Origin of the sequence: Rheinheimera sp. (assembly GCF_037442345.1) — a bacterium.
Lineage (GTDB): Bacteria > Pseudomonadota > Gammaproteobacteria > Enterobacterales > Alteromonadaceae > Pararheinheimera.
The window spans coordinates 56748-113592 of record NZ_JBBIQL010000015.1 but is presented as its reverse complement, the minus strand read 5'-3'; the positions used below and the strand labels follow the sequence as shown (position 1 = coordinate 113592).

Annotated in this window: 54 protein-coding genes and 1 riboswitch (2 of these 55 only partly in view); of the genes, 20 read left to right on the top strand and 34 right to left on the bottom strand. The window is 54.0% G+C overall.

The genetic code is table 11. The features are described from left to right. The 5 genes from WKJ04_RS11005 to WKJ04_RS10985 all read left to right on the top strand — a co-directional run. Window positions 1-418, top strand: partial view of a galactose oxidase gene (locus WKJ04_RS11005; RefSeq protein WP_337880468.1) — the 3' portion only. The gene continues 689 nt to the left of window position 1, outside the view; the window shows 418 of its 1107 coding nt (coding positions 690-1107); its start codon lies off the left edge, out of view; it ends in the stop codon at window positions 416-418. A gap of 58 nt (window positions 419-476) precedes the next feature. Next, the gene (locus tag WKJ04_RS11000) at window positions 477-2198 is read left to right on the top strand and encodes a proline--tRNA ligase (protein WP_337880467.1); all 1722 of its coding nucleotides are present in this window, start codon (window positions 477-479) and stop codon (window positions 2196-2198) included. Window positions 2199-2238: 40 nt separating this feature from the next. Continuing rightward, window positions 2239-2544: a DUF6170 family protein gene (locus WKJ04_RS10995; RefSeq protein WP_337880466.1), complete on the top strand. Its 306-nt coding sequence runs from the start codon at window positions 2239-2241 to the stop codon at window positions 2542-2544. Window positions 2545-2546: 2 nt separating this feature from the next. After that, entirely contained in the window at window positions 2547-3338 is a 792-nt protein-coding gene (locus WKJ04_RS10990) for a TetR/AcrR family transcriptional regulator (protein ID WP_337880465.1), read from the top strand. Between the two features lie 120 nt (window positions 3339-3458). Then, a complete protein-coding gene (locus WKJ04_RS10985) occupies window positions 3459-4208 on the top strand; it encodes a VacJ family lipoprotein (RefSeq protein ID WP_337880464.1) in 750 nt (249 codons plus the stop codon). Window positions 4209-4248: 40 nt separating this feature from the next. Here the strand turns inward: WKJ04_RS10985 and WKJ04_RS10980 are convergent, their stop codons facing one another. The 11 genes from WKJ04_RS10980 to ccmA form a co-directional block, all read right to left on the bottom strand. Next, window positions 4249-5232 carry a galactose oxidase gene (locus WKJ04_RS10980; RefSeq protein ID WP_337880463.1) on the bottom strand — a complete coding sequence of 328 codons (984 nt, stop codon included), beginning with the start codon at window positions 5230-5232 and terminating at the stop codon, window positions 4249-4251. Window positions 5233-5307: 75 nt separating this feature from the next. Continuing rightward, a complete protein-coding gene (locus tag WKJ04_RS10975; RefSeq protein WP_337840350.1) occupies window positions 5308-6729 on the bottom strand; it encodes a peptide MFS transporter in 1422 nt (473 codons plus the stop codon). A 196-nt stretch (window positions 6730-6925) separates the two neighbouring features. Then, window positions 6926-8113 carry a c-type cytochrome biogenesis protein CcmI gene (gene ccmI, locus WKJ04_RS10970; RefSeq protein WP_337880462.1) on the bottom strand — a complete coding sequence of 396 codons (1188 nt, stop codon included), beginning with the start codon at window positions 8111-8113 and terminating at the stop codon, window positions 6926-6928. After that, entirely contained in the window at window positions 8110-8610 is a 501-nt protein-coding gene (locus tag WKJ04_RS10965; protein WP_337880461.1) for a cytochrome c-type biogenesis protein, read from the bottom strand. The genes ccmI and WKJ04_RS10965 overlap by 4 nt, the downstream gene beginning before the upstream one ends. 3 nt (window positions 8611-8613) lie before the next feature. After that, on the bottom strand, window positions 8614-9183 hold the full coding sequence (locus tag WKJ04_RS10960; RefSeq protein WP_337880460.1) for a DsbE family thiol:disulfide interchange protein: 570 nt from the start codon (window positions 9181-9183) through the stop codon (window positions 8614-8616). Further along, entirely contained in the window at window positions 9176-11134 is a 1959-nt protein-coding gene (locus tag WKJ04_RS10955) for a heme lyase CcmF/NrfE family subunit (RefSeq protein WP_337880459.1), read from the bottom strand. Before WKJ04_RS10955 ends, WKJ04_RS10960 begins: the two co-directional genes overlap by 8 nt. Continuing rightward, a complete protein-coding gene (ccmE, locus tag WKJ04_RS10950; RefSeq protein WP_337880458.1) occupies window positions 11131-11616 on the bottom strand; it encodes a cytochrome c maturation protein CcmE in 486 nt (161 codons plus the stop codon). Before ccmE ends, WKJ04_RS10955 begins: the two co-directional genes overlap by 4 nt. Beyond that, window positions 11613-11816: a heme exporter protein CcmD gene (gene ccmD, locus WKJ04_RS10945; RefSeq protein ID WP_337880457.1), complete on the bottom strand. Its 204-nt coding sequence runs from the start codon at window positions 11814-11816 to the stop codon at window positions 11613-11615. The genes ccmE and ccmD overlap by 4 nt, the downstream gene beginning before the upstream one ends. After that, window positions 11816-12565: a heme ABC transporter permease gene (locus tag WKJ04_RS10940; RefSeq protein WP_337880456.1), complete on the bottom strand. Its 750-nt coding sequence runs from the start codon at window positions 12563-12565 to the stop codon at window positions 11816-11818. Before WKJ04_RS10940 ends, ccmD begins: the two co-directional genes overlap by 1 nt. Then, on the bottom strand, window positions 12555-13217 hold the full coding sequence (gene ccmB, locus WKJ04_RS10935; protein WP_337880455.1) for a heme exporter protein CcmB: 663 nt from the start codon (window positions 13215-13217) through the stop codon (window positions 12555-12557). The genes WKJ04_RS10940 and ccmB overlap by 11 nt, the downstream gene beginning before the upstream one ends. Then, a complete protein-coding gene (ccmA, locus tag WKJ04_RS10930; RefSeq protein WP_337880454.1) occupies window positions 13211-13837 on the bottom strand; it encodes a cytochrome c biogenesis heme-transporting ATPase CcmA in 627 nt (208 codons plus the stop codon). Before ccmA ends, ccmB begins: the two co-directional genes overlap by 7 nt. A gap of 97 nt (window positions 13838-13934) precedes the next feature. On the opposite strand from ccmA, the gene WKJ04_RS10925 reads away from it, so the two are divergent. Further along, complete coding sequence (locus tag WKJ04_RS10925) at window positions 13935-15884, top strand: flagellar hook-length control protein FliK (RefSeq protein ID WP_337880453.1); 1950 nt, start codon at window positions 13935-13937, stop codon at window positions 15882-15884. A 1-nt stretch (window position 15885) separates the two neighbouring features. Further along, complete coding sequence (locus WKJ04_RS10920) at window positions 15886-16197, top strand: EscU/YscU/HrcU family type III secretion system export apparatus switch protein (RefSeq protein ID WP_337880452.1); 312 nt, start codon at window positions 15886-15888, stop codon at window positions 16195-16197. On the opposite strand, the gene WKJ04_RS10915 is transcribed toward WKJ04_RS10920, so the two are convergent. Next, window positions 16194-16472 carry a hypothetical protein gene (locus WKJ04_RS10915; RefSeq protein ID WP_337880451.1) on the bottom strand — a complete coding sequence of 93 codons (279 nt, stop codon included), beginning with the start codon at window positions 16470-16472 and terminating at the stop codon, window positions 16194-16196. The genes WKJ04_RS10920 and WKJ04_RS10915 overlap by 4 nt on opposite strands. Before the next feature lie 108 nt (window positions 16473-16580). Continuing rightward, complete coding sequence (locus tag WKJ04_RS10910) at window positions 16581-16775, bottom strand: hypothetical protein (protein WP_337880450.1); 195 nt, start codon at window positions 16773-16775, stop codon at window positions 16581-16583. Window positions 16776-17045: 270 nt separating this feature from the next. Here WKJ04_RS10910 and WKJ04_RS10905 point away from each other — a divergent pair, with 270 nt between their 5' ends. Next, window positions 17046-18113 carry an AI-2E family transporter gene (locus tag WKJ04_RS10905; protein ID WP_337880449.1) on the top strand — a complete coding sequence of 356 codons (1068 nt, stop codon included), beginning with the start codon at window positions 17046-17048 and terminating at the stop codon, window positions 18111-18113. Between the two features lie 68 nt (window positions 18114-18181). Here WKJ04_RS10905 and rluB read toward each other — a convergent pair whose 3' ends face one another. From rluB to WKJ04_RS10865, 8 genes are all read right to left on the bottom strand, one after another. After that, a complete protein-coding gene (gene rluB / locus WKJ04_RS10900) occupies window positions 18182-19132 on the bottom strand; it encodes a 23S rRNA pseudouridine(2605) synthase RluB (protein ID WP_337880448.1) in 951 nt (316 codons plus the stop codon). Further along, window positions 19125-19715 carry an SMC-Scp complex subunit ScpB gene (gene scpB / locus WKJ04_RS10895; protein ID WP_337880447.1) on the bottom strand — a complete coding sequence of 197 codons (591 nt, stop codon included), beginning with the start codon at window positions 19713-19715 and terminating at the stop codon, window positions 19125-19127. The genes rluB and scpB overlap by 8 nt, the downstream gene beginning before the upstream one ends. A gap of 32 nt (window positions 19716-19747) precedes the next feature. Beyond that, window positions 19748-20566 (bottom strand): ScpA family protein, encoded by an 819-nt coding sequence (locus WKJ04_RS10890; protein WP_337880446.1) that lies wholly within the window; start codon window positions 20564-20566, stop codon window positions 19748-19750. Window positions 20567-20581: 15 nt separating this feature from the next. After that, window positions 20582-21202 (bottom strand): L-threonylcarbamoyladenylate synthase, encoded by a 621-nt coding sequence (locus tag WKJ04_RS10885; RefSeq protein WP_337840368.1) that lies wholly within the window; start codon window positions 21200-21202, stop codon window positions 20582-20584. A 55-nt stretch (window positions 21203-21257) separates the two neighbouring features. Continuing rightward, window positions 21258-22109, bottom strand: coding sequence for a PHP domain-containing protein (locus WKJ04_RS10880; protein WP_337880445.1), 852 nt, complete (start codon window positions 22107-22109; stop codon window positions 21258-21260). A 140-nt stretch (window positions 22110-22249) separates the two neighbouring features. Further along, complete coding sequence (locus WKJ04_RS10875; protein ID WP_337880444.1) at window positions 22250-23653, bottom strand: glycoside hydrolase family 30 beta sandwich domain-containing protein; 1404 nt, start codon at window positions 23651-23653, stop codon at window positions 22250-22252. Window positions 23654-23663: 10 nt separating this feature from the next. Further along, entirely contained in the window at window positions 23664-25166 is a 1503-nt protein-coding gene (locus WKJ04_RS10870; protein WP_337880443.1) for a tryptophan halogenase family protein, read from the bottom strand. A gap of 13 nt (window positions 25167-25179) precedes the next feature. After that, complete coding sequence (locus WKJ04_RS10865; RefSeq protein WP_337880442.1) at window positions 25180-27921, bottom strand: TonB-dependent receptor; 2742 nt, start codon at window positions 27919-27921, stop codon at window positions 25180-25182. A 450-nt stretch (window positions 27922-28371) separates the two neighbouring features. Here WKJ04_RS10865 and WKJ04_RS10860 point away from each other — a divergent pair, with 450 nt between their 5' ends. Next, window positions 28372-29538: a helix-turn-helix domain-containing protein gene (locus tag WKJ04_RS10860; protein ID WP_337880441.1), complete on the top strand. Its 1167-nt coding sequence runs from the start codon at window positions 28372-28374 to the stop codon at window positions 29536-29538. Window positions 29539-29650: 112 nt separating this feature from the next. Here WKJ04_RS10860 and WKJ04_RS10855 read toward each other — a convergent pair whose 3' ends face one another. Further along, window positions 29651-30859 (bottom strand): PepSY-associated TM helix domain-containing protein, encoded by a 1209-nt coding sequence (locus WKJ04_RS10855; RefSeq protein WP_337880440.1) that lies wholly within the window; start codon window positions 30857-30859, stop codon window positions 29651-29653. A gap of 67 nt (window positions 30860-30926) precedes the next feature. Further along, window positions 30927-33050, bottom strand: coding sequence for a TonB-dependent receptor (locus WKJ04_RS10850; protein WP_337880439.1), 2124 nt, complete (start codon window positions 33048-33050; stop codon window positions 30927-30929). A gap of 697 nt (window positions 33051-33747) precedes the next feature. Here WKJ04_RS10850 and WKJ04_RS10845 point away from each other — a divergent pair. The 6 genes from WKJ04_RS10845 to trpA are packed head-to-tail and all read left to right on the top strand — an operon-like array spanning window position 33748 to window position 40342. Beyond that, window positions 33748-35328, top strand: a complete 1581-nt coding sequence (locus tag WKJ04_RS10845) for an anthranilate synthase component 1 (protein ID WP_337880438.1) — start codon at window positions 33748-33750, stop codon at window positions 35326-35328. Then, window positions 35325-35945: an aminodeoxychorismate/anthranilate synthase component II gene (locus WKJ04_RS10840; protein ID WP_337880437.1), complete on the top strand. Its 621-nt coding sequence runs from the start codon at window positions 35325-35327 to the stop codon at window positions 35943-35945. Before WKJ04_RS10845 ends, WKJ04_RS10840 begins: the two co-directional genes overlap by 4 nt. Continuing rightward, window positions 35938-36954, top strand: coding sequence for an anthranilate phosphoribosyltransferase (trpD, locus tag WKJ04_RS10835; protein WP_337880436.1), 1017 nt, complete (start codon window positions 35938-35940; stop codon window positions 36952-36954). The genes WKJ04_RS10840 and trpD overlap by 8 nt, the downstream gene beginning before the upstream one ends. After that, window positions 36947-38329 carry a bifunctional indole-3-glycerol-phosphate synthase TrpC/phosphoribosylanthranilate isomerase TrpF gene (gene trpCF / locus WKJ04_RS10830; protein ID WP_337880435.1) on the top strand — a complete coding sequence of 461 codons (1383 nt, stop codon included), beginning with the start codon at window positions 36947-36949 and terminating at the stop codon, window positions 38327-38329. The genes trpD and trpCF overlap by 8 nt, the downstream gene beginning before the upstream one ends. After that, entirely contained in the window at window positions 38322-39509 is a 1188-nt protein-coding gene (gene trpB / locus WKJ04_RS10825) for a tryptophan synthase subunit beta (RefSeq protein WP_337880434.1), read from the top strand. The genes trpCF and trpB overlap by 8 nt, the downstream gene beginning before the upstream one ends. Before the next feature lie 26 nt (window positions 39510-39535). Next, window positions 39536-40342 (top strand): tryptophan synthase subunit alpha, encoded by an 807-nt coding sequence (trpA, locus tag WKJ04_RS10820; RefSeq protein ID WP_337880433.1) that lies wholly within the window; start codon window positions 39536-39538, stop codon window positions 40340-40342. Between the two features lie 92 nt (window positions 40343-40434). On the opposite strand, the gene WKJ04_RS10815 is transcribed toward trpA, so the two are convergent. Both WKJ04_RS10815 and WKJ04_RS10810 read right to left on the bottom strand, forming a co-directional pair. Continuing rightward, a complete protein-coding gene (locus WKJ04_RS10815; RefSeq protein WP_337880432.1) occupies window positions 40435-42225 on the bottom strand; it encodes a TonB-dependent receptor in 1791 nt (596 codons plus the stop codon). Window positions 42226-42262: 37 nt separating this feature from the next. Continuing rightward, a riboswitch (cobalamin riboswitch) is annotated at window positions 42263-42482 on the bottom strand. A 72-nt stretch (window positions 42483-42554) separates the two neighbouring features. After that, window positions 42555-43037, bottom strand: coding sequence for a YajQ family cyclic di-GMP-binding protein (locus WKJ04_RS10810; RefSeq protein ID WP_337840383.1), 483 nt, complete (start codon window positions 43035-43037; stop codon window positions 42555-42557). A gap of 81 nt (window positions 43038-43118) precedes the next feature. Between WKJ04_RS10810 and WKJ04_RS10805 the strand changes: the two genes are divergently transcribed. Continuing rightward, on the top strand, window positions 43119-43481 hold the full coding sequence (locus WKJ04_RS10805; RefSeq protein ID WP_337880431.1) for a VanZ family protein: 363 nt from the start codon (window positions 43119-43121) through the stop codon (window positions 43479-43481). Then, the gene (locus WKJ04_RS10800; RefSeq protein ID WP_337880430.1) at window positions 43478-44380 is read left to right on the top strand and encodes a 2-dehydropantoate 2-reductase; all 903 of its coding nucleotides are present in this window, start codon (window positions 43478-43480) and stop codon (window positions 44378-44380) included. Before WKJ04_RS10805 ends, WKJ04_RS10800 begins: the two co-directional genes overlap by 4 nt. Here the strand turns inward: WKJ04_RS10800 and thiI are convergent. The 3 genes from thiI to pomA all read right to left on the bottom strand — a co-directional run bounded on the left by thiI (window position 44356) and on the right by pomA (window position 47607). Beyond that, window positions 44356-45819, bottom strand: a complete 1464-nt coding sequence (gene thiI, locus WKJ04_RS10795; protein WP_337880429.1) for a tRNA uracil 4-sulfurtransferase ThiI — start codon at window positions 45817-45819, stop codon at window positions 44356-44358. The genes WKJ04_RS10800 and thiI overlap by 25 nt on opposite strands. A 70-nt stretch (window positions 45820-45889) precedes the next feature. Further along, complete coding sequence (locus tag WKJ04_RS10790; protein ID WP_337880428.1) at window positions 45890-46828, bottom strand: flagellar motor protein MotB; 939 nt, start codon at window positions 46826-46828, stop codon at window positions 45890-45892. An 11-nt stretch (window positions 46829-46839) separates the two neighbouring features. After that, window positions 46840-47607, bottom strand: coding sequence for a flagellar motor protein PomA (pomA, locus tag WKJ04_RS10785; RefSeq protein ID WP_337840388.1), 768 nt, complete (start codon window positions 47605-47607; stop codon window positions 46840-46842). A gap of 189 nt (window positions 47608-47796) precedes the next feature. On the opposite strand from pomA, the gene WKJ04_RS10780 reads away from it, so the two are divergent. The 3 genes from WKJ04_RS10780 to dxs are packed head-to-tail and all read left to right on the top strand — an operon-like array spanning window position 47797 to window position 50807. Then, window positions 47797-48039, top strand: a complete 243-nt coding sequence (locus WKJ04_RS10780) for an exodeoxyribonuclease VII small subunit (RefSeq protein ID WP_337840389.1) — start codon at window positions 47797-47799, stop codon at window positions 48037-48039. 3 nt (window positions 48040-48042) lie between these two features. Next, window positions 48043-48927 (top strand): (2E,6E)-farnesyl diphosphate synthase, encoded by an 885-nt coding sequence (gene ispA / locus WKJ04_RS10775; protein ID WP_337880427.1) that lies wholly within the window; start codon window positions 48043-48045, stop codon window positions 48925-48927. A 14-nt stretch (window positions 48928-48941) separates the two neighbouring features. After that, window positions 48942-50807, top strand: a complete 1866-nt coding sequence (dxs, locus tag WKJ04_RS10770) for a 1-deoxy-D-xylulose-5-phosphate synthase (RefSeq protein ID WP_337880426.1) — start codon at window positions 48942-48944, stop codon at window positions 50805-50807. Between the two features lie 22 nt (window positions 50808-50829). Here dxs and WKJ04_RS10765 read toward each other — a convergent pair whose 3' ends face one another. From WKJ04_RS10765 to ribBA, 6 genes are all read right to left on the bottom strand, one after another. After that, entirely contained in the window at window positions 50830-53862 is a 3033-nt protein-coding gene (locus tag WKJ04_RS10765; RefSeq protein WP_337880425.1) for a diguanylate cyclase, read from the bottom strand. Window positions 53863-53893: 31 nt separating this feature from the next. After that, window positions 53894-54373, bottom strand: a complete 480-nt coding sequence (locus WKJ04_RS10760; RefSeq protein WP_337840393.1) for a phosphatidylglycerophosphatase A — start codon at window positions 54371-54373, stop codon at window positions 53894-53896. After that, a complete protein-coding gene (gene thiL / locus WKJ04_RS10755) occupies window positions 54373-55332 on the bottom strand; it encodes a thiamine-phosphate kinase (RefSeq protein ID WP_337880424.1) in 960 nt (319 codons plus the stop codon). Before thiL ends, WKJ04_RS10760 begins: the two co-directional genes overlap by 1 nt. 30 nt (window positions 55333-55362) lie before the next feature. Then, entirely contained in the window at window positions 55363-55776 is a 414-nt protein-coding gene (nusB, locus tag WKJ04_RS10750) for a transcription antitermination factor NusB (RefSeq protein ID WP_337840395.1), read from the bottom strand. Window positions 55777-55779: 3 nt separating this feature from the next. Further along, window positions 55780-56250 (bottom strand): 6,7-dimethyl-8-ribityllumazine synthase, encoded by a 471-nt coding sequence (gene ribE / locus WKJ04_RS10745; RefSeq protein ID WP_337840396.1) that lies wholly within the window; start codon window positions 56248-56250, stop codon window positions 55780-55782. Window positions 56251-56329: 79 nt separating this feature from the next. Next, a protein-coding gene (gene ribBA, locus WKJ04_RS10740) for a bifunctional 3,4-dihydroxy-2-butanone-4-phosphate synthase/GTP cyclohydrolase II (protein ID WP_337880423.1) crosses the window boundary here: on the bottom strand, window positions 56330-56845 show its final stretch. 594 nt of this gene lie beyond the right edge of the window; the window shows 516 of its 1110 coding nt (coding positions 595-1110); its start codon lies beyond the right edge, outside the window — the gene reads right to left on this strand; it ends in the stop codon at window positions 56330-56332.

The following is a 56845-nucleotide window of genomic DNA, read 5'->3' as shown; positions in this document are numbered from 1 at the left end:
ACAACCCCGTCAGTATCAGAGCCAGGCTCAGTGCTGGCGAGGCGACATTGACGCCAAAGACCCGGCAAAAATCAGCTGGCAGCAGTTACCCCACCCGACAGGCACAGCCCGTTACCGGATGGCCGCTGCTGAAGTGACCATCAATGGCAGTACCTACCTGGCCTTTGTTGGCGGCAGTGAAACGGCTTATAACTTTAATGGTATTGGTTACAATGGCCTGCCGGCCGAACCCAGCTCAGCCGTCTGGTTGTTTAATCCGGCCAGCAACAGCTGGTTACTGGCACAAACAGCTGTAGGTGTGATGGACCTGCGCACACTGCTGACACTGGACGGTGAGTTATACAGCCTTGGCGGCATGCTCAGCGGCCAGCAAGTGACAAACCAGTGGACCCGGCATCAGATTAAACTTCTGCCCTGAGCCAACGCTTGGTAGAATGCAACCCAATTTTTATGAAAAGAACAACACGGAATTCAGTATGCGGACAAGTCAGTATTTAATCTCCACCTTAAAAGAAACTCCGGCGGATGCTGAAATTATCAGCCATCAGCTGATGATGCGCGCTGGCATGGTGCGTCGCCTTGCTTCCGGCCTGTACACCTGGCTGCCGTCTGGCTTGCGGGTGTTACGCAAGGTGGAGCAAATTGTCCGTGAAGAAATGAATAAAGCCGGTGCCATTGAAGTGCTGATGCCTGTGGTGCAACATGCAGAGCTGTGGCAGGAATCGGGCCGCTGGGACAAAATGGATGCCGAACTGCTGCGGTTTAAAGACCGCCACCAGCGTGATTTTGTGTTGGGCCCGACCCACGAAGAAGTGATCACCGACCTGGTGCGCAAAGAAATCACCAGCTACAAACAGCTGCCAATCAACCTCTATCAAATTCAGACGAAATTCCGTGACGAGCGCCGCCCACGTTTTGGCGTGATGCGGGCCCGTGAGTTTTTAATGAAAGACGCCTATTCCTTTCATTTAAGCCAGGAAAGCCTGCAGCAAACCTACGATGCGATGTATCAGGCTTACTGCAATATCTTCACCCGTCTGGGCCTGGATTTCCGCCCAGTACTGGCCGACACAGGCGCCATTGGTGGCAGCATGTCGCATGAGTTCCATGTACTGGCAGCCTCAGGCGAAGATGCCATAGTGTTTTCCGACGGCAGCGATTACGCCGCCAATATCGAAAAAGCTGAAGCACTGAAACCTGCAGGTGAGCGCCCGGCCGCGACAGCAGCCAAAGCCGAAGTGGCCACCCCCAATGCCAGAACCATTGAGGAAGTGTCAGCCCTGTTGAACATTGCGGCGGCACGCATTGCCAAGACCCTGATTGTGCGCGCCCATACGGACGATGACAAAGCGCCGGCCAGCTTCGTGGCGCTTATCCTGCGTGGCGATCATGAACTGAATGAAATTAAAGCGGAAAAACACCCACTGGTGGCCAGCCCGCTGCAGTTTGCCACTGAAGCAGAAGTGCAACACATTTGTGGTGCAGCACCAGGGTCTGTCGGCCCTGTGGGTCTGAGTATTCCGGTCATTGTCGACCACAGTGCCGCCCATCTGGCCGATTTTGTCTGTGGTGCCAATAAAGATGGTGTCCATTTGACCGGTGTGAATTTTGACCGCGATATTCAGAACTACCAGAGCTACGATTTACGCAACGTGGTTGAAGGCGATCCAAGCCCTTGTGGCAAAGGCAAACTGGTCATTCGCCGCGGTATTGAAGTAGGCCATATTTTCCAGCTGGGCGACCGGTATTCGTCGGCAATGAAAGCCGGTGTGCTGAACGAAGAAGGCAAACACCAGATCATGACCATGGGTTGTTATGGGGTGGGTGTCAGCCGTATTGTCGCCGCCGCCATTGAACAGAACCATGATGAATTTGGCATTAAATGGCCAGTCGCCATTGCCCCATTTACCGTAGCCCTGGTGCCCATGAATATGCACAAATCGGTGCGCATTCAGGAAGCAGCCGAAGGGCTGTACAACGAACTGAGCGCTGCTGGTATTGAAGTGCTGTTTGATGATCGCAAAGAGCGTCCTGGCGTGATGTTTGCGGATATGGAGCTGCTTGGTGTGCCTTTCCATATCATCATTGGCGAACGCAACCTGGATGAGCAAAAGGTGGAACTGAAAAACCGCCTGACCGGTGAAAAGCAACTGCTGAACCTGAACGAGGTTCAGGCAGTGCTGACATCACTGATCTAACCGGATATTGCGGGCTCTTCGAGCCCGCTTCGGAGCTGTGATGCATTTCTCCAGTCATACCATTGCCGAATTACAGGGGCTGAATTTTGCGCAGCGCATGCAGGTGATCCGTAAAGCCTCCGATCAGCTGCCGACGCCGAAAAAGCTGCTGCTGAATCTGCTGAAACTGGCCATTCTGATCCCCTTGTTTATGTTGATCGCCCGTTATCAGCATATGGCCGATCTCGTGTGGATAGCGGCGCTGTTGCTGGCCTACCCCCTGCTGACCCGTCCGCTGACCTTTTGGCTGTGCCAGCCTTACCTGCGCCAAAGCAGAGCCCAGCTGAAGCTGGAAGGCCAAGGCTGACCATGCTGAAGTTCCTCTGTGATCTGGCCAGCAAAGAGCCGGTTTGCCCGCTGCAAAACCGGATCAGCCGTAAGCAACAGGCAATCGCTGACCGCGAACAAGAGCTGCTGGGTATCGCCTTTGAGCTGGTGAAACAAGAAGGCTTTGCCAACCTGACGATGGAGCGGCTGACCAAACTCAGCCCGTATTCCAAAGGCACCTTGTACAACCATTTTTGCAGCAGAGAAGACGTGATTGTCGCGCTCTGTAACGCCGCCATGCGCGAAGAGCTGGTGCTGTACCGCAAAGCCCGCGATTTTCAGGGCAACAGCCGGGAAAAAGCACTGGCGATGCACTTTGCCTATTTGCTGGCTTCTGAGCGCAACCCCGTATTATTTAACTGTGTGCTGACCGCCAAAAGCCCTTTTGTACAGGAAAAGGCCTCGCAGGCACGCACCCTGATGCAGCAGGATCTGGAAAAAGAAATTACCCTGCTGATCGACAGCCTGCTGGCCCAGGCGGTTGCACAACAGGAGCTGGACAGTCCAACAGAATCATCATTAGAGCTGATGGCCTTTGCCAACTGGGCCATGGCGTTTGGTGGTATAGCACTGCTGCTCAATGCCCGCGCCACCCACAGCATCAGCCGGCTGGATGGTATGAACCCATTTTTATTTAATCTCAATACCTTACTGGATGGCATGCAGTGGCGGCCACTCAGCACAGACTTCGACTACCAGCACAGCTGGCAACGGGTCGCTCAGGAAGTATTTTCTGTTGAAATGGCTGAACTTCCACTGCCATTTCAGCTCTGAGCCTGTTACAAATTCGAACTGTTGCTGTGGTAAAAGCGGATGTTTCCGGCCGTCATTTGTCCGTATAATGCCGCCATCCTGTCATCGTTCACTTAAGGATTTTCGTTGATGAAGCTAAGCATGATGCGTTTGATTTTTCCGTTGCTGGCCGTTGCGCTGGTCAGTGGTTGTGCCAGCACCACCAGCACAGAACCACAGGCCAACAGCGCCTACTCCGACCCAAGGGATCCGATAGAGCCCTTTAACCGCGGCGTCTGGGATTTAAACTACGACGTGCTGGATGCCTATATTTTGCGTCCGGCCACTGTAGGTTACATGACTGTGGTGCCCAAACCAGCCCGCCAGGGCATTGCCAATGTGGTGAATAACCTGGATGAGCCCGTGAATGTGGTGAATGCTTTATTGCAGTTCAAACCCAGAAGTGCAGCTATTGGCACAGGGCGTTTTGTCATAAACAGCACTTTGGGCTTGTTTGGTTTGTTTGATGTCGCTACCGCATTGGATTTAAAAGAACATGACGAAGACTTTGGCCAGTCACTGGCCGTCTGGGGTGTTCCTCATGGCCCTTATGTGATGTTACCCGCCATGGGACCAGGCACGGCGAGAGACGTCACAGGGCGTCTGGTGGACAATCTGTATTTCCCGGCCAACTGGCTCAACACACCACTGGCACTGACCAAAGCGGGCTTGAATATTCTGGGTGCCCGCGAGCAACTGATGTCCAGCGAACAGTTGCTGAAAGAATCGGTCGACCCGTACAGCTTTGTCAAAGAAGCTTACTTCCAGCGCCGTGCTTACGAAGTTCATGACGGCAACCCGCCAGCCGCCGAAGAAGATGAAGCTTATCTGGATGACTACCTGGATAACTGACCATGATAAACAGAGGGCTGATATGCCCTCTGTGTTTTTTCTACTCTGTGCTTAGTTTTTCCACCACTGCGCTGGTGGCATTTAAGCCCGCCTGGGTGGCGCCACCAATCAGATACAACTCATTATTCAGCACCACAGCCCCTAAACCATGCCGGGCTGTGGCCTGTACTCCGGCTTGTTGCCATTGTTGTTTTTGCAGGTCAAAACGCCAGACACCTGCATACACACCACCGCCGTTGGCATCAAAGTACTCACCGCCTATCGACCAGATGCCGTTTTGCCAGGCCACAGCGGCATGGCCCGCCTGAGCCTGGGGCAAGTCGGGTAATGACTGCCAGCTGGCTGGGCTGGCCAGATAACGCCGGAATCCGCTCAGATTGGCCGCCCCCATCTGACGCCCTCCCAACAGATAGCCGGCTCCATCATGAGTTACCGAAGCTGCGCTGTTGAACCGCAAGGGCAAGGCCGGCTGCACACTGATACTGAAATCGGCCGGGTTAAACACCCAATGCACGGACTGGTCTTGCTGGTCGCCCCAACTGGCATTGGCCTCACCTTTGGGGCTACGGCCAGACAGCAGATGCACTTTGCCATCAAGCACAAAACTGACAGTTTCAGTCAGAGGTTGGGGCAGCTGTGCTACTTTTTGCCAGCGTCCGGCGGTCAGTTCCAGTATGTCACTGCTGGCTTTCCAGTTGCCTTTATCCGCCAGCACAAAACCACCAAATAAAAACAACCGCTCTGCAACTGTCGCCAGATAGGCATGGTGCCGTCCTTCCGGCAAAGCAGGACCCATACTCCATTGGTTGCTTTTGGCGTCATACAGCTGCACAGCCGCTGTCATCTGCCCTTGCTCCAGTGGCAACTGGCTGGCAATACCGCCGGCCACCACAATTTTCCCCTGATACACCACAGGGTAAATTTCCTGCACTGCAACAGGCAAATCCGCCACTCGTTGCCATTGCAATTCTGCCTGCGCCAGCATACTGTTGCCTAGCAACAGCACAACCCCACATCCTTTCATGATTTCACTCCCTGCAGAAACAACCAAGGGTATAAGTTGCCTTATACCCTTGGTCAATTTCAAGCCGACACTGCGTTATTCAGTTTTCGCGCGCTCAGCACCATGCATCCAGCGGACCAGAGTGCCAGACAACAGCCACAGCAGTGCAGCAAACACCACCAGGGCCACAGCAATACCACCAAATACCACCAATAAACCGGCATCAGCCTGACGCACGCCCAATGAAGCGGCAAACTCCACCACGGCCGGGTTGTCACCGGCTGAGTCGGAATAAGCGCCAACGAAACCGGCGAGGTACTGTGCCACGGCAGGCATCAGGAACCAAATCCCCATCACCAGGGAAGCCAGTTTCACCGGTGCCAGCTTGGTCATCAGTGACAAGCCGACCGGCGAAATACAGAGCTCACCAAAGGTGTGGAACAGGAAAGCCAGGGTCAGCCACAGCATACTGGCTTTGGAACCAGGACTGGTTTGCATCTCAAACACACCCATGATCAGGAAGCCAAAACCAATAGCGGTCAGCAGCATACCGAACAGGATCTTAATAGGCGCATCCGCCTGAATATTCCTTGAGCTTAACGTCACCCATAACCAGGCAAAGAAAGGCGCAAATATGATAATAAACAACGAGTTCAGTGACTGAAACCAACCGGCAGGCACTTCAAAAGTACCGATAAAACGGTCAGTGTGCGACAACGCAAACAGGCTCATCAGACCACCAGCCTGCTCAAAGGCCAGCCAGAACATAGTCACAAAAATAAACAGGAATAACACCACGCGCAGACGATCAAATTCGACTTTGGTCAGTGGTGCCGCAGTCCCAGCTTCAGTGTGAGACAAAATACGGCCAGGTACTTTCCCTAAATCACCCAGGTATTTTTGCGCAAACAACAGCTGAATTAATACCGACAGCGTCATACCGATACCAGCGGCTAAATACCCATAACGCCAGCCAAAGGCATCACTCTCGCCCAGCGACGAAGTCACCAGCGGCGCCAGAAAACCACCAATGTTAATACCCATATAGAAAATGCTAAAACCACCGTCACGGCGGGCATCACCTGGCTGATACAAATCACCCACGATCGCTGAGATATTCGGCTTGAACAGACCGTTACCACAGATAATAAACCCCAGACCGACATAAAACAGATCCAGGCTGTGCGGTGTAGCAGCAAACAAGGTGAACTGGCCAGTGGCCATCAGAATGCCGCCAATAATGATTGAGCGGCGTTGACCTAACCAGTTGTCGGCAATCAGCCCCCCAAATAAGGTGGTGGCGTACACCAGGCCGGTGTAATAACCATAGGTCAGCAAGGCATCGCCATTGGTCATACCAAAACCTGGGTTGGTCGATTCAGTGGCGGCAACCAAAGTCAGGATCAGCAGCGCGCGCATACCGTAATACGAAAAACGTTCCCACATTTCCGTGGAGAACAATAAAAATAGTCCTTTCGGGTGCCCGAACAGGGTGCCCGAAGCTGGAGGTTGATTCATAACGTGTTCCTAGAGTTCTGTTGTTTTAATTATGTTGCGGGTCACAACCAGAGCGCTTCAAGCCTGCCTGAACAGCAGGCAAACTGCCGTGTTATAGCCGATTGGGCTGCAAATGAAAAGTAAAAACCAGCCACAGGGGGCTGGCTTTGGGATAACAGGGGTTGTTTGCTTAAAATTCAGCCAACCCAACAGCGGCTCAGGGCTGCAGCATCAAATTCAGCTGCACCGGCGCTGTGCCCAGCGTCACAGGCTCACTGCTCACTTGCGGGCCTTTTTCGTCATTCAGTACCTGACCGGACAAGGACAGACGCGCCGTGATCTGCACCGTTTTGGCATTGCTTAACGCCCACCCCTGCTGCATCGCATCTTTGTCGGTCAGACGAATTTTCTGCTCACCTTTAAAGGCCGGTAACCTTTTGACCGCCAGTGGCAAAGGCGGCCCATCGATGGCTTTGGCAAACACAAACAAAGTTGCATTCTGGTACGCCTGATACACCAATTCCGGGATCTGCAGCTGCAGTTCAATCACTGGACCGGTCAAGCCAGCCTGATGTTGTCCCAGCTTTTGTTCGATCAATGCGTAACGCGGGTCCTCTTTTTCCAGCTTAGGTAACAACAGTGCCCAGGCCTGCTGCGCCTGCTGCAGATCGCCCCGCTCCTCAGCCACCATGCCTAACATGGACAGCGCATCTGTATTGCCGGGTTCCTGTTGCAGCACCCGGGCTAAAGCCCGGCCAGCTTTCCCCAGACTGTCTTCATCACCTTGCACCAGCAGGGCCTGACTGTAGCTGACCAGCAAATTGACTCTGTTGGGGGTCAGTTGCAACGCCTTTTCAAACGCATCCACAGCATCAGCGGCCATACCTTTGGACAATGCAATGCGGCCAATCACAAACCAGGCCACGGCATCATCGCCTTCGGCAGCAATTTTGCTACGCAGCGCCAGCGCAAACAGCTGCACTTCCTCGTCCGTCAAAGGTTCGCCTTTATTCAGCAATGCACGCTCCCCAAAACTGGCCAGATTGTCTTTGGCCAGCTGCCACTGCGCCAGTTTCTGGTAGTGGCCTGTCAGCGCATACAAGGCCAGGCTGGCTATTATCACCAGGCTGATGGTGCCCCATAACCAGCCCTGACTGGCTTTTTGCTGAACCGCCTGCAACTGTTCATGTTCAAGGTATTCAGCCTTAAGATCTGCCGCCGCCAGCTCAAAATCCAGCTCAGCCAGCTCGCCCTGACGGCGGGCCTGCGCCAGTAACTGCAGTTTTTGTTCAAAGAGCCCCAGCTGGTTTTCTGCCGCTTCCCTGCTGCGTCGGGCCAACAGCAGCAACGCAATAATTACGACCAGCATGCCAACAAAAGCCAGCAGCAACGAACTCCAGATCATGGTTTTCTCCTGTACTGCTCAATCAGTTGGTCCAGTTCCCCTGCCACCTCTGTGTGTTTGCTGACGACGCTGTCAGCGCCACTGTGCTGCCCACGGCGGCGCCAGAATACCGAAAGTACCAGCAGCACCAGCATCAGGGCCGGAACTATCCAAAGCAGCAGTGTGCTGCTGTTCACTGGCGGCTGGTAATGCACAAAGTCACCATAGCGGCTTTTCATATAAGCCAGCACCTGCTCTTTATCCTGACCGGCTTTTAGCAGCTCCAGTGTTTTATTGCGCATATCCACCGCCACTACCGCATGGGAATCGGCAATATTCTGGTTCTGGCATTTTGGGCAGCGTAGCTCATGTGTCAGCTCTTTAAACAACGCCTGCTGTTCGGCAGAGTCAAACTGAGTGATGGCAACAGGGGTGCCCGGTTTTTCCTCTGCAAAGACAGCAGCAGGCAACAGCAGCAGCGCTGATGCCAACGTCAGAGCAAGGGTTGATCGCTTCATACCTTACTCCTGCAGGGCCTGCCACTGGGCAGCCAGTTTTTGCTGCCACAGCTGTGGGTTAATGTCGCCAATATGGTGGTAACGCACCACGCCGTTTTTATCGATCAAAAAGGTTTCCGGCGCGCCTGTCACCCCCAAATCAAAAATCAGCGAGCGGTCTTTATCCAGAATATTCCACTGGTAAGGGTCGCCATTCTGGCTCAACTTTAACGCCACCTCCTGCTGCAGGCGGGCTAAGTCAAAAACTTCACCAAAAGCGGCGTCGGCCGGCTGCTCGTAATAAAGCCCGACAATAGTGACGCCTTGCCGGCGCAGTTCAGTCAGATACGCCAGTTCGGCATTGCAGGTTGGGCACCAGACCCCCCAGACATTCAGCAGCAGCGGCTTGCCACGTAAATCGTCGGCGGTCCAGCGTTTGGCCGGGTTGTTTAAGTCTGGCAGGCTAAACGCGGGCAATGGCTGATTCAGTACTGAAGATTCGCGCTCCATCGGGTTGGAGAACAGCCCGCTGAATAAAAATACCGCCAACCCCAGAAACAAGGCCAGAGGCAGAAAAAATGCCAGTTTACGCATCTGCATGCTCCTTCCGTTGTGCAGGTCGGCGGTAACGTCTGTCCAGCAAGGCAATCAGCCCCCCCAACGCCATCAGTACCCCCCCCAGCCAAATCCAGCGCACAAAAGGCTTCACGTACAGGCTGAGCGCCCAGGCGTTCTCGCCCAAAGACTCACCAAGCGCCACATAAAGGTCACGGCTTAAGCGGGCATCCACCGCCGCTTCTGTCATTACAGTGCGCTGCACCGGGTAAAAACGCTTTTCGGCATGCAGATGGGTGACGTAATGGCCCTGATAAGACACATCAATTTCTGCCGCTTCACCGCTGTAATTCGGCCCGTTCAGCGCATACACGTCCACCAGCCGGAACTGATAGCCCGCCAGTTCCGCCGTTTGGCCTGGCTGCATCCGTACCTGAATATCTTCGCTGTAGGTTTTGGTCATCGCCACCCCAACCACCAGCACCGCAAAACCAATATGGGCCAGCGTCATGCCGTAATGGCTGGCGCTCAGTTTGCCAAGACCAACGCCGACTGAACCAAACTGCTGCAGGCGTGTGAGCAGTTCAAACAAGGCTGACGCCCCGACCCAGGCCCCCAGCAACAGCCCCATGAGCGCCAGATTGGCCTGTACCGACTGCAATGCCGCCATAGTGCCCAACGCCAGCGTCAGTGCCGCCATGGCCGCCAGGCTTAAAGGTTTGAGTAAAGTGGCAGCCTGCTGCTGTTTCCAGCGCACCCAAGGCCCTAACCCCAGCAATAACGCAAAAGGGATCACCAGATAATAAAACAGCTGGTTAAAAAACGGCTCGCCAATGGAAATTGACCCCAGGCCCAACTCTTTGTGCACCAGCGGAAACAAGGTGCCCAGCAGCACCACCACCATGGCGGTCAGCAAAAACACATTGTTGCCCCACAGCATCACTTCGCGGGAAAACAGCTCGTAGCGGGCCTGGCTGCGCACCGACTGCATGCGCAGACCGTAGAGTAACAGGGAGCCACCAACAATCAGCAGCAGGAATACCAGCAGGTACAACCCCCGGCTTGGGTCTGAGGCAAACGAATGCACTGACACCAGCACACCGGAGCGCACCAAAAAGGCGCCAAGCAGACTGAGCGAAAACGCTGCGATGGCTAACAGCACAGTCCAGGATTTAAAGGTGCCGCGCTTTTCGGTCACAGCTAACGAATGGATCAGCGCGGTGCCAACCAACCAGGGCATAAAAGAGGCATTTTCCACCGGGTCCCAGAACCACCAGCCACCCCAGCCCAGTTCGTTATAAGCCCACCAGCTGCCGAGCATAATGCCAAGGGTCAGAAACATCCATGCCGCCAGAGTCCAGGGCCGTGCCCAACGGGCCCAGGTGCTGTCAAACTTGCCACCAATCAGGGCTGAAATCGCAAAAGCAAAAGACACGGCAAAACCCACATACCCCATATACAGCATCGGCGGGTGAATGATCATGCCAAAGTCCTGCAGCAGCGGGTTCAGGTCACGGCCATCGGCAGGGTAATAGGGCAAGGTGCTGGCAAAGGGGTTGGACATCAATAACACAAAGGCATAAAACCCCAGCGCTATCCAGCCCATCACGCCCAGAATTCGGCCCTGCAGCACCAGAGGTAAACTGCGTGAAAACAATGCCACCGCCGCTATCCAGCCAGACAGGATCAGCACCCACAACAGCATCGAACCTTCGTGGCCGCCCCAAACCGCAGTCAACTTGTAGTACCAGGGCAGCAGGCTGTTGGAATTGGCCGCCACATACGCAATGGTAAAGTCATCCTGGTAAAAGGAATACGACAAAGCCCAGAAGGAAAAAGCCGTCAATAAAAACAGCGCATAGGCCAGCGGATGCCCCAGCTGCAAGGCTCCGCTTTGTTGTTTCAGACTGCCATACAGTGGCACCACCGCCAAAGCCAGTGACAACACCAGCGCCACTGTCAGCGCCAGCTGACCATACTCTGCAATCATGGCTTCTGACCCTTGTCCTGAGTCTGAGAAGGCGGCACATGTTTTATGCCTTTCATGGCTTCGGCCACTTCCGGTGGCATGTACTCCTCGTCATGTTTGGCGAGCACTTCCGAGGCTTTGATGGTACGGGCATCCAGTAAAACACCGGTCGCCACTATGCCCTGCCCTTCACGGAACAGGTCCGGCAGAATGCCCTCGTACTCCACTGTGACCAATGGGCCTGTGTCGACTAAATCAAACCGCACTTTCAGTGAATTCGGGTCACGTTTGACAGATCCTTTCACCACCATACCGCCAATACGCAGGCGTTGGCCTACTTCCGGTTTGGTTTTGTCTTTGCCAATCCCCTCCACCAGCTGGCTTGGGGTATAAAACAAATCAATGTTTTGTTGCAGCGCATAGAGCATGGCGCCTACAGCGCCCCCCACCAGCACAATCACGGCAGTGACCGCCAATAAGCGTTGTTTACGACGTGGATTCATTCGTTGTGAGTCTCCTGATGTTGCCGCACCCGTTGCTCCCGCGCTGCTTTGGCGCGGATTTGTCGTTTTAATTGGTTGTGTTCACGCAGGCTGAACCAGCCAAGCCCCAGCAATAAGGCGTAGGTCACTCCAAATGACAGCCAGACAAAAAAGCCATAGCCGCCCATAGCCCAAAATTCTGCCCAGGAAGAAAAAGCCATCAATTGTTCTCCACCAGCTGTCGGACCCAGGGTCTGTGTTGTTCGAATTTCAGAATCTGGCTGCGCAAACGCAGGCAGGTTAAAGCCCCCAGTAATAAAGCAAAGCCCAATAAGCTGATCAGCAGAGGCCAGAGCATAGAAGCATCAATTGAAGGCTTGGCGAATTTGGTAATAGTGGCGCCCTGATGCAGGGTGTTCCACCACTCCACTGAATAATGAATGATGGGTAAATTCACCACCCCGACAATGGCCAGCAAGGACGCCACTTTAATGCCACGCTGCGGATCCGAAAACGCACCGGCCAGCGCCAGCACCCCTAAATACAAAAACAGCAGCACCAGCTCTGAAGTTAAGCGTGCGTCCCAGACCCACCAGGTGCCCCACATAGGTTTGCCCCAGGCTGCGCCCGTAATCAGTGCAATAGCGGTAAAGACCGCACCTACAGGCGCTATTGCCAACACAGACCACTGTGCCACCCGGATTTGCCAGACCAGGCCGACAAAAGCGGCCACCGCCATGCTGCTGTAAGCCCCCATAGACCAGATAGCCGCAGGCACATGAATATGAATAATGCGGTACGAATCACCCTGCTGGTAATCAGCCGGCGTAAATGCCAGGCCCCAGATACTGCCCAGCAGCAGGGTCAACACAGCCCCAGCCATCAGCCAGGGCAACAAACGGCCGCAGAAGTGATACAAGGTTTCAGGTTTTGCATAAGGATCCAGCCAGCGGAACATATCACCCCACATTCATTTTCAATGCCTGTCGCACGGCCAGAGGCACCAGCGCCAGACTCAACAATAAAAACGCCAGCAACACAGCCAACTGACCACTGTAATCCAGGCCCGTTGCAGCAGCATCCATCGCACTGCTGGCAAAGATCAGCAGTGGTATATACAAAGGTAAAATAATCAGCGCCTGCAGCAAACCGCCTTTATCGGCGGCTGTGGTCAGTGCGGCCCCCAGCACACTCAATAAACTCAGTACCGGCGTGCCCAGCAACAGGGTCAACACCAAGGCCTGATAACTGGCGGTATCCAACCCCAATAACAGCGCAATCAACGGTGACACCAGCAGCAGCGGCACGCCGGTCGACAGCCAGTGACAGGCGATTTTGGCCAGCACATAACGGCCAAGGCCGGTCTGAATAGCCACCAGCTGCTCAATCACCCCAAAGCGGTGATCCTCTTTAAATAAACGTTCGGCCGACAACAACACCGACAACAAAGCCGCTATCCAGACCACTCCAGGAGCTATCTGACGCAGCATATTCGGCTCTGGCCCAATGCCCAGCGGAAATAAACTCAGTACCAGCAGAAAAAATACCAGCGGATTCAGCCAATCCGCTTTTTGCCGCACCAACAGCGCCAGCTCCCGGCGCACTAACACCTTGCTTACCATCTGTACTGCAACTCCAGTTGGGCAAGTGCCTGATAATCGGATGATAACGCTTGATGACTGGTCAGCACCACGGCGCCGCCACGGGCACAATGCTGCTGGATCTGTTGCTCCAGCCGGGCGATCAGCTGTTTATCCAACGAAGTAAAAGGTTCATCCAAAATCCACAGCGGTCGCTCTGTCAGCCATAAGCGTGCCAACGAAACCCGGCGCTGCTGGCCGGCACTGAGCATATAACAGGGAATGTCTTCCAGACCAGCCAGCCCCAGTTGACCCAACAACTGATAAGGTTCGTAGTGGCGGCAGCCTAACAGGGCGGCCCAGAATTCCAGGTTTTGCAGCGCATTTAATTGACTGTGGATGCCAGCCTGATGGCCGATAAAAAGCAGATGCGCGGAAAATTCGGCCGCCGATGCGGTAATCACCTGACCACGAAAGCGGACCTGACCGGCTTCCGCATCAGCCAACCCGGCGATAATACGTAACAAAGAGCTTTTGCCAGCGCCGTTTTTGCCTTGAATATGCAACACCTGGCCTTCTGGCAGGTCAAAGCTCAGCTGGTCAAATAACACTCTGTCCTGACGGACACAGCTTAGTTGTTCGGCGCTTAACAGAATCGACAAAACGCAGGCTCCGGAAAAAAGTGGCGGCATCTTAGCATATTGGTAATAGAATACGAATGCGCTGCGCGCCTGAACAGCGCCGACACAGGACAAAACTATGAATCAAATCAACCTTGATAGCCTTTTCCAGCCCCAGGCCAGATCAGCGCAGACGCTGGTGACACTGGTGCAGGAACAAAGTTATCAGGCGCTGCTCAGTGTCGGCAAATCCCAGGGCAGTCTGACTGTACAGAGCCCAAGCGGCCCCTTAACACTCAGCTCAAGCGCATTAAACCTGCCTCAACTGCAGGGTCAGGTCACAGTGCAGTTCAACCCGACCCCATCCGGTCAGCTGCAACTGCAGCTCAGCCAGCAGTTTGCCAGCCCACAAGCCATTCAGCTGAATCAGGCGCAGTGGCAACAACTGGTCAGCAGCCTCAGTCAGCAATTGCCGCAAACAGCGGTCAGCCTGCAGGTTCAGTTCAGGTCACAAGACATGGCGCTGCTGCTCAAATTGCCTGCACAACACACGCCTGTGCGTCTGCCGCTGCCTGCGGTGTTGCAACCTTTGCAGGCCGTGTTTGCGCAGCAACCTGCATCTCAGTGGCTCAATGCCAGACTGGAGTTCAACCAGGGGGAGCTGAAATTGCAGGTGCAGCCAGAGGCAAAATGGCTCGCCAGTCAAACGGAAGAAATACAGACCAGCCTCAGTCAACTGGCCAGTAAAGCAGTGCGGCTCACTCCATCGCCGGCTGTACAGGTCCAGTTGTTACCGGCTCTCAGCCAGAAGCTCAACCAGCAACTGGGCCACACAGCAGTACCTTTGTTACAACTGCAGCAGCTGGCATTACCCACTGCGCTAAAACAACAACTGGCCGCACCGGCTTATCAGCTGCAGCTAAGTTCAACAGGTCAGTTGCAATTAAAGGCGCCACTGCAACAGCAGACGGTCATCATCGAATCGCCCGGAAAATCGGTGCAACTGCAACCCGTTCATACCGAACAGACAACGGCTCAGCGTCCATCCAACGCCCGCCCTGCTCCACTAGCGGCACAGGCAATCCCAGCGGCAGAGCCGTTTGCAGGCGCAACCAAACATCAACCCCAGCAGGCAGAAGCCTTAGTTCCAGGCAAAGTGCTGCAGCCAGAAAGGCCTCAATCACAGGCCGCCCCATCGCGGCTGTCAGCCATGAATCAGCACGGCGCAGTCCAGGCAGAGCCCGTGCCGCTGAAGCTTGAAGCCTCAACGGTGAACCAGGCATGGCGTCAGTTGCTGCCACTGCTGCCAGAACAATGGCAAGAACTGCCCGACAGCCCGGATTTACCGCCTGTGGTCCGAGAGTTGCTGCAACAAGTCCGTCAATGGCAACCTGACCCACTAAAACCACAGCTTGCCAAAGAACTACCCGAACAATTGCAGGCCTTGTTACAGTTCAGTCCGGCGATGGCACTGCCAGGCACTGCCGCGCCAACCACAGCCGCATCAGGCCTGGCGCTGGCGCTGCAATTATTACTCGGCCGGATCAGTTCAGGCTCCCAGGAAAAAACACCGGTCAAAGAAGGCAAACTGAAAGAGCTGGTACAGCAACTGGACAGCCAACAAAGCCTGGACTTACTGAAAAAACTGTCCTCGCACAGTGCGTCGGTGCAACAGGCTCAGCTGGCCACCGTGGAGCAACAAGCGAAAGAGCCGCTGCAGCAACTCTATTTCGCCCTGCCGCTTAATGGTCAGCACCAAAGTGATCTGTGCCAGATTGTGATTACCGAGCGGGAGCCTGACCCTGAACAACGTCAGGCCGGCGGCTCCGGCTGGCAGCTGACCATGAAGTTTGATTTAAAAATTCTTGGTAATTTACTGGTGATCAGCCAGTTGGCAGGCCCCAACCTGAACCTGCAGCTCTATACCGACAACAATACCGCCTTATTGCTGGCCGAGAAGTTTTTGCCTTTGCTACGGGACCGGCTGAAAGCTCAGGGCCTGCAGCTGGGCGAAACCCGCTGTCAGTTGGGTAAAATTCCGGACAGCCTGATGCCCAAAACCACCAGCTTACTTGCGATACGGGTCTGAGATGACAGAAAAAAACGACAAAGCCCAGTCAGCCGTTGCGCTGGCTTATGACGGCGAACATGCGCCGCAAATCGTGGCCAAAGGCCATGGCGAGCTGGCCGCCGAAATACTGCAGGCCGCCAAAGAACATGGGGTTTTGGTGCATGAAGATGAAGAACTGGTGAAAGTACTGCAGCGTATTGAACTTGGTGATTCCATTCCCAAAGAGCTTTTTGTCATTATTGCCGAGCTCATCGCCTTTTCTTATGTGCTGCAGGGCAAATTCCCGGATGAGTGGCACAATATTCATCAGCGGATTGATTTAAAAAACTAAAAGGCTTCAGGCTGGACCTGCAGTACCCGGGCGGCGGCAACAGCAGGATGGGAAATACTCAGGTTTAACCCCGTCAGCAGACTGAAACTGTCAGTTCCTTCACTGACTTCCAATAAAAACTCCAGGCAAGGCTCACCATGCCAGTCCAGCGCACGCAGCAAATGCCAGTCGCTTAGCTGGACATGGCTCAGGGTATGGCCGCAGTCCCGTGCTACGTCGTCCAGATCCGCGTCGTCGTCCGACAGTTCTACTCCGATACAGGCATACAATTTCATAACAGTCTCTGTTCTTTTGTCAGGTCTGATCCTCAGTGTACCAAGAGACAGCCAAAAAAAAGCCGCATCATGCGGCTTAAAGTTCATGAAACTTGGAGAATTATCCGTTCAGTAGTAGATATCTCCCTTTTGATGCAGCTGAGGTTCGTCCAGCAATTCATCAAAAGAGACGGCCATGTGACGTTCCTTGTCGTCCAGATCGGATAAATACACAGCTCTGTCCTGTGCGTCAATCCAACTCACCACTCCGACCCCTTTTTTGGTCTGGCAAATCATGCCCAGCTTCAGCTCAAGTACATTCATCACATAACCTCCGACTCAGTCACAGACAAAAAGTTAGACTGCTTTTACCACCCTTATGACCTCCGACCAGTTAGATTACGCTTTAAGTCTATGAACAGAAACTGAATTTAATTTCCAGCATAATCGGACTGAACAACGGCCCTTGAATACACGTCAAAACAACGCCAGATCCAGCTCTTAGACGAAAGTTCTGGTTTTTTATTGCAATTCAAGCTTTTAGAATAACCTGGAAAGCTTTACTCTGGTGTCGCCAAGCTAACAAGGGGTTTTATGCCGCAGATCATCAGTAATACCGCCATTAGCCAGGTGCTGCTGGTTCTTATTCTCGCCGCCGGCGTGTTCTTTTTTATCGGTTTTCTTGTGCCTGTGTTGGCCGCGCTGATTATCTGCTTTGCCAGCTGGCCTTTGTACCGCCGTTTACTCGGGTTCTGTCGCCACAATACAGCGCTGGCCGCCAGTCTGGCCATCTGTGCCATATTGCTGGGGTTGATTGCGCCTTTGTCCCTGGTGTTCTCTTATGCGGCTGACGAAATTCGCGGCTGGGTGCAATGGCTGATCGATGCCAACCAACATGGCGCCCCTGTGCCACAGTGGGTGCAGGATTTACCTATGGTTGGAGCCTCGTTGGCAGAAGAGTGGCGGCATTATTTGTCCGAACCGCACCAGCTCGGTCAGGTGGTCAGTTTATTCAGTGGCGAGCAACTGGGTGGTTTATCCAAACTGGTGCTGAGTTTTGGCTTAAATTCCGCCGGGTTATTATTGACCTTACTCTTTATGCTAATCACCTTGTTTTTTCTGTACAAAGACGGCGAAAAACTGGCCGTACAACTTGATACTGTTGGTGAGCGTATATTGCCAGACCGCTGGAACCGTTTTTCCCGGGTGGTGCCCGCCACTGTCAGTGCCACCGTCATTGGCATGACGCTGATTGCCATAGGTGAAGGGGTGGTGCTGGGGGTCGCTTATTGGATAGCCGGAGTACCTTCCCCGGTCGCTTTTGGGGTGCTGACGGGTTTTATGGCGCTGATCCCGGGTGGGGCACCGCTGTCTTTCACTCTGATTTCGCTGTACCTGGTGGGCAGCGGTGACATAACCGCAGGTATAGGTTTATTCCTCTGGGGCAGTATTGAACTCTTTATTGTTGATAAAACCATTCGCCCCACCCTGGTCGGTGGTCCTGTGAAGCTGCCCTTTCTGCCCACCTTCTTTGGTCTGGTGGGGGGCGTCAAAACCATGGGCATGGTCGGGTTATTTGTTGGCCCGGTGCTGATGGCGCTGTTGGTGGCCATCTGGCGTGAATGGCTGCATGAAGAGCCGAAGAAAATGCCGCTGATGTAGCTGTTGTAGCCTGTTAAACCATAGAAAAAGCCAGAGCATTGCTCTGGCTTTTTCTTGTCTGCGTTCCGTTAAATCCGGGTGCGTTTTTTCGGCGCCGGTCCTTTAGCTTTCGGCTTGGGGCTGCGCTGCTCAGTCGGTTTGGCTTTGGGTGCTTTTTCTTCTTTGGCCGGTTTTTCACCGCTTTTCACCGCGATTTGGTGCTTACGCACCGCGCGTTTAATGGACGCCATCCGACGACGTCGCTCATCCCGATCTTCAGGTTTGGCCAGACTTTCGGTTTCTGCCGTCAGGTTCACCAGCTTACGCAGGTAATTCACTTCTGCCAGCGGGTATTCGCTGTAACCACCGGCCGGTAAATGCTTCGGCAGTACCAGGTCGCCGTAGCGTACCCGCATCAGGCGGCTGACCACCACGCCTTGCGATTCCCACATGCGGCGTACTTCACGGTTGCGGCCTTCAGTCAGCACCACATGGTACCAGCGGTTAATGCCTTCACCACCCATGGCTTTGATTTTTTTGAAGTTGGCTTTGCCATCCTCCAGCTCCACGCCCATCCGCAGTTTCTGGATCATCGCGTCTGTCACATCACCAAAAATCCGCACTGCGTACTCGCGCTCTACTTCAAATTTCGGGTGCATTAAGCGGTTCGCCAGTTCACCGTCTGTGGTAAACAGCAATAAACCACTGGTATTGATATCCAGACGGCCTATCGCAATCCAGCGGGCACCCTGAATTTTTGGCAACCGTTCGAACACCGTCGGCCGTCCTTCCGGATCGGTGCGGGAACAAATTTCGCCTTCGGGCTTGTGGTAGGCAATCACCCGGCAGATCTGCTCGGTTTCAGCAGCAATTTTTACCGGATGACCGTCCACCCGCACCTGTTGGGTTGCCGTGACCCGGTCGCCAAGATGGGCCACTTTGCCATCTACTGTGACACGTCCAGCACTGATGTACTCTTCCATCTCACGGCGGGATCCGACACCGGAACGCGCCAGCACTTTCTGTAGTTTTTCACTCATTGGTTGTGTTCTCTTCAGTCATCACGACTGGGTTAAAAAAATCGGGCTTGTCGGAAAACTCCGTCAAGGCCGGTAACTGGCTTAAATCCTTTAAACCAAAATAGTCTAAAAACTGTGCTGTGGTGGCATATAAACCTGGCCGGCCTGGCACTTCTTTGTGTCCCACCACTTTGACCCAATTGCGATCCAGCAAAGTCCGCATAATTTGGGTGGACACTGTCACCCCCCGCACTTCTTCAATTTCACCGCGAGTAATGGGCTGGCGGTAGGCAATCAGCGCCAGGGTTTCCAGCACAGCCCTGGAATAACGCGGACTGCGCTCTGGCCACAGCAGCGCCAGATAATCGCTTAAATCGGCGCGGGTCTGAAATCGGTAACCACTGGCGGTTTCGGTCAGCTGAATACCCCGGCCGGCATAATCCTGCTGCAAAGCTGCCAGCGCGGCCTGAATACGCTTTTTGCTCAAGTCAAAGGCTTGCAGCACCGAGTCCTGCAATTCGGCAATCGACAAGGGCTTTTCCGACGCAAAAATAGCGGCTTCCAGTAACTGCAGCAGCTGCTGTTCATTAATGCGTCTGGCCATGGCATTCCTTCACAGGGGTAAAACGGCGGCTATTATGCCAATTTGACGTGGATCTGACCATAAACTTCCACCTGAATCACTTGCACCAGTTTCTCTTTCACCAGTTCCAGCACTGCCAGAAAGGTCACCACCACCCCGGCGCGGCCTTCAGCCAGCTCAAAACAGTCTTCAAAATTCAGGTAGCCACTGCGGCCACGCAACAACTCCAGAATGCGGCTCATGCGTTCGCGGGTCGACAGCGCTTCTTTTTTGATCTGATGGTGCTGAAAGTCTTTGGCGCGTTTGGCAATGTCGGTCAGCGCCGACAACAACTCCTGCATCGACACTTCCGGCAGGATCACAAAAGGGCTGAAGTTGTCGGCAAGCTCTGCCTGCCCACTGAAATGGTCGCGCTCCAGCCGCGGCAGCAGGTCGATGTCCGACGCTGCCTGACGGATCACTTCGTATTCCTGCAGGCGGCGGATTAAATCCGCTCTGGGGTCTGCCTCTTCGTCGCTGCCCTGTGAATGTTGCGGCAATAACAGGCGGGATTTAATTTCGGCCAGCATAGCGGCCATCAACAAATACTCAGCCGCCAGCTCAAAATTCATCTCCTGCATCAGGTTGATGTATTCCATGTACTGCAGGGTGATTTCGTTGACCGGCAAATCGACAATGTCGAATTTGTACTTGCGGATGATATAAAGCAGAAAATCCAGCGGGCCTTCGAAGCTGTCAAGCAGCACTTCCAGCGCCTGCGGCGGAATATACAAATCCTCGGGTTTTTCCAGCACGGCCTCACCGCGGACAAAAGCCAGCGGCAATGGGTGCTGCACCGTTAAGGATTCAAATTCGACCTGCAGCTCGCTCATCAGTGCAGTTCAGGCTCAGACAAAAGCCGAAGCATCGCCCTGGCCCTGGCGCACCAGCACAGGGAAATCTTCGGACAGGTCAATCACTGTAGTGGGCGCTTCGGCTATGACACCACCATGAATAATTAAATCGACCTGACGCTCCAGTTGGTGGCGCATATCGTCCGGGTCTGCTTCGGCAAAATCCTGGCCTGGCAACACCAGCGAGCTCGACATCAGCGGCTCACCCAATTCGGCCAGCAGTGCCAGCGCAATTTTATTGTCCGGAATACGCAGGCCCACGGTCTTTTTCTTTTCGTTCAACAGGCGCCGCGGCACTTCTTTGGTGCCTTTGAGGATAAAGGTAAAAGGACCAGGCGTATGATTTTTAATCAGCCGGAATGCGGTGTTTTCCACTTTGGCGTACACCGACAGCTCCGATAAATCGCGGCACATCAGGGTAAAGTGGTGTTCGGTGTTCATCTGACGGATTTGCAGAATACGCTCCAGCGCATCTTTGTCGCCAATATGACAGCCCAGTGCATAACCCGAATCGGTCGGGTACACAATAACGCCGCCCTGCTGAATAATCTGCACCGCCTGCTTTAACAGACGCTGCTGCGGGTTCTCCGGATGGACATAGAAAAACTGGCTCATAAGTGCTTCTTTTTACTCAAACTTTATATAGAAATAGCAAGGCTTGCCGCTAAACTCAAGCCTGAGTGGGCTGGAACTGCAACCAGTTGTGCCAAACCGGGATAATATCATCGGTAAAATACAAGTGCTTCCCCAGCTCATTCCAGGGCGTGGGCTGGTGGAAATCAGAACCGGCCGACGCAGTCAGGCCAAATTTTTTCGCCAGATCCCAGACCTGACGTTTTTGCACCGGCGTGATTTGCGCCGACGCCACTTCAATGGCCTGGCCACCGGCCGCGGCAAAGGCCTCAGTCAAGCGGGTCAGATAACGGCCATTCAGGTTGTATTTCAGCGGGTGTGCCAGCACAGGCACGCCGCCTGCGTCTAAAATCCACTGCACAGCGTCGGCCAGCGCCACCCAGTTATTCGGCACATAACCGGTTTTGCCACGGCCTAAATACTTTTTAAACACGCCATTCAGATTCGGCGCTTTGCCAATTTCCACCAGATAACGGGCAAAATGCGTGCGGGTCAGCGCAGCACCATCGGCAATACGCAGTACGTTACTCAGCACGTCAGGAATTTTGTTTTTTTCCAGCCGGCGCGCCATCTCTTCAGCCCGTTCGTACCGGCGCTGCTGCTGCGACGCCAGTCGCTCCAGAAAAACCGGACACTCCGGGTTGATGTTCAAGCCGACAATATGAATTTCGAATTCCAGCCAGGCGGTGGAAATTTCCACCCCATTCACCAGTTGCAACGCCAGTTGCTGCGCGGCAATAGCGCTTTGGGCATCGGCAAGACCGGCCACAGTGTCGTGGTCGGTAATAGCCAGCACATCCACGCCTTTTTCAGCGGCGCGGGCCACCAGTTGTGCCGGGCTCAGCACACCGTCAGAACAGGTGGTATGGCTATGTAAATCAAATCGCATTGGGGCTACTCTTCAGAAAACAGCCGCCATTGTGCCACGCCGCACGGGGTCAGGTCTTGAATTTTGAACGGGGTCAGGTCTTGTATTTTGTATTGAAACGCAAAATACAAGACCTGACCCCAAGAGTGACTCAAGAGAAGTTAGTTGGTGGCGGGCAGGATCAGGCTCAGCACCGACTGTGCTGGCACCGAGACGGCGTAAGGCAGTAGCTGCTGATCCAGGCGCAGGTTAACGGACTGAGCTTTCTGAGCCCGGTTTAACAGCAGCAGCGCAATCTGGCCATCCGGGCGCTGGTAAGCAATCTGATGCATATCGGTCAAGGTCAGGCTGGAGCCTATCCGCACTGAACCCGGCGGCACCACTTTGCTGGCCTGGCCAATAATGTAATACGCCACATTGCGGCTGACTCTATCACCGTCAATGGTCAGCGCGCCTTTACACAAACTGCAGCCACCCGGCGTGTAAGGCTTAAATTCGCTGTCGGCCGCCAGGTTCCATTCCAGCACGTTGCGGGCCCAATTGGCCGGAGCGCCAATAATCAAATGCTCGGTATGCCACAACAGATTGTCGGCAAACTCCGACTTCCCGCCCACCCACTGCTCGGTGAAATAAATATGCTTATCCGGATGCGCCGCTTTCAGCTCGGCCAGATTGGCAATCTCCCCGCCGTACAAATGAAAGGCCGAACCGTCAATGTAAGGCTTGGCGATTGGGTCGTTCAGCACCGTAATGGCGTATTCCACATGATCGGTGTTGTGGTCGTAAATAATAATTTTGGTGTCCAGCTTCGCAGCCTTTAAGGCCGGCCCCAGGTGGCGACCAACAAACTTGGCCTGATCCCAGGCGTGCATCAGCAAGCTTGGGTTATTGCCATCATGCAGCGGCTCGTTCTGCACCGTCACTGCGTCAATACGCACCCCATGCGCTGCCATCGCCTGCAGATACTTGACGAAATAGTTGGCGTAGACCGGAAAATACTGTTCCAGCAACTCGCCGCCCACAGTGGACTGATTGCTCTTCATCCAGACGGGCGGCGACCAGGGACTGGCCAGCAATTTAATCGTCGGGTTAATCGCCAGAATTTGTTTTAACACTGGCAGCAGGTACTGCTCATCGGCGCGAATGGAAAACTGCTTCAGTTCAGGGTCCGTCTGACCAGCAGGTAAATCGTTGTAGCTAAACGGCTGCGGGTCCAAATCCGAGGCGCCAAGGCTCAGACGTAAATAGCTGACGGCCAGCCCATCTGACCCAAATAGCTCCTGCAATAATGCCGCGCGGCGTTCGGCACTCAGTTGCATCAGATGCATGGCACTGCCACCAGTCAGGGTATAGCCAAAGCCTTCCATCGACTGAAAACGCTCGTTGGTGTTCAGGCTAAGCTCCGGCTGGCCCGCCTTGGTTGGCTGCTGCCATGACCAGGCCGGACTGAGCAGATACTGCTGATCGGCGCTGGTCAGGTACGAAGTAGCAGGAGCAGCCTGCGCGGGCAATAACATAGCGCAGCCCAGAGCCAACAGGCTGAGGAAACGGGAAAACAGGGTCATAAACAAACCTCTAGGTTGATGCCATCAATCGGGCAATAAAATCTTGGTGTTTGGGCATTTGCGCCACACAGCTTTGGATCACCGCTGCGGTCGACGCGGCAAAATCCCGCAGTTGAGCTTCAGGTTTTAAATCCACCAGCGGGTCATACCGGTTGGGCGATAAGCCCTGGCCTAACAGCACCTGCACCCAACTGTCTTCGCGAAACAGTTCATCAGCAACCCGGTGCACCCGGCCATAAGCGCTGAAGATCGCCAGTTTTTGCGCCAGTGGTTCCGGCACCTGCATGCGGCGGCAGTAACGCCAGTATTCGCTGTCGTTGCGCTGCGTCACCTTGTAATGCGCCACAATAAAGTCACGGATTTGCTCCATTTCGGTGGCCGCCAGCAGGTTGTAATGGTCGATATTGGCCTGAGCAAAGCTTTTGTCCGGAAACAGGTTCACCAGCCGGGTAATGGCGGTTTGCACCAAATGCAGACTGGTGGATTCCAGCGGCTCCAGAAAACCGCTCGACAAACCTATTGCCACACAATTGCCCCACCACATTTGTTTGCGTTTGCCTGTGGTAAAACGCAGCAGTCGTGGGTCATCCAGTGGCGGCGTAGTTAAGCCCGCCAGTAACTGGCTTCGAGCCTCATCATCCGAGCAAAACTCAGAACTGAACACCAGGCCATTGCCGGTGCGGTGCTGCAGCGGTATACGCCACTGCCAGCCGGCGCTATGCGCGGTCGAGCGGGTATAAGGCGGCACATCGGTCAAGGCTTCTGTCGGCACAGCCCAGGCACTGTCATTTGGCAACCAGTGACTCCAGTCGTCGTAGCCCACTCCCAGGGCCTGCCCCAACAACAAAGCGCGGCTGCCGGAGCAGTCGATAAATAAATCACCATGCAGCTGGCGGCCATCGTCCAGCAACAAATGGCGGATATGGCCTGTCACTTCATCACGGGCCACATGCGAAACCAGACCTTGTAGCCGCACCACGCCACGTTGCTCTGACAACTCGCGCAGGTAACGGGCATAAAGCCCTGCGTCGAAATGGTAGGCATAGGCAATTTCACTGACCGGGGATTGCGGCCGGTTCGCATCAGCAGGCATAAATTTATGCTGCTGCGCCATACAGCTTGCAATGCAGTAGTGCTCAAACGGCAGGGCTTGCCCCAACTGCTGTAGCTTCAACCAGTACTGGTAAAAGCTCAGCCATTCCCACTGCCGGCCCAAAGCACCAAAGGCATGAAAATAGCTGTGACCCACTGTTTTCCAGTTCACAAACTCAATGCCCAGCTTAAAGGTGGCGCCGGTCGCTTTGATAAAGTCAGCTTCGGCAATACCCGCCAGATGATTAAACAGTTTGATCGCCGGGATGGTGGCTTCCCCCACCCCGACGGTCCCAATCTGTTCTGACTCCACCAGTGTAATCGCAACCCGGCCCTGCAGTAACTTCGACAGCAGGGCCGCGCTCATCCAGCCGGATGAGCCGCCGCCGACAATCACAATGTGCTTGATCGGTTCAGACATGCTGTGGTCTCTCTTACAGTTTGTAGCTGACACCAAACAAGAACTGACGACCGTACTCTTCGTACACCTCAGGGAAGTGGCCGCCATTTTCCTGCAGCGTACTCAGCCGTGTGGTGTACGGCGAATTGGTCAGGTTGTTCACCTGAAACAGCACCGTCAGGCCATACAAATCGCCTTCCTGAAAGCTGTAGCTCAGCTGAGCATCCACTTGTTTATCCGCCAGCACTTCGGTGTAACCCCGGGTGGCAAACAGCTGCACCACTTCGCCACGGAACTCCGAGCGGTAGCGCGAGTTCAACCGGGCAGAGAAGCCGTCTTTTTCATAGTAGAAGGTTAAATCACGTACCCGGTCGGACAGACCAGGCAGCTTATTGCCACTGGACGGGCCATCAGGACGAATGTCCGAATCCGCCCAGGACTGGCTGCCAATAAAACCAAAGCCATCCAGCGGCTGGTAAAACTGGCCTAAATCCAGCGACATACTCAGCTCCAGGCCGCGGATATTGCCGCCCTGCCCATTGGCTGGACGGCTCATATTGCCGATAGGACTGACCGGCTCAATGTTGGAATTGTTCGGCGCGTTGCTAAAGTCGAAATCAAAGTTCTGGGTGTAAATATAACTGTCGAGTTTCTTGTAAAACGCACCAAGCGCAACATAGCTGGTGCCTTCCAGATACACCTCGTAGGTTAAATCCACAGCTTTGGCGCGCCATGGCTCCAGCTGCGGGTTGCCGCTGCTGCCACTCCAGCGGCGGCTGTCCACCGACACCCCGGCGGTAATATTGGCGCGCATTTCGTCCATCCGCGGCCGGGCCATGGTTTTGCCCAAGCCCAAACGAATAAACTGATCATCCAGCACTTCCAGCCCCAGGTTCAGTGCCGGCAGCACATCGTTATAGGAAGCCCCACTTTCGACCTGCGTCAGGGTCGCCGGATCGTCCGGGTTGTAATCGCTGGCCAGGAAGCCACTCGACAGTTGGTCCGTCTGCACAAACTGGGTGCCGATATTGCCTTTTAATGGCCGGCCAAACAGCTCGGTATCCAGGTTCAACCGGACAAAACTGGTCAGCACTTCTTCGTCCACGCTCCAGGCTTTGTTCCATCTGTTAGTGTCCAGAATAGGTTCAATGTCGTAATAGCGGTCGACCGTTTTCAGAATGTCGTAAGAAATTACCCCTGGAATACCAGCAAAGGCCAGCGAGGTAGGGCTGACCAACAACGACGGGTCAATGCTGACTGGCGTGCGGTCATTTTTCAGGAATAAATCGTTGTCATCCACCAGCTTGTTTTTGCTGCGTTCGGTGTAGTTCGCGCCGATATCAAACGAGCTGAAGTGCTTGCCCAGCATGCCGTCGGTTAAGTCGTAACGGCCGCTCAGCTCCACCGCTTTGACGCTTTCTTTCACATGAGGGTAACGGATCGAACCATCATGGCCCCAACCGCCCCATGGCGCCGGGTCGCTCAGCTGCACCTTGTTCACGTCTGTGTAGTCGGTGGCTGGGGTGTAAGTCGGGAAGCCATAAGGCTGCAGGTTGAACTGAATAGAATCAAAACTGCCGCTTGGTGCCAGGCCAGCATAGGTTTCCAGCACCATCTCATCACGCTCCGAGCCCGAATACGACAAGTCCGCTTCCAGTGTCCAGCGGTCCAGCTTGAACTGAGTATTCCAACCCAGCGCTTTTAATTCGTCGTCTCTGGTGTTGTTGTCGTTGCGCAGTACCGGGCGCAGATTAGTCGCGGTGCCACTTTGCACCACCTGAGTTCCGCCAAAGTTGGCAAAAGTCGGGTTTAAAAACTCCATGCCATCGCCAGTCCATTGGTTGGTAAACCACATGGCACCGCGCATCACTTCGTCCTGTTTAAATTTGGAGTAATAAGCGTCGATAATGCTGTGCACCTGGTCATTTGGCTTGTATTCCAGTACAGCCATCAGGCCGTCCCGCACCTGACTGCGCGCCACGGCCGTCACTTCCTGCCCCACTAAACCCAGCGCCTCGTCGTTTTCGGTACCTGCCAGCGCCTGATCGACCGTATTCCATTCCCAGGCTTTGTAATGCTTCACCTGAGTTGGCGTATCCATATGGGCAAACCCAATGGCCAGACCGACCGTGTCGTCGGCAAACTGGTCGATGTAAGACGCGCTGCCACGCCAGCCGTCGGCTGACACTTCCGGGTGCATCTGGTCAAACGAGCTTTTCTCACCCCGCAGGTTAAACACCACGGCTTGTTCGCCGTACGCCAAAGGGCGGATGGTGCGTAAATCGACGGTGCCGGACAACCCCATGCCGGCAATGGCCACGTCAGAAGTTTTGTACACCACGGCACCGTTAATCAGCTCAGACGGGTACTGGTCGTATTCCACCGCCCTGTTGTCACCGGCGCTGGCCTGCTGGCGGCCATTTAAGGTGGTGGTAGAGAAATCCGGTGCCAGACCCCGGATCGAGATCACCTGCACCCGACCATTCACCCGTTGTCCAGCCAGGCCCGGCAGACGGGTTAGTGACTCGGCAATACTTTGGTCCGGTAACTTACCAATGTCTTCGGCAGACACGGCTTCGACCACACCAATTTCATTCTTTTTAATATCGATGGTGGTTTCCATACTGCGGCGAATGCCCTGCACAGAAATCACTTCCACCTGCTCTTCAGCCTTCGGCACTGGTTGCTGTGCCTGCGCCGCAGACGGCAACAGACCAACCCCGACAGCAACTCCTAATACCTGTGAAATGGCCACACCCAATTTGCTTTTATTCATCTTGTTATCTTCCTTCTCCCGTTGATGAGCGCCTGCATGTTCTGTGCATACTCTGGCGTTCAGCTGACACTAGCGCTGCCCCTGAATTTTGTCGTTTGAACTAGGTCATACCTGAAATTTTTTGCATTATCAACAGGTTCGAATAAAGTCGAACCCGCACAAATAATTGATTTAAAACAACAAAAACTCAAACCTTTGGTTTTAACATAGGTGCATTATTTTTATGCATAGCCGGTTCTACCCCAAGCATCTGCGGCTTGGCGTTTCGGTTTCAACCACAAGCAGCCAGGGGATGTAGTGGGTGGATGAGAGCCAAAAGAGCCTGACCGACAAAGCGCTTGCTCTGGGTCGGAGCCAAAGGCATAGTGACTGGTAATTGCATCAGCAGAATGCGATGTTTTGCTAAAAACCGGCGTTCAACCCGGTCAGACAACAGGTTGTTTTTGGGATATGGATACCATTCTGTTTAACTTCCATGACTTGCTCATGGTGGTCACTGCCTTCGAATGTTTGCTACTCGCCGCCCTGCTGGCTGCCTCAGCCCGCACGCCGTCGCTGAGCAACGCGCTGTTGGTCGCCTTTTTGTTATGCCATTTTCTGATCCCGCTGCACGAACTGATGTTTTGGGGCAAACAATTCCGTATCTGGCTGCTGGACATCTCGCCGGACCTGTTTTTTATCTTCAGCTTTGCGTATTACCTGGACGGGCCTTTGTTGTATTTCTTCGTGCGCGCCCTGCTGTACAAAGATATTCAGCTCAAACCCAAACACAGCTGGCATTTGTTGCCCTTAGCGCTCTATGTGCTGCATATGCTGGTCAGTTTTTACCTGCAGCCAGACGCCGTGCAGCGTCAGCTGATTGAAACTCAGCATATTGCCTATTCGTCGCCGCACCTCTATGTCGAAACGCTGGGCCGCTTTGTCCGCATGGGCTATGTGCTTTGGTGTTTTATGCTGGTATGGAACTACCGCCAGCAACTGCGGCATGAACAGGCTGATTTAAAAACCTCGGACGTGGCCTGGCTGAAAATTATGCTGCTGTCGTTTTTGCTGATCTTCGCGCTGGACACCGTACTGGTCTGTCTCAAGCTGTACGGCTTTTTGGCGGACGATTTTGACATGGACTTGCTGAATGTGGTGGGGCTCAGCAGCTACTACCTGAACTTTGTTGCGCTGAATATTCTTATTTTTCTGCGCTTTACCTCCTTCGTGACCGTAGCGCCGGTCAGCGAACAGCCACTGTTTGAAGCCAAAGATGAAAGCGCGGCAGTGTTTGATCAGCAAATTGCCCTGCGACTGGAACAGCTGATGCGTGAACAGAAGTTTTATGCCAATCCGGACATCACGCTGGACAAACTGGCAGCCGCCGCTGGCTACCCGGCGAAAAAGGTGTCACTGACCATTAAACAATGCCACCAGCAAAATTTTTACGAGTACGTCAACAGCTACCGTATCGCACAGGCCAAGCTATTACTGGCCGAGCAAGGGCCAGAGGCGCAGACCATTACCGACATCTACTTTGCGGTCGGTTTTAACAGCAAGTCGGTATTCAACACCTTCTTCAAACGACTGGAAGGCGTCACCCCCAGCCAATACCGCGACCAACAAAACCCTTAATCCCCTTTTGGGGTCAGGTCTTGCACGGGGTCAGGTCTTGCATTTTGCGTTTCAGTGCAAAATGCAAGACCTGACCCCAAAAAGAAAAGAAAGTTAGCGCGCGATGCAAAATTCAAGACCTGACCCCAACGGAGCCAAGCACCGGCGACAAAGGCAGCCGCTCAATTTCACGTTGACTGAAGTTGGCGGTGGTCATTGCCAATGCAACCAGCACCAACAGCAAACACAAAGCGCCATGCAGCCCATACCACCTCGCCAACTGAGGTTGCTGGCGTTTGGTGCGTAACCGGTGCAGCCAGAGCCCGCTCGCGACCAGAAACGTCAGCGCCAGGCCAAACAGCAAATACAGCAATTTGACGCCCAAACCAGCAAAACTGCCAAAGTGCAGCGGGTCGGCAATATCCACCAGGGTGCCGACCAGGCCTAAATCCCCCTGCCGCTGCGTTTGGATAATCTCGCCACTATTGGGGTGCAAATAAACGCGATTGGCCCGGTTCCGGTAGAGCGGATTACCGTCCTGGCCGGACAGCATCACAGCCGCTTTGGCCTGCACAGGAAAATTAACAGCACGGACCTCCAGCCATGGCGCGACCTGCTGAGCTTTTTGCACCAGCTCCGCCAACGGCAGCACCGCCGCAGGGTCTGCCGGCTGGCTCAGTTTAGGCACCGAGGGGTAATGCTCTACTTTAAGCCGCAGTAACCAGAACTCAGTGAAATACCAGAGCCCGGTTAAGGTGATGATCAGAATAAAAGGCCAGCTGCAGGCGCCGAGCCATTTATGCCAGTCGGACCAATGAGTACGCTTTTGCAGCGTCAAGCGGCCCGGCCACTTCAGTAGCCCCTTCCACCACTGCTTGTAGACGTAAAAACTGCTGACCAGCAGCGCCGCCAGCAAAAAACTCAGCGCGGTCACCAGCACTTTGCCGACATCGCCCATCGACAGGTACATATGCAGGTTGCGCAGGTAACGCGACAACCTTCCCCACTCGCCATCCCCGGTCAGCTGGCCACTGGCTGGGTCAAAATAGACAAACAAAAATTCGTTTTGCCGCACCAGGCTGATTTCGCCCGCCAGATAGGGCTGATCAGGCAATTCAAGCGCAAGGATCTGATACCCAACATAGTCACGGTCGAGCTCTGCCTGCAGCTGAGCCCAGGGTACAGGCCCGGATGCACCACTGGCGCGAAACTTAGCGTCGCTCAGGTATTCAATTTCGTGACTCACCACAGCCAGGGTGCCGCTCAGGCAGACCAACAGCATCAGCCAGCCAAAATAAAAACCGGCAAAACTATGCACCGCAAACCACTTTTTCGGGCTCATCAATCCATTATCCTGTAAAAACAAAGGCTGCCCGACAGGACAGCCTCAAGTAAAACAGAGCCCTTAGTCAGAACTCATAACCCAGTTGCAGCATCAGGCGGCGCGGCTCACCGGGGAAATGTCCGGTGCGGGCAATAAAGCCAGAGGTTGCATAGGTTTTATCAAACAGGTTTTTCACGTTGGCCTGCACAGTCCACTGCTGCCAGTGCGTTTGCCAGCTTAAGTCAAACACTGTGTAAGGTTTCACTTTCTGACCGTCGATACTCAGTTGCTCAGCCACATAGTCCATGCCGGCAGAAATGGCTGAATTTAGCGCGGGCAAGTCGTAGCGCGTCCACAGCCCCAGCTGATGCAGCGGCGCATTGGCAAACTTGGTGCCAACCGCATTGGTGATGGCGCTGGTGCTTTGCTCCACCCTGGTGTCGTTGTATGCGTAGTTCAGGTTCAGCACCCAATTGGCCGACAAGTCGCCGAGCAAATCCGCCTCAAAGCCTTTGGCCCGCACTTCACCCAGTGCAATTAAATCATCACGGCCGTCGCCCGCCACATCACCCCGCGGATCGGACTGCAGAATGTTATTGCGCACCATGTCATACACAGCCAAATTCAACCGAACCGCATCGTCCAGCAAAGAGAAGCGTACACCCAGTTCATCAATGGACGACTGCTCCGCATCAAAAGGACCGCCGACGGCTTCCACCTGAGAGCTGGCCGACTGCGGGCTAAAGCCGGTGCCACGCAGCGCGTACAAACGGGTGCTGTCGTTCAGCTGATAGGTGGTGCCAATACGCCATGACATATCGTGTCCGGCCACTTCTGAGCCATCCACCAGATTGCGGTCGGTGAAGCTATCCCAGCGCAGACCAGCCAGCAGATTCCAGTGTTCAGTCAGGTCGACCATATCCTGCAGGTACATGCCCTTGCGGGTGGCTTTGGTGTCGGTAGAGCTGATCACCGCCAGGCTCATGTCATAAAAATCACGGCCAGCCAGGCCATACACCGGGTCTTTCAGGCTCAAGCCAGGCACCTGGCCACGCTGCTCTTCAGGCTGAATATTGCGGCCAATAAAAAATGAGTCCTGACTGAAATAATCCGCGCCTACCAACACCTGATGGGTAAAACCTGCGGTGTTCAATGAAATCACATTGTTCAGCGTAAAGCTGTTGGCGGTGTTGTCCCGCTGCTGGTCGCGGAACTGGCGGCGACAGTAATCAATCACGCCATCGTTATCGGTGTCATAGCTGCAGTGCGGCTCGTGGTAGTTTTGCAGCTCGGTGTTGTCATAACGGCGCCAGGTCAGGTCAAAGGACCAGTCACTGCTGAATTCATGATCCAGCCGGGCCTGCCAGACGTCCGCTTCCAGTGTCTGAAAGTCAGAGGCTTCATTGTGGTTCCAGTCACGGCTGGTCAGGAAATTGCCGTCCGCATCTGTTGGCACTCCCCGTAAACGCGCGCCCTGATAATTCTGCTCCAGCTGCTGGTACTGCACCAGCAGGCTGGTTTTGTCGGTCAGCAACCACTGATAACCCAGGTCCAGAATGTCATTTTCCACTTCGGTGTTTTGCCGGAATGGTTGCTCGCTGTCGCGATAATAACCAACACGGTACAGATGCTCATCGGTCAGCGGGCCGCTCAACTCCAGCGAACCTTGCCAGTAGTTGTAATTACCAAGCCCCAGCTCCAGCCGGTTTTTCTGCACCGCTGTTGGTTTTTTTGTGACGTAGTTAATCAGACCACCGGGCGCGCTACTGCCATACAAAGCACCGCTGGTACCTTTAAGCAGTTGAACTTCCTGAATATTAAACAGTTGCGGTACGGCAAAGCCGTTAAAAGGGTCGCCACGCACGCCGTCGTACAGAATTTCGTCCTGGCGGAAACCACGGAAGGTTACGCCTGAATAACTGAAGGCACTGACACCGCTCATGCTGCGGTATAAATCGGTAATTTGCCGGGCGGCCTGGTCCTGAATCAGGGCTTCAGGTAACACCTGAATGTTCTGAGGCACCAGCGCAATATCCTGATCGGTCCGGGTGGCCACACTGGAGTTCGAGGCACGGTATAAAGTTTGCGCCCGGCCTTTTACTTCTATTACTTCCAGTTCATCGTCTTGCTTTTCAACCGCTTGCTGCGCCTGCGCAGACAAGGACAACAACAACGCACTTAATACACTTAACCGAAACTCCGCTCGCACCTGGCACCCCAAAAATACAAATGATAACAATTATCATCTTACATGATTTAATCCCCAGCCGTAAACCACCAGGGTCAGGTCTTGCATGGGGTCAGGTCTTGTATTTTGCATTGAAACGCAAAATACAAGACCTGACCCCAGCAGAGGCGCTACTAAATCCATCGCGCCACTTTAGCCGTCTATCCGTTTATACGGTTTTATTTGGGCTTATAACAAAAAAGGTGCTTGACGCTTTTGTTAATTCAGGGTTTTATAGTGCGCAGTGGATCAGATGGAAAACAGCTCAATGAACAGTCAACGTAATTCAATCACAGTGTGGTGGTGGCATACTCCTTAACGGGCGTGTGTTGGCGTTGTCGTAGCTATCCATCCAGGCCCGTTTCGAAAGAAGCGGGTTTTTTGTTTTAAGCGGTCAAAAAATTTACAAAGGGGTCAGGTCTTGTATTTTGCGTTTCGATACAAAATACAAGACCTGACCCCAAACGATGAGAGATAAAAAATGACACAGATACAAACTGTACGTTGGCACTGGTGGCGCATTTCCTGACTCAGCGGGCCGGACTGTTATTGTCTGAAATTTAGCACCACAAGCCCGCGATAAGCGGGTTTGTTGTTTCTGGCTTATCGCAGGGTGTAACCCCCAAGTCACTGCAGGCTGCGGCTTCAGGTACGACGGGTAGAAAACTTAAGGAACAGGATGAACTTACAACACATCACCCACATTCAGGGCCAGGTCGCCAGCTTTAGCCAGCCACTGCCCTATTTGCCGGATCCACTGCAAAGCTTCAGCCAGCTGTGCGGTCAGAGTCAGGGCAGCCTGCTGCTGGAATCTGCTGAAATTGACAGCAAAGACAACTTAAAAAGTCTGATGCTGATTGACGCCGCGCTGCGTATTGAATGCCATGGCCTGCAGGTGACTATTCAGGCATTAACCAGCAATGGCGCCACCCTGCTGCCGTATTTACAGCACAAGCTGCAAGCAGCAGCCGCACAAACCGACCTCAGCAACAGCACACTGCAAGTGCAGTTTGCCAAGCCAGACCCACTGCTGGACGAACACAGCAAGCTGCAGGTTCCAAACAGCCTGACGGTGCTACGGGTGTTGCAGCAGCAACTGACCAGCAACAGCAACGAGCCCTTCGCCGTCTTTTTGGCTGGCGTGATTGGCTATGATCTGGTGGCGATGACCGAAGCGCTGCCTGCGGTGCCCACTACGGCCAACCAATGCCCCGACTATTTGTTTTACCTGGCCGAGACTTTATTGGTGATCGATCACCAGAACCCACACAGCACCCTGATAGGCAACGTGTTTTGTGGCGAACAGGCGCAGCAGCAGTATTTTGTCATTGGCAACCGCCTGCAGCAGCTGGCGCAGCAATTGGCAGAACCACAAGCACAACCCGCCAGCGCCCCGGTCCGTGATGCCGATGTGCAGGTTGATATCAGCGACGCCGACTTTATCCGTCAGGTCGAACAACTGAAAGAAAACATCGTCGCCGGTGACGTATTCCAGGTGGTGCCGTCGCGTTGTTTCAGCCTGCCCTGCCCGGCCCCGCTCAATGCCTACGCCAAACTGAAACAACAAAACCCCAGCCCTTATATGTTCTACCTGCAGGACAAACACTTCAGCCTGTTTGGCGCCTCGCCAGAATCTGCACTGAAGTACAGCGCCGACAACCGCCAGGTCGAAATTTACCCTATAGCCGGTACCCGTCGCCGTGGCTTTAATGCCGCCGGTGAACTGGACCACGATTTAGACAGCCGGATTGAACTCGAACTGCGCCAGGACGAAAAGGAAAAAGCCGAACACCTGATGCTGGTCGACTTAGCCCGCAACGACGTGGCCCGTATCAGCGTGCCGGGCAGCCGTTATGTCAAAGAGCTGCTGAAAGTCGACCGTTATTCCTACGTCATGCATTTAGTGTCCCGCGTGGTCGGCACCTTAAAACCCGAACTGGACGCACTGCATGCCTACCAGGCCTGTATGAATATGGGCACCTTAGTAGGCGCACCCAAAGTGAAGGCCGCCGAACTGATCCGTCAGGTGGAGCAACAACGGCGCGGCAGCTACGGCGGCGCCGTCGGTTACCTGTCGACCAATGGCGACTTCGACAGCTGCATCGTCATCCGCTCGGCCTATGTACAAAACGGCATGGCTTACATTCAGGCCGGCGCCGGTGTGGTGTACGACAGCGTGGCGCAAGCCGAAGCCGACGAAACCCGCAGCAAGGCGCAAGCCGTGATCAACGCCATTCGCGCCGCAGGAGGTGCCGTATGAGTATCGTGTATCTGCTCGATAACCTGGATTCCTTCAGCTACAACCTGGTGGACGAAGTGGCCCAGCTGGGTTTTACCCTGAAGCTGTACCGCAACACAGTGCCAGCCGCTTATATCTTCGACAAAATGCTGGCCGAAACTGAGCCAGTGGTGCTGTTGTTGTCGCCTGGCCCGGGCGCACCGGCAGACGCAGGCTGCATGTCAGGCCTGATTAAACTCGCCGCCGGCCGTTTTCCAATGCTGGGTATTTGTTTGGGTCATCAGGCGCTGGTCGAACATTACGGCGGTGAAGTGGGCCGCGCAGGGGAAACCGTGCATGGCAAAACCTCTATTATTGCACTGTCAGACCATCCGGTATTTGGCGAGCTGCCAAAGCAGTTTTCTGTGGCACGTTACCACTCGCTGATGGCCACCAAAGTGCCGTCAGCCTTAAAGGTCATCGCCAATTACCAGCATATTCCAATGGCCATTGCCAACGATAGCGACAAAGTGCTGGGTTATCAGTTCCACCCCGAATCCATTTTAACCACCTTGGGCAAACCGCTGTTGCAGCAAAGCCTGAACTACCTGCTGCATGGCACCGCCTTGCAGCAGAAACAAGGAGCAGCCCATGTCTGAGTTATTACCGCTGGTGCAACAAAGCCTGCGCGGCGAAGTGCTTAGCTGCGCCCAAGCCGAACAGTTTTTTGCCGCCGTAGTGCAAGGGCAAGCCGACCCGGTGCTGCTCACCGCTTTATTGGTCGCGCTGAAAATGCGCGGCGAAACGGCCGGTGAAATTGCCGGCGCAGCCCGCGCGCTGCGCAGTGCCGCCACACCCTTTGAACGCACAGTGCCAAACAGCATCGACTGCTGCGGTACTGGCGGCGACGGCTCCAACACCATCAATATTTCCAGCACCGCCGCTTTGGTTGGCGCCAGCATGGGCTTGCCGGTGGTCAAACACGGCAACCGCAGCGTGTCCTCACGCTCAGGTTCGGCCGATTTACTTGAGCAGCTCGGCGTGAATATTCAGATGAGCCCGGCCACTGCCGCCAAAGCACTGGCGCAAAGCAATGCCAGCTTTTTATTTGCGCCGCTGTACCATGCCGGAATCCGTCATGCCATGCCGGTGCGCAACGCGCTGAAAAGCCGCACTCTGTTTAACCTGTTAGGGCCGCTGGTCAACCCGGCTAAACCAGATTTACAGCTGCTTGGCGTCTATGATCCAGCGCTGACCCGGCTGATGGCAGAGGCGCTGCAGCAACTGGGCACCAAAGCCGCCTGGGTGGTGCATGGCAGTGGCTGCGACGAAATAGCGCTGCACGGCCCAACCAAAGTCAGTGCACTGAGTAGCACTGGTATTGAAGAATTTGAACTGACACCGGCCGACTTTGGCTTAAACAACCGCGCGCTCAGTGAGTTAGCCGGTGGCGAGCCTCAGCAAAACGCCGCAGCAACACTGGCCATTTTGCAAGGCCAGGGCCAGAGCGCGCACAATGAGGCGGTGGCAGTGAATGTAGCGGCCATGCTGAAAATCAGCGGCAAACCAGAGGGCCTGCCGCAGCTGACCACACAGGTGCTGGACCACCTCGCCAGCGGCAATGCATTATCGACCTTAGCGCAGTTAAAAGAGATCAGTCATGGCTAACGTGTTAGACACCATTATCACCCACAAACGCAGCGAGCTGATTGAGCGCAAACAGCAGTTGCCACTCACCCAGTTTATAGATCAGGTGCAGCCCACCACCCGCAGTTTTTTAAAGGCGCTGCAGCAAAAGGGCCCGCGTTTTATTCTGGAATGCAAAAAAGCATCGCCGTCCAAAGGACTGATCCGCAGCCCGTTTAATCTGGACGAAATTACCGCCGCTTATGCGCAATACGCCGACTGCATTTCAGTGCTGACCGACGAAAAGTTTTTTCAGGGCAGCTACGACTACCTGGCCAAAGTGCGTGGCAAAGTGCAGCAACCACTGCTGCATAAAGACTTTATTATTGACCCTTACCAGATTTACCTCGGCCGCCTGCAAGGTGCCGACGCCGTGCTGCTGATGCTGTCGGTACTAAGCGACCTGGAGTACCTGAAACTGGCTAACGTGGCCAAAAGCCTGAAGATGGGCATTCTGACCGAAGTGAGCAATGAGCAGGAAACCCAACGTGCAGTCGCCTTAGGGGCCGAACTGATTGGCATTAATAACCGGGATTTACGCGATTTAAGCACCAACCTCGACACCAGTTTCCGCTTAGCCAAGCTAATCCCGGCAGGCATTTGCATAGTGTCAGAATCCGGCATTTATACCAATCAGCAGGTGCGACAGCTGAGCAAAGTGGCCGACGCCTTTTTGGTCGGCAGCTCGCTGATGGCACAGGATGATTTGGCCGACGCCTGCCGGGCGCTGATCATTGGTGAGCACAAAGTCTGCGGCTTAACCAATCCGGAAGATGCAGCCGCCGTCTATGCCGCCGGGGCTTATTATGGCGGGCTGATTTTTTACCCTCAGTCGCCCAGAGCCGTCACAACAGCGCAGGCCAGGTTGGTGCAACAAGGCGCACCATTGCTGCATTATGTCGGGGTCTTCGTCAATGAACAGGTGGAACAGGTGGCCGCCATTGCTCAAGAGCTGCAACTGGCTGCAGTGCAACTGCATGGCGAAGAAAGCGACCTGTACCTGCAAAAGTTAAAACCCCTGCTGCCGGCCAGCTGTGCCATCTGGAAGGCGTACCGGGTGAAAGACCAGTTGCCACAACTGAGCCGTTACGCTGACCGTTATCTGCTGGACGCCTTTAGCGACAAAGCGCATGGTGGCACTGGCCAGCAGTTTGACTGGGATTTACTGGACCAGCGCCTGCTCGACAAAAAAGTACAGCTGGCTGGTGGCCTGACCCCGGACAACGTCACCGCGGCGTTAAAACACCAAATTCTGGCGCTGGACCTCAATTCAGGGCTGGAAACAGCACCAGGCCAAAAAGACCCAAACAAAGTTCAACAGGCATTTTTACAGATCAGAGAATTCAGCCATGAGTAAATTAAAGTTAAACCCTTATTTTGGTGACTACGGCGGCATGTTCGTGCCTGAGCTGCTGGTGCCGGCCTTAACCCAGCTGGAGCATGCATTTGTTGAAGCCCGGCAAGACCCGGCTTTTCTGGCCGAGTTTCAGGCGCTGTTAACCGACTACGCCGGCCGGCCAACACCGCTGACCTTATGCCGTAATTTGTCGCCGAACCCGCTGGCGAAAATTTACTTAAAACGCGAAGACCTATTACACGGCGGCGCCCACAAAACCAACCAGGTGCTGGGTCAGGCCTTGCTGGCCAAACGTATGGGCAAACAAGACATCATCGCCGAAACCGGCGCTGGTCAGCACGGTGTGGCCACGGCGCTTGCCTGTGCCCTGCTTGGCCTGAACTGCAAAATCTATATGGGTGCCAAAGACATCGAACGTCAGCAGCCCAACGTATTCCGGATGAAGCTGATGGGCGCGACAGTGATCCCGGTGACCAGCGGCTCAGGTACCTTAAAAGACGCGGTCAACGAAGCGATGCGCGACTGGTCCGCCAGCTACGCCACCAGCCACTATTTACTCGGTACAGCAGCGGGCCCGCATCCGTTCCCAACCATAGTGCGCGAATTCCAGAAAATGATTGGTGAAGAAGCCAAACAACAAATTCTGGCCGCCGAAGGCAAATTGCCAGACGCGGTGCTGGCCTGTGTCGGCGGTGGTTCAAACGCTATCGGCATGTTTGCCGACTTTATCAAAGAAGACGGCGTAAGGCTGATTGGCGTAGAGCCTGGCGGTAAAGGCATCGACACTCACGAGCATGGGGCGGCATTGTCCACCGGCAGCTACGGCATTTTGCACGGCGCTTACACCGCGATTATGCAAACCGCCGATGGCCAGATTGAAGAATCCTATTCGGTGTCCGCAGGCCTGGATTACCCGGCCGTCGGCCCGCAACATACCTATCTGCAGTCGATTGGTCGTGCTGAGTATGTGGCTATTAATGACGACGAAGCCGTAGCCGCCTTCCAGCAACTGGCGAAATCCGAAGGCATTATTCCAGCGCTGGAAAGCTCGCACGCCTTGGCGCACGCGCTGAAAATGGCTGCCGCCGCCACAGAACCTTTGGTGTTGCTGGTGAACCTGTCTGGCCGTGGCGACAAAGATTTAAACCATGTGTATTCAATTTTGGGCATGGCACGCTAACCACGGCTCGAATTAAGGAATTTGTGATGCAACGATATACAGAGTTATTCAGCCGCTTAGCCACCCACAAGCAAGGGGCTTTTGTGCCTTTCGTCACCATTGGTGACCCGAACCTTGCGCTGTCGGAACAGATCATCCGCGCCATGATAGAAGCCGGCGCCGACGCTTTGGAGCTGGGTATTCCCTTCTCAGACCCCATTGCCGACGGCCCTACTATTCAGGGCGCCAATATCCGGGCTCTGGCAGCCGGTGTCACGCCCGATCAGTGTTTTGCCCTGATCAGCCGTCTTCGCGCCGACTACCCGCAGTTGCCCATAGGCCTGCTGCTGTACAGCAACCTGGTGATGGCCAAAGGCATAGACACCTTTTACGCCAGCGCCAAAGCCGCAGGGGTCGATTCAGTGCTGATAGCCGACGTGCCTATGCTGGAGAGCAAACCTTTCCGTCAGGCCGCAATGAGATATGAAGTGGCACCAATTTTTATCGCGCCGCCGAATATTGACGATGAAGGCTTGCGGGAACTGGCCTCTTATGGCCGCGGTTACACTTACCTGCTGTCTCGCGCAGGGGTGACAGGCACCGAAACTCAGGCCACCATGCCCGCCAGCACCCTGGTCGACACCCTGAAAAACTACCACGCCGCCCCGGCCTTATTGGGTTTTGGCATCTCCACACCAGAGCATGTCAAGGCCGCCATCGCCGCTGGCGCCGCTGGGGCTATTTCGGGCTCCGCGATAGTGCAGCGCATCGAAAAACTGCAGGCTCAGCCAGAGCAACTGCTGGCCGAACTGCAACATTTCGTGCGCAGCATGAAAGCCGCCACCCACCTCTGACCTTCAGGGGGCAGATCCAGACGAAGGCAAACAAAGAAGACGCTATAGGGGTCAGGGGCCGGAACCTATCATGCCTGACCCCAACAGCCAGCTCAGAAACGGCTGATCACCTGTAACGACCACTCCGAGCCCGGTGCCGCATAGCCTGGTACATACTGGTAATCCTTGTTGGTCAGGTTATCCAGTTTCAGTGCCATCTCCCAGTGGTGGCCAGGCGCCCAGCGCAGTCCTGCCCCCCACAACGTAAAACCGCCTTGTACAGGAGTTGAATAATCTCCGGTGAAAAAATCGCTTTGGTACTGACTGTTGATAAAGGCGCGCCACTGCTGCCACTGATAGCTGCCTTGCCAAAACATGCTGTGGCGGGATTTTTTGATCAGCCGCTCATCATTGATAGTGTCTTTGGCATCGGTGTAGCTGTAATTCAGCTGCTGACTGAACGCCTGCCATTGCTGCGCCAGGCTCAACTCCGCGCCCTGGATTTTGGCTTTACCTACATTAGCGGGCAGCCAGTTGCCGCTGTCATCCGGCGCCCATTGCACCAGATTATCGACGTCCTGCTGATACAGGCTGCTGTCCAGCTGCCAGGTTTTGCCACTGTAGCGCAGCCCCAATTCATGGGATAAGGCATGCTCAGGCTGCAACAAGGCATTGCCGCTGTAGGGGTAATACAGGTCATTAAAAGACGGCGCTTTAAAGGCAGTGGCGCGGTTGAATCGCAATTGCCAGTCCGCGGTGAGCTGATAACCGGCAGACAGCTGGTAGGTATTCTGATGGCCATACTGGCTTTGTTTGTCATGCCGCACAGTGCTGTCAAGCAACCAGCCATACTGCTGATAACTTACACCGGCAAACAGGGCTTTATTAATGCGGGAGTCAACCTCATAGTCGGTGCCATACACCTCTTCCTGGTACCAGTTCACCCCGGCCAGTGCAGTCAAAGCAGCATTCAGCTTGTGGCTGTATTGATAATCCAGTTCATCACGACGGGTTTGAAACAGACTGTCCGGGCTGTTATTGCCAAAGTTCAGGTCGGCATTTTTCTGTCGGGCCAGCTTCAGCGTCTGCTGACTAGGTTCAGAGCCATACTGCCAGCCCAAGGTGGTCAGGTCGGTCTGAGTGTCGGCCTGATCGGTGCCTCCCCAGGTCGGGTCGGCATCGTAGTGCACATCTTGTTGCAAGCGCTGATGGTCCAGACTCCAGTCACCTAAGCTGCTTTGGTAGGCGGCAGCGACTTTACCAAAACGCTGCACATAGCCATCTTCATCTGGCTGTGTCCCCGGACGCACATCAAAACCATCGGCTCGGGCCACCCCCAGGTTTGCACTTAAAGTCAGATCGCCACTGCGTACAGCAGTGGCGAAGTCCGCTTCCCTGTTGCCATAGCGGCCGGCTTTGACCGTCAGTTGGGGTTGTTCCGCTTTGCGGGTAGTAATGGCAATGACGCCTGAGACTGCATCAGAGCCGTACAAAGCCGCTTTTGGCCCTTTAATCACTTCAATCTGTTCAATCTGCTGCAACGGCAGTTCTGCCAGCGACGCATAACCCAAAGTGGCCGCTCCGATACGGACGCCGTCAATCAACACCAGGGTATGACCGGCAGCCCCACCGCGGATATAGACAGAGCTGGCGTGGCCTTTTGTCCCATTCCGGCTGATTTGCACCCCGGCGATTTGCGCCAGTAAAGCCGGCAAATCGGCCATCTGCGCCTGTTCGATGGCCTGGCGATCCAGCACCACGACAGAAGAAAGCTGTGCAGACACAGGGCTGGCCATACGGTTGGCATACACAGTCAGATGTTCAACAGGCTGTGGGCCTGGATCCGCCACCACAGCAAAAGACGACAAAGCCACAGCAGTGGCCAACGCAGAATAACGCACCATGAAAAGACTCCTGCAGGACGCCCACCGCGCCTGAGTTAGGTTGATAGGTCTTTCAGGCCGGTCTCCGGGCTGACCTCAGGCATTGCAGCAATCACAGGTCCTTCCCATTGGCATGACGCTAACAGTGGACTTTGCAATCAACCGGTGTGAACCGGTTCTGGGGTGTACCGTTGCGGGGGCAGCTCTGGGTTTGCACCAGATTCCCGTTTCACGCCACCACAGACGAGTGGCAGCGCACCTGAAAAAAACGCGGCCACAGTGTAGCGGCCCCGGTTAAAAAGTCAATTGGAAATCCAGACGTCCAAACAACAATAGATTGCAATGCCCGGTCAGTCGCGGAAATTCTGGTACTGGAAGGGCTGGCCTAAATCGCTGGCACGAATATGGGCAATGGCTTCCTGCAGATCATCCCGCTTTTTACCGCTGACCCGCACTTCATCGCCCTGAATCGCCGCCTGCACTTTAATTTTGCTGTCTTTGAGCAGTTTCACAATTTTTTTCGCCATTTCAGTTTCAATACCCTGTTTGACACTGATCAACTGGCTGTAGGTTTTCCCTGAATGCACCACTTTCTCTTCGCTAAATGAACGCACATCCAGATTGCGTTTCACCGCTTTGGCGAGAAAAATTTCGAACATCTGCTGTAACTGATACTCCGATTCCGCTGTCATGCTGACTTGTTTGTCTTTCAGCTCAAAGCTGGCCTGAATGCCACGAAAGTCAAAACGGGTGGCCAATTCGCGGTTGGAGTTTTCCACCGCATTTAAAATTTCCTGTTGTTCCACTTTGGACACGATATCAAAAGACGGCATAAGGCTTCTCCTTGTTTTGGCTGGTGATTATAACGCTAAAACTGATACAATCCGAGCAGGTCTTTTTGCAACGAGCTCTGTGTGAAACGTCATCTTTATCATCTGATCTGCCTGGTTGGCTTCGCGGCTGTCACTTACGGGTTTCTGGCAGAGATGAAAAACAGCGGTCTGAATCTGAACCAATACGACAAACATCTCCACTTCACGATTTTTTTTGCTTTGTCCGCCTTATTGCAGTGGAGCTATAAGCCAAAACTCTGGCAAGCCGTGTTGTTGCTTGCCAGTTACGGCGTTGCCATTGAGTTTTTGCAGCAAAGCTTTACCCGCGGCCGCAAAGCGGAACTGTGGGATTGGGTGGCCGATTTGTGTGGCGTGGCCGCATTTTACCTGCTGTTTTATATCTGGCGCATTTGGCGTATCCGCCGCCACGGCCACCATCTGTGAATCCGGTATGGACTGTGGTCGGCCAGGGCGCTATCGGTTTGTTGGCTGCCAGCCGGTTGCATCTGAACCAGCAACAAGTTCAGCTGTTCCGGCGCCAGCCAGGTCCTTTCCGTTATCAGTTTGAACAACAGCAACAAGGGCTGCGGCAGATTGAACTCCCCGCTGCCACAGCCCCAATCCGGCTGGTTTTGATTCCGGTCAAAGCTTATGCCGTGCTGCCTGCAGTCAGACAGTTGCTGCCGTTATTGTCGGCCGATGCCCAAGTGGTGCTGTGCCACAATGGTATGGGCACTATCGAGCAGGTACTGCCGCTGCTAAGCCCGGCGCAGAGCCTCTGGTTTGTCAGCACCAGTCAGGCCGCCTTTAAACCCTCAGCATCACAGATCCGCCATACGGGCTCAGGCCCCTCTTATCTGGCGTGCCTGAAAGCAACAGACGCCCTCCACACACAGTGGGTACAGAGCGCCATGGCGCTGGCTTTTGAACCTCTGACGCTGGTGGACGATATCACCCCGCTGTTATGGCGCAAGCTGGCGGTCAACTCCGTGATCAATCCGCTGACTGCAGTGCATCAAATCCGCAATGGCGAACTGGCGCAGCCGCAGTATCAGGCCCTGATCACACAGCTGCTCAGCGAATTTATTGCGGTTGCTCAGCACTATGGTCAGGCCTTTGATCAGGCAGATATCAGCAGGCTGGTGTATTCAGTGATTGGCAATACCGCCGGAAATTATTCATCGATGCAGCAGGATAAAATCCATGGCCGGCCGCTGGAGCTGGATGCCATTACCGGCTACCTGCTGCAACGCGCCGATGAAGCAGGCCTGACGTTGCCTGCTCATCAAGCGCTGTATCAGGCACTGCGGGCTGGCGATCAAAGCTTATCGTCGCCGCGGTAAACCCCAACATTGGTATAGCCCTGCTCGGCCAGCAGCAGTGCCTGCAGGCGGCTCATCACCCCACGCTGGCAATACAGGAAGTACTGCTTGTTTTGATCCAATGCAGAAAACTGACTGGCCAGGCGGAAAAATGGCAGTTCCTGTACCTGATGGCTGGCGTGCAGCGGCTGCTCGTCCGCCTCTTCCGGCGCGCGGATATCCAGAATAATGGCGTCTGCTGCCATCTGCTGTTCATCCAGGACCGTCTGCACCTGCTGGCTGGCCTGGTACTCCACAGTGCGGATATCCATCACTTTGGCGTCCATCGCCAGCTGCTGCAGCATGCTGAAGTCCAGCGCCTGCTCAGCCCTCTCTACATCCGCTAACTTGGCACTGACAGTCGGGCTCTTCGAGATCACACCACAGTACTCCGGCATGGTTTTGGCCATATCTTCGGCCCCGATTTTCCGGCACAGGTCGACAATTTCCTGCTTGTCCTGCGCTAATAAAGGCCGCAGCACCAGAGTTTCAGTGGCACGGTCTATCACATTCAGGTTGGTGATGGTCTGGCTGGCCACCTGTCCAATACTCTCGCCTGTGACAATAGCCTGAATGCCCAAACGCTCTGCCACCACAGCAGCGGCGCGCATCATCTGGCGTTTCAGCACCACGCCCATCAGGCCATTGTCTATTTTCTCCAGAATTTCGTTGACCACAGGCGCAAAATCGACACTGACAAACTTCACTTTGTGCGACAACGAAAACTTTTGCCACAGGTAAAAGGCCATTTGCCGGACGCCGGTCTCGTGGGCCGGGCCGCCCAGGTTAAAAAACAGGTAGTGGGTGCGCAGGCCTTTGCGGATCATCAGATAGCTGGCCACAGCCGAATCAAAACCACCGGAGATCAAAGACAACACGTCCGTCTGGCTCGGAATAGGAAAGCCGCCCATGCCCTCATAGGCCTCACTGACCAGCAGCAATTTGTCTTTGCGGATCTCAAGCAGCACAGTGACATCCGGCTTTTTCAGCTGCACCCGTGCCGAGGCAATATGTTGGTTCAGGCCGCCACCAATATAGCGCTCGGCATCGAGCGAGCTGAACTCATGGTTGCCCTGACGACGCACGCGCACACAAAAGCTTTTGCCTTCCAGCCGCGACCGGTACACAGGCAATACTTTTTCAAAGATATCGTGTAAGGAGTCAAAGCCACTGGACTGCATGGCCATAAATTGCACTATGCCTGGAATGCACTGCAGGTGCTCCACCATACGTTGCTGCAATTTGGCATCGTCGGACGGGCAGCGCACCACCAGATGGTCGTAGTTGTTCTGAACTGTGGTCTCAGGGTGCAGACGCAACAGAATGGTTTTTAAGTTTTGTTCCAGCAACTTCGTCTGGCGCTTACGTACCGACTGCGACTTAATCGAAATTTCCGGGTGCAGTTTAATTAAAAATTCCATCAGCTGACTCTGTACTCACAAGGGGCCTGAAAAACAAGGGCGCGGATTATACCGCGCCCTGCCCTGACTGTCAGTTGCTTTGAGGTTGGGGTTCCAGACTAATGGGCTCTGATTCCTTCGCTTTGCCTTGCAGTATGGCAATTTCAACCCTGCGGTTGCGCTTGCGGTTTTCTGTGCTGTCATTGGGGACCAGCGGGCGGGTGTCCGCATGACCGACCACCACCAGGCGATTTTTATCAAAACCCGGCGCTTTAATCATTTCCGATGCTACCGACACGGCCCGGGCGGCCGACAAGTCCCAATTGTTGCTGTGCAGCTCATCGGACACCTGATCATCGTCGGTATGACCAGACACGGTAATTTCACCGGGCACGTCTTTAATCAGGGCACCTATTTCCTGGATAATCGGCTTAAAGCGTGGCTGTAGAAAGGACGAACCTGACGGGAACGAACCATTTTCCCGGATCCGGATAATAATCTGCTGACCTAAAGACTCCAGCTCGATAGCCCCATCCATAATTTGTTTTTCCAGCTGTTCTGCAATTTTTTTCAGCAGCTCATTGGTTTGCTCCTGCATTTCACCGGCCACGGCTTCCGGATTATTCAGTGGTTCCTCCGCCGTACTGGTGGACTGGCCGCCGGTTTTGTCTTCCCGTTGCTCCTGACGGCCACCGGCAGAATCTTCTTTCCCAGCCTGGAAATTCAGCATCTGTTGGGTCATTTCCACCGTTTGCTGCTGAATGGAGTCAATAGGGGTGGGATCCGGCCGGCCTGGCCTGAACTCCATCGCAATGACACTGGTGCCTTTGGGAATATCTTTGACTTCAATTTTATTCTGCACACCAAAGGCGTATTGCATGGAGCCGGCAATTTGTTTGAATTTCAGTACATCCATTTCAGAAAATGACAGCAACAACACGAAAAAACACATCAGCAGAGACATTAAGTCGGCAAAGGTGCCCATATAGGCCGGTAACCCCGGCGGTGGACATTTTTTACATTTTGCCATCAGGTCAGCTCCTACTCAGCCGGTGCCACTTCACGTTTTTTCGACGCCAGATAATTGCGCAGCAAGCTTTCGATGACTTTGGGGTTTTGACCATCCTGAATGCCCATAATGGCATCCAGGATCAGTTCGCTGTTGGTCTTTTCCTCTTCGTTACGCACCGCCATTTTTTCGGACAGAGGCAGAAAAATACAGTTGGCCTGGATAGCGCCATACAAAGTTGTTAACAAGGCCACCGCCATGGCCGGCCCTATGGCTTTGGGGTCTGACATATTGGACAACATGGCCACCAGACCAATCAGGGTGCCTATCATGCCCATAGCGGGGCCGAGGTCACCCAGCTGTTTAAACACCCCAATGGCCGACTCATGCCGGCTGTATGTCAGTTCGATATCTTTTTCCAGCGTGCCGCGCACCACATCCGCGTCATGGCCATCGACCAGCATATTGATGCCCTTTTGCATAAAGGGATTGGGGATCTCCGCCTCTTCCAGTGCCAGAAAACCGCCTTTACGGGCTGAGTCCGCCAGTTGCACCGCTTTTTCAATCAGCTCTTCCGGTGACTCAATTTTAAACATAAAGGCTTTGCTGATGGCTTTCATTGCATCAGCCAGTTGGGAAAAGGTGAATTTAATGATGACCGCGGTAAAGCTGCCGCCAAATACAATAACAATAGACACGAAGTCATAAAACATGCCTATGCTGCCACTGGAGCTGAGCCACATAGCCCAGACCATCATGCCCATAGTCGCAATCAAACCAATGACGGTTGCTAAATCCACGGTTTATCCCCCAAAACGACCGGCAAATTTTCGGTTTTATCTTAGCTTATAATGAGTTATCGGCAAAACTATAGGATTGTTGAACAAGAATTTCAGCACAGAACTGATTTATCCTTTCCCAAGCTGCAACAGATTGCTCATAATAACGCGCTCAGCTTGGGTTGCACACCGACTTTCGGGCAAAAAACAATGACAAAGAAAAAAACAGATTTCAGCCAGTTTGAACAAGGTCTGACCGAACTGGAACAGATAGTTCAGCAACTGGAACAAGGCGACCTGCAGCTTGATCAGGCGCTGGCGCAATTTGAACGTGGCATTACGCTGGTACGGCAAAGTCAGCAGCAACTGCAGGCAGCGCAGCAGAAAGTGCAGATCCTGCTGGACCAACAGGGTGAAGAAAGTCTGCAGACCTTCAACCCGGTTGAGGAATAACAGATGTTGGTTGCTTTATCTCACTACCAGCAGCGGTTGGAACAACTGCTGACCCAGCAGTTGGATGCCCGCCCGGTCTCAGACCCGGTTTTGTTGGAGGCGATGCGCTATAGCCTGTTGCTTGGCGGCAAACGTTTACGTCCTTATCTGGTCTACAGCTGTGGGCAGATGCTCGGCGCCAGCCTGACCGACCTGGACGGCCCGGCCTGCGCCATTGAAGCCTTGCATACCTACTCGCTGATCCATGATGATTTGCCGGCCATGGACAACGACGATTTGCGCCGCGGTAAACCCACCTGCCATAAAGCCTTCGACGAAGCCAATGCCATTCTGGCTGGGGATGCCTTGCAAGCCTTGGCTTTTGAGTGGTTAAGCCTGCACCCTTACCAGAACGTATCCGCACCACGTATTGTTGCCATGGTGCAACAACTGGCGCTGCTATCCGGCTACAACGGCATGTGTGGTGGTCAGGCCATCGATCTTGCCCATACGGATAAAAAGATGACGCTGGACGCGTTGGAGCAAATGCACCGGCTGAAAACCGGCGCGCTGATTGAATGCGCTATCCGTTTTGCCTATCTGGCAAGTCCAGTCGACAACGAGCAACACCTGACCGCCCTGGTGAGGTACAGCCGGGCCATTGGTCTGGCCTTTCAGGTTCAGGATGACATTCTGGATATTGAAGGCGATACCGCAGTGCTTGGCAAAACCGCAGGTTCCGACCAAAAGGCCAATAAGGCGACTTACCCTTCCCTGTTAGGTCTGGACCAGGCAAAACAAAAGGCAATTCAGCTGGTCGAACAAGCTCAGGCTGAGTTACACTCCTTGCCTTATGACACCACAGCACTGGCCGGTTTGGCACAGTATGTGATAGCTCGACAGTATTAATACAGGCATTTTCCATGGCTTCAGAAGTTCACGATTTTCCTTTATTGGCCCAAGCCAACTGGCCTGCCGAACTCCGTCAGATCCCTCAGGATCAGTTGGTCCAGCTCTGCGACGAGCTGCGCGCCTTTTTGCTGAAAACCGTCAGTCAAAGCAGCGGCCACTTTGCCTCTGGCCTGGGAACCATTGAACTGACCACAGCGTTGCATTATGTGTATAACACCCCTTTTGACCGGTTGATCTGGGATGTGGGCCATCAGGCCTACCCTCATAAAATTCTGACCGGGCGCCGCGATCAAATGCACAGCATCCGCCAGAAGGATGGTTTACATCCGTTCCCCTGGCGCGAAGAAAGTGAATACGATGTATTGAGTGTCGGTCATTCCAGCACCTCGATCAGCGCAGCCTTGGGTATGGCCATTGCCGCCAAAGCGGAGCAAAAACACCGCAAAGTGGTGGCTGTGATTGGCGATGGCGCCATTACAGCAGGTATGGCGTTCGAGGCCTTAAACCATGCCGGTGAAGTGAAACCCGATATGCTGGTGATACTGAACGACAACGAAATGTCGATTTCAGAAAACGTCGGTGCACTGAACCGCTATTTTGCCCGTATTTTGTCTGGTAACTTTTACACTAACCTGCGCGAAGGCGGTAAAAAGATTCTGCGTAACGTGCCGCCTCTGCATGAGCTGGCCAGTCGCGCCGAAGAACATTTTAAAGGCATGGTCACCCCAGGCACCTTTTTTGAAGAGCTGGGGTTTAACTACATAGGCCCAATCGACGGCCATGATGTGATCAGTCTGGTCGACACCATCCGCAATATGCGCAATATGAAAGGCCCACAGCTGCTGCATGTGGTGACCAAAAAAGGCAAAGGCTACCTGCCGGCGGAAAAAGACCCTATCGGCTATCACGCCGTCAGTAAATTTGACCCCAGCGAACAGAAACAACCGGAGAAAAAAGCCGGTAAACCCAGTTTCTCCAATGTGTTTGGTCAGTGGATTTGCGATATGGCCGCCGCCGACCCCAAGTTACAGGGCATTACGCCAGCCATGCGTGAAGGTTCGGATCTGGTGCGGTTTTCACGGGATTTTCCGGAGCGTTATTTTGACGTGGCCATTGCGGAACAGCATGCTGTGACTTTGGCTGCCGGTATGGCCATTGAAGGTTTAAAGCCCGTGGTCGCCATTTACTCCAGTTTCCTGCAGCGCGGTTACGATCAGCTCATTCACGACGTCGCGCTGCAGAATCTGGATGTGTTGTTTGCCATTGACCGCGCAGGTGTGGTCGGTGCCGATGGACCCACCCATCAGGGCGCTTTTGACATCAGCTTTATGCGCTGTATTCCGAATATGCTGGTGATGACGCCCTCCGATGAAAACGAATGCCGCCAGATGCTGTACACCGGCTATATGCACCCAGGCCCTGCGGCAGTGCGTTACCCCAGAGGGGTTGGTTCCGGTGTAACCCCAGAAGCACAAATGCAGGCTTTACCTGTAGGTAATGGCCTGGTGCGCCGTCAGGGTCAACAGACCGCACTGTTGGTGTTTGGTCCTCTGTTGCAACAAGCCATCAGCGTGGCCGAACAACTGAATGCAACCCTGGTGGATATGCGTTTTGTAAAGCCTCTGGATGAAACACTGCTGACAGTGCTCAGCCAGCAGCACAGCCATTTTGTTACGATCGAAGACAATGCGCTGATGGGTGGCGCTGGCTCGGCCGTCAATGAGTTCTGTATTGCCCGGCAATTGCCGGTGAAGCTCTGTAATCTGGCACTGCCGGATCAGTTTATTAAACACGGCACCCAAGAGCAGATTTATGCGGAACTGGGGCTGGACAGTGTGGGGCTGTTGCAGTCAGTTCAGCGTTTTCTGGCCCGCTAACGCATAACTCTACGGCTATCGTCTAAGGGCGATAGCTGTAGAGTTCAAACCAGGCCATGCCGTCGGCCAGCAGCTTTTCTACCAGTTGTTCGATGTGCCCGGCATCTTCAAACTCAAACGCATCAACCTGCGCATCAAAACTCAGGCAGGCGTTGCCGTTACGCCCGGATAATTTCACGCGTTTACCAGCAATTTCAGCCAGTTGCAGCGAAATCTCCCAGGAAATCAGCTGCCCGCCCAACAAATCCAGCGGAAAACAGGCATAGCCTATAGAACAGGTTAACGTCAGCGCCTGGCCGTCTGGTGTCTGGAACAGATGCGACGCCAGCTTTTGGTTCCACTGCCTGGCGTAGTCAGCCACCGCATTTTGCTGAACGTCACGCAGCACCAACACAAATTGCTCACCCGCATAACGCACGACATAATCGGCGCCCCTGCTCTCCCGTAATAACAAGGCGCTGACCTGCTGCAGCACCGCATCGCCTACACTGTTGCCATGAATATCATTGATCTGTTTAAAGTGATCTAAATCCAGATGTAATAAGGCCATGCATTTGCCTTGCAGCAGCAGGGTTTCACGGTTTTGCTGATACTGTTCGGCATCTTTAGGCAACTGTTCAAATAAAAAACGCCTGTTGCGTAAGCCAGTCAGCGCATCTTTATGCGTCAGTTGCTGCAACTGATCGTTCAGCTCATAGAGCCGTTCATTACTGCTTTGCAGTTCAGAAGTGCGCTGACGCACCAGCTTGCTCAGCTCCTGCTGATGCTGCAGGGTTTTGCGCCGCCAGAGCCAGGCGACCCCGTAAAGCATCAGCAGGACCAGCAGAAGCCATAAGCCCTGATACACCAGGGTTTCGTTAAACAACCTGGGCACCACTAATTCCAAGTGTTGCTGCTGATCTGCAGACCAGCTTTGCCCGCTGTACCTGGCCTGTAACTCGAAACTGTAAGTGCCGGGTGGCAGGTTGGTGTAAATGGCCTCCCGGCGCTGCCCGGCGTATTGCCATTGTTGATCAAAGCCATTCAGCCGGTAGCGGAACTCCACCTCATTGGCTTTGCGAAACTCAAGTGCGCTGTAATACAACGAAATATTCCGATCGGATAAGGCCAGTACCAGCCGGCTCTGATCCGGCTGTATCAGATAAACCTGATGACCTTGCACGGACTGCAACAGCGGTTTCAACGTTTTATCGGACAAAGATTTTAAATTCAGCGGCACCGCCACCAGTCCCTTCAGGCTGGGGTACCAAAGCTGATCCTGCCACAGAGCAACCTTGCTATGGCCTGAACCATTGCAACAACGACCTGGCGCTGCCCCCAACTGCCGGTCATAAGGGGTCAGGATCTGTTCAAAAGGTGGCGGCTGCGTATCTGGCCCGTCAAGCTCTGCACTTTTCACCCTGAAGATGCCTTTGAGCGAACTGGCCCATAACAGATCGGTTTTGGCATCAAACCACAAGCTGACCACAGGCTCCTGCGGTAAGCCTGTACTGCTGGAAAATTGCCGCCAGAACCCGGCCTTTGAACGCACAAACAAGCCATCGTCCAATGTCGACACCACCAGGCGGGCATCCGGCAATGTCAGGACCCCGGTAATATAAGCACCATACAAGGAGGTGCCAACCCCAACTCTGGTGAGTTTTTGTTGGGCATACCAATACAATCCTCCCGTGGTGCCAACATAAAGCCCAGGCTCAGTGTCTTCAATCACAGTAACAAAGTTCGATTCCAGTTGTGCATTAAAAGCTGCAGCCTTCAGCTGACGACCGTCGTAATGAAACAAACCTGTGGCCCCACCAACCCACAAGCCGCCAGCACGACTGGCTTGAACCACCCGCAGCTGCGTATCTGCCAGCTCAGCAAAGGGGTGCTGTAACCTCGCTGTCGCCGGCGAAAAACTCAGTAGCCCTTTATCCGTTCCCAACCAGATTTGCTGCCGAAACTCGGCGAAGTCGTAAACGTTGCGGTTCTGCAGCTGCTGCTCGTTCAGCCAGGGCTGAAATTTCAGCTCTGGGTTAAGCAGACCGACACTGTTCTGGGTCGCAATTAATAAACCTTGGTGTGTGGCGGAATACCGCACCGATCGGACTATGGCGTCCTGCTGGCCTTGTCCTGTTACCCGCCGGATATTCCCTGGGGAAGCCCGGAACAAACCTTCGCTGAAACTGGCCAACCAGATATTTTGTTCGTTGTCTTCAAAAACATCACTGAACCAGGGCGAGCTACTCAGTTCATCCGAATTAATTCGTTGCCACTGCCCTTTGGTTTGCCGGTAATACAAGCTGTTATAGCTGGAGACCCAATCGTTGCCGCGACTGTCACGAAACAAGGTATAGACGGGCGAACTGTCGGTATGAGGTTCGGGGCAAACCTCCAGTTGCATATTTTCATTCAGATGGAAATAACCGGACTCGCTGGCCAGATGCAAGCTGCGGCCTGTCCAGAGCAAATCATAAATGGGATGTTGCTGCAGCTGGTGAGGTAAGGAAATGGTCAACACTTTGTTATCAGGACCAATGCGGTGCAAATGGTGGGCTGTCGTTGCCCAGACATAATCTCCGGCTTTTTTCAGTTGCACCACAGGCTCTTTGATCAAGTCAATCCGGCTGACTTTGCCTTGTTTAACACGGAACAAATTGTCTGCAGCCAGCCAAATTTCCTGCTCAGTCACCTGCACTATAGAGGTCACTTCGGACAAAACGGGAAAACGTTCAAACTTCAAGCTGGCCGGGTTCACTCCCGCCAGGCCAGCTTTGGTACCAATCCACAAATACCCCGAGGAATCAAGCAGTAGCTGATTGATGGCATTGCTGGGCAATTGGCGGATCGTTTTGGAGCTATAGGTGACAAATTGCTGACCATCAAAACGGTTCAGGCCATAGGAGGTGCCAACCCAAATATAGCCCTGCTGATCCTGGCTGATGGCCCGAACTGAGTTGGACGACAGACCATCTGCACTGGTCCAGTGTTTTATATCAAAATCATAAATGGAAGATGGCTGGGCAGACAGCCAGAAGGAGCAAAATGCATAGCACAGGGCCAGCCAATAACGCACAAGGATCACCGGGTTAAGTTAAAAAATTATCTTAACCAAAAGGCAGGTAAGGCACCAGTAACAAAATCAGCCCCAACGCCATAGCACCCGCCAGCATGTCATCCAGCATAATGCCCAAACCACCGGGCACCTTGTGGTCGAGCAAACGTATGGGCCAGGGTTTGACAATATCAAAAAAGCGGAACAATAAAAAAGCCGCCAGCAGATAAGGCCAGTCAAAAGGCAGAGTCCACATCGCCAGACTAAAACCAGCGACTTCGTCCCAGACAATGGCACCATGGTCATGTTCACCTATGTCGTCGGCCGTTTTACCGCAGACATAACAACCAAGCAGAAACAACAACAGCACCCAACAAAGGGCCAGCACAGGGCTGAGCTGAGATTGCAGCCACACCAAAGGAATAGCGGCCAGAGTGCCAAAGGTACCGGGGGCCTTGGGTGCCAGCCCGGAGCCAAACCCAAGCGCCAGAAAGTGTGTCCATTTTCTCAGTTGAAAAGCTGGCTTGCTCATCAGAAATGCTCAAAGCCTTTGTGCAGATAGTTCAAGGGTACTTCCCCCTGCTTGAGTTCCAGCTTGCCGGCCACACCTGTGATACGGCCAATACAAGTGACAGGCACACCATAAGGGGACACTAACACCTCAAGGGAACTGCGCCGGATCTCCGGCACGGTAAACAACAACTCATAATCCTCACCACCGGATAACGCCAGCTGCAAGGCCTGCTCGGCACTGCAACTGTCTTTGAGCGCCTGCGACATCGGAATGCGGCTGACATCAATGGCCGCGCCAACGCCGGAGCGCCGCAATATATGCAGAATGTCACCGGCCAGACCATCAGAGATATCCATCGCGCTGCTGGCAATAGTGCGTAGCGCCTGCCCTAACGCCACCCGTGCGGTCGGGTAATGAAAACGTTGCAGTAAATGAGCCCGGTGTTTTTTACTGACCTCGACCTGCTGCTGCACCAGTTGCAAACCCAGAGCCGCATCACCTAAGGTGCCGGTGACATAGACATAGTCGCCCACTTTCGCACCGGCGCGGGTTAAGGCTTTGCCTTTAGGCACCTGGCCTTTGGCTATCATGGTCAAAGACAAGGGGCCTTTAGTGGTATCGCCCCCTATCAGCTGGCAATTGTAATAATCGGCCGTTTCGCTTAAACCTTCAGCAAAAGCGGTTAACCAGGCTTCATCAACCCGGGGCAACGTCAGGCCCAACGATAACCAGCAGGGTTCGGCGCCCATGGCGGCCAGGTCTGAGACGTTGACAGCCACCAGCTTGTGCCCTAAAGCTCTCGGGTCGACATCAGGAAAAAAGTGAGTCCCTTCAATCATACTGTCGGTGGTCACCACCAAATCACAGCCTTCGCGCACCTGCAGCACGGCACCATCGTCGCCAATACCTATAGCCACATCGGCCCTTTGACGGCCAGCTTGTGCAAAACAACGCTGAATTAACTCAAATTCACCCATAAAAAAGCCGACTTTCGCCGGCTCTCCATTTTATTCAGTCCGCAGGCGTTTCACTGCTTTATCCAGAATGCCGTTGACAAACTTATGGCTGTCTTCAGCAGCAAAGGCTTTAGCCAGCTCAATAGCTTCGTTAATCACCACTTTGTACGGCACATCCAGACGGTATTTCAGCTCGTAAGCCGAGACCCGCAGTACTGCTTTTTCCACCAGATCAATTTCTTCAAAAGGCCGGTCTAAAAACGGCTTCAGAATTTCATCCAGCGTACCATGATGCACGGCCACACCGCGCAGCAGGTCCTGAAAGTAGCCTACATCCAGATGTTTGGTATTTTGTTCCAGCAATAACTGCTGTTCGATATCACCAACAGGGTTTTTACTGACCTGCCAGCTGTAAACGCCTTGTACAGCCAGACTTCTGGCCAGACGACGTGCATTAGGTTTCATGCATTATTCCTGGATCTGCGCTACCACGTTAACCATTTCCAAAGCAGACATCGCGGCTTCACCGCCTTTGTTGCCCATTTTGGTGCCGGCACGTTCGATCGCCTGTTCAATACTTTCGACTGTCAGAACGCCAAATGCCACAGGCACGCTGTACTGCATCATCACCTGAGCCAGGCCTTTGGTGCATTCACCGGCCACGTACTCAAAGTGTGGGGTTCCGCCACGGATCACGGCGCCCAGCGCAATAATCGCGTCATACTTTTTGCTGGCAGCAACTTTTTGTACCGCCAATGGCATTTCAAAAGCACCAGGTACGCGGATCACCGTGATGTCCTGCTCAGCAATATCACCGACCCGTTTTAAGGTATCGACAGCGCCTTCCAGTAAGCTTTCCACAATAAAGCTGTTAAAACGGGCGACCACAATAGCGAATTTTTTTCCTTTGGCGGTTAAGCCAGCTTCAATCACTTGCATGGAAAATCCTCATTGCACCTGGGTTTGAAAAAAACGGCGGCAATAATACCACAACAGCATCAAATCACCGCTCGTTTTTTTATTCACAAATATAATCCACCACATCCAGACCAAAGCCGGATAAGGCATGGTATTTTTTGGGCTGGCTGAGCAGGCGCATTTTCTTCACGCCCAGGCTGGCCAGAATTTGTGAGCCGACGCCGACATTGCGGGAGGCGCCTTTCCAGGGGGTGGCTGCCGCACGTTCGCCTTTATCTTCCGCTTCAAAAGCGCGCACAGTTTCAATCAGCTCTTCCGCTTTTTCGTTTTTGCCAAGCAGCACCAGCACCCCACCTTCATCGGCGATACGTTTCATCGCACAGTGCAACGAAAAACTGCGGTTGGCACCGCGGTCTGACAGCAGTAAATCGCTGAAGGTATTGTGCAGATGCACCCGCACCAGAGTGGGTTGATCCGCTTCAATCACCCCTTTGACCAGGGCAAAATGAATTTGATTATCAATGGTGTCGCGAAAGGTATGCAGCTGGAAATCACCAAACTCAGTCGGCAGGTTGCAGCTGGCGACCAGCTCTATGGTGGTTTCGTTCAGATTGCG

What these genes read in the sequence shown, in the direction of transcription:
- WKJ04_RS11000 (WP_337880467.1), top strand. Translation starts at nt 477, where the DNA reads ATGCGGACAAGTCAGTATTTAATCTCCACCTTAAAAGAAACTCCGGCG.
- WKJ04_RS10995 (WP_337880466.1), top strand. Translation starts at nt 2,239, where the DNA reads ATGCATTTCTCCAGTCATACCATTGCCGAATTACAGGGGCTGAATTTT.
- WKJ04_RS10990 (WP_337880465.1), top strand. Translation starts at nt 2,547, where the DNA reads ATGCTGAAGTTCCTCTGTGATCTGGCCAGCAAAGAGCCGGTTTGCCCG.
- WKJ04_RS10985 (WP_337880464.1), top strand. Translation starts at nt 3,459, where the DNA reads ATGATGCGTTTGATTTTTCCGTTGCTGGCCGTTGCGCTGGTCAGTGGT.
- WKJ04_RS10980 (WP_337880463.1), bottom strand. Translation starts at nt 5,232, where the DNA reads ATGAAAGGATGTGGGGTTGTGCTGTTGCTAGGCAACAGTATGCTGGCG.
- WKJ04_RS10975 (WP_337840350.1), bottom strand. Translation starts at nt 6,729, where the DNA reads ATGAATCAACCTCCAGCTTCGGGCACCCTGTTCGGGCACCCGAAAGGA.
- ccmI (WP_337880462.1), bottom strand. Translation starts at nt 8,113, where the DNA reads ATGATCTGGAGTTCGTTGCTGCTGGCTTTTGTTGGCATGCTGGTCGTA.
- WKJ04_RS10965 (WP_337880461.1), bottom strand. Translation starts at nt 8,610, where the DNA reads ATGAAGCGATCAACCCTTGCTCTGACGTTGGCATCAGCGCTGCTGCTG.
- WKJ04_RS10960 (WP_337880460.1), bottom strand. Translation starts at nt 9,183, where the DNA reads ATGCGTAAACTGGCATTTTTTCTGCCTCTGGCCTTGTTTCTGGGGTTG.
- WKJ04_RS10955 (WP_337880459.1), bottom strand. Translation starts at nt 11,134, where the DNA reads ATGATTGCAGAGTATGGTCAGCTGGCGCTGACAGTGGCGCTGGTGTTG.
- ccmE (WP_337880458.1), bottom strand. Translation starts at nt 11,616, where the DNA reads ATGAATCCACGTCGTAAACAACGCTTATTGGCGGTCACTGCCGTGATT.
- ccmD (WP_337880457.1), bottom strand. Translation starts at nt 11,816, where the DNA reads ATGGCTTTTTCTTCCTGGGCAGAATTTTGGGCTATGGGCGGCTATGGC.
- WKJ04_RS10940 (WP_337880456.1), bottom strand. Translation starts at nt 12,565, where the DNA reads ATGTGGGGTGATATGTTCCGCTGGCTGGATCCTTATGCAAAACCTGAA.
- ccmB (WP_337880455.1), bottom strand. Translation starts at nt 13,217, where the DNA reads ATGGTAAGCAAGGTGTTAGTGCGCCGGGAGCTGGCGCTGTTGGTGCGG.
- WKJ04_RS10925 (WP_337880453.1), top strand. Translation starts at nt 13,935, where the DNA reads ATGAATCAAATCAACCTTGATAGCCTTTTCCAGCCCCAGGCCAGATCA.
- WKJ04_RS10920 (WP_337880452.1), top strand. Translation starts at nt 15,886, where the DNA reads ATGACAGAAAAAAACGACAAAGCCCAGTCAGCCGTTGCGCTGGCTTAT.
- WKJ04_RS10915 (WP_337880451.1), bottom strand. Translation starts at nt 16,472, where the DNA reads ATGAAATTGTATGCCTGTATCGGAGTAGAACTGTCGGACGACGACGCG.
- WKJ04_RS10910 (WP_337880450.1), bottom strand. Translation starts at nt 16,775, where the DNA reads ATGAATGTACTTGAGCTGAAGCTGGGCATGATTTGCCAGACCAAAAAA.
- WKJ04_RS10905 (WP_337880449.1), top strand. Translation starts at nt 17,046, where the DNA reads ATGCCGCAGATCATCAGTAATACCGCCATTAGCCAGGTGCTGCTGGTT.
- rluB (WP_337880448.1), bottom strand. Translation starts at nt 19,132, where the DNA reads ATGAGTGAAAAACTACAGAAAGTGCTGGCGCGTTCCGGTGTCGGATCC.
- scpB (WP_337880447.1), bottom strand. Translation starts at nt 19,715, where the DNA reads ATGGCCAGACGCATTAATGAACAGCAGCTGCTGCAGTTACTGGAAGCC.
- WKJ04_RS10890 (WP_337880446.1), bottom strand. Translation starts at nt 20,566, where the DNA reads ATGAGCGAGCTGCAGGTCGAATTTGAATCCTTAACGGTGCAGCACCCA.
- WKJ04_RS10885 (WP_337840368.1), bottom strand. Translation starts at nt 21,202, where the DNA reads ATGAGCCAGTTTTTCTATGTCCATCCGGAGAACCCGCAGCAGCGTCTG.
- WKJ04_RS10880 (WP_337880445.1), bottom strand. Translation starts at nt 22,109, where the DNA reads ATGCGATTTGATTTACATAGCCATACCACCTGTTCTGACGGTGTGCTG.
- WKJ04_RS10875 (WP_337880444.1), bottom strand. Translation starts at nt 23,653, where the DNA reads ATGACCCTGTTTTCCCGTTTCCTCAGCCTGTTGGCTCTGGGCTGCGCT.
- WKJ04_RS10870 (WP_337880443.1), bottom strand. Translation starts at nt 25,166, where the DNA reads ATGTCTGAACCGATCAAGCACATTGTGATTGTCGGCGGCGGCTCATCC.
- WKJ04_RS10865 (WP_337880442.1), bottom strand. Translation starts at nt 27,921, where the DNA reads ATGAATAAAAGCAAATTGGGTGTGGCCATTTCACAGGTATTAGGAGTT.
- WKJ04_RS10860 (WP_337880441.1), top strand. Translation starts at nt 28,372, where the DNA reads ATGGATACCATTCTGTTTAACTTCCATGACTTGCTCATGGTGGTCACT.
- WKJ04_RS10855 (WP_337880440.1), bottom strand. Translation starts at nt 30,859, where the DNA reads ATGAGCCCGAAAAAGTGGTTTGCGGTGCATAGTTTTGCCGGTTTTTAT.
- WKJ04_RS10845 (WP_337880438.1), top strand. Translation starts at nt 33,748, where the DNA reads ATGAACTTACAACACATCACCCACATTCAGGGCCAGGTCGCCAGCTTT.
- WKJ04_RS10840 (WP_337880437.1), top strand. Translation starts at nt 35,325, where the DNA reads ATGAGTATCGTGTATCTGCTCGATAACCTGGATTCCTTCAGCTACAAC.
- trpD (WP_337880436.1), top strand. Translation starts at nt 35,938, where the DNA reads ATGTCTGAGTTATTACCGCTGGTGCAACAAAGCCTGCGCGGCGAAGTG.
- trpCF (WP_337880435.1), top strand. Translation starts at nt 36,947, where the DNA reads ATGGCTAACGTGTTAGACACCATTATCACCCACAAACGCAGCGAGCTG.
- trpB (WP_337880434.1), top strand. Translation starts at nt 38,322, where the DNA reads ATGAGTAAATTAAAGTTAAACCCTTATTTTGGTGACTACGGCGGCATG.
- trpA (WP_337880433.1), top strand. Translation starts at nt 39,536, where the DNA reads ATGCAACGATATACAGAGTTATTCAGCCGCTTAGCCACCCACAAGCAA.
- WKJ04_RS10815 (WP_337880432.1), bottom strand. Translation starts at nt 42,225, where the DNA reads ATGGTGCGTTATTCTGCGTTGGCCACTGCTGTGGCTTTGTCGTCTTTT.
- WKJ04_RS10810 (WP_337840383.1), bottom strand. Translation starts at nt 43,037, where the DNA reads ATGCCGTCTTTTGATATCGTGTCCAAAGTGGAACAACAGGAAATTTTA.
- thiI (WP_337880429.1), bottom strand. Translation starts at nt 45,819, where the DNA reads ATGGAATTTTTAATTAAACTGCACCCGGAAATTTCGATTAAGTCGCAG.
- WKJ04_RS10790 (WP_337880428.1), bottom strand. Translation starts at nt 46,828, where the DNA reads ATGGCAAAATGTAAAAAATGTCCACCGCCGGGGTTACCGGCCTATATG.
- WKJ04_RS10780 (WP_337840389.1), top strand. Translation starts at nt 47,797, where the DNA reads ATGACAAAGAAAAAAACAGATTTCAGCCAGTTTGAACAAGGTCTGACC.
- ispA (WP_337880427.1), top strand. Translation starts at nt 48,043, where the DNA reads ATGTTGGTTGCTTTATCTCACTACCAGCAGCGGTTGGAACAACTGCTG.
- dxs (WP_337880426.1), top strand. Translation starts at nt 48,942, where the DNA reads ATGGCTTCAGAAGTTCACGATTTTCCTTTATTGGCCCAAGCCAACTGG.
- WKJ04_RS10760 (WP_337840393.1), bottom strand. Translation starts at nt 54,373, where the DNA reads ATGAGCAAGCCAGCTTTTCAACTGAGAAAATGGACACACTTTCTGGCG.
- thiL (WP_337880424.1), bottom strand. Translation starts at nt 55,332, where the DNA reads ATGGGTGAATTTGAGTTAATTCAGCGTTGTTTTGCACAAGCTGGCCGT.
- nusB (WP_337840395.1), bottom strand. Translation starts at nt 55,776, where the DNA reads ATGAAACCTAATGCACGTCGTCTGGCCAGAAGTCTGGCTGTACAAGGC.
- ribE (WP_337840396.1), bottom strand. Translation starts at nt 56,250, where the DNA reads ATGCAAGTGATTGAAGCTGGCTTAACCGCCAAAGGAAAAAAATTCGCT.